A 56952-nucleotide genomic window follows, 5' to 3' on the forward strand; every position below is an offset into this window, starting at 1 on the left:
GCCCCGCGACAATCAGAGCCAACAAACCTCTTGCGCGCGACAATCATCGCGGCAATCATCACCTCGCCGCGACACCGACTCGCCATCCTGATTGTCGCGCGCTTCCCACCCAGATTGTCGCGCTATAGGCCGTGTCGTGAAGAGCGGCGGCAAGGAACTGGCGCTGGAGCTGGAAGCGTCCGGCTATGCCAATTTCCGAGGACGCGGCTTGGCCGTGTTGCGGATGTTCCGATGACCCTGGCTCTGGCGAATACCAATCCCGAATGCCCGGCGAGAGACGTCTTTAACGCCGCGCAGGGACGATTACCCGGCGCGGGAGCTGTTGCCTATGCCCGCGCCCGCGCTTTCGACGCATTCGAGCGCGCTGGCCTGCCGCACCCGCGCCTTGAGGAGTGGACATACACTGACCTTCGCGTGCTGATGCGCGCGGTCCTGCCGCTAGCGTCGTTACCGGACGTTGCCGCGCTGGTGCGCGCAAAAGCGGCAGTTGCGCGGACGGCACTCGAAGGCGCGGCTAAGCTGGTGCTGGTCGACGGAGTGTTCGCGCCTGACCTGTCGGACCTGGCGGCGTTCGGCGAGGGCGTCGATGTCAAGACGGTGCCTGAGTTTCTGGAGTATTCAGCCGGGGCCGATCTGCTGATAACCTTCACGACGGATCCGATGATCTCGCTGAATGCCGCGATGGTGACTGACGGTGTCGTGGTCACGCTTGGCGATGGCGTCGCGCTGAGCCGTCCGATCCAGATCATTCACGTCGCGACTCAGGCTCTATCGTCTGCGTTCACACGCTCGTATCTGAAACTTGGCAAGAGCGCACAGGCGACCCTGGTCGAAAGCTTTGTTGCTGCGGATGGCGCGAGCGCCTATCAGGTTCACGACGCGGTGATCGCCCAGATTGGGGAAGGAGCGAATCTTTCGCATTTGCGCGTGGTGGCTGACGCAGCTGACGCCACCAACATCTCGTCAAGGATGATGACCGTCCACGAGAAAGCGACGGTGAGTTCCTTCAATATGACCTATGGCGGAACAGTCACTCGCTACCAGGGCTTCATCACATTGGCGGGTGCGCGGTCCGAGCTCTCCATCAACTGCGTCAACCTGCTCAACAATACCCAGCACGGGGACACCACGCTGGTGATTGATCACGCCGCACCTCGTTGCACGAGCGAAGAGAATTTCCGCTGCGTGGTGGACGATCGAGGCCATTCCGTGTTCCAGGGACGGATCATCGCCAACGCGCAGAAATCGCAGGGCACGATGATGACGCGGGCGCTGCTCCTGTCTGACGAGGCCAAGGCCGATAACAAGCCGGACCTGCAAATCTTCGCGGATGATGTCACCTGCGGCCATGCCGCGACATCAGGCGCGCTCGACGACAGCCTCTTGTTCTATCTGCGCGCGCGCGGCCTGCCCGAGAAGGAGGCGCAGGCGCTTTTGATCCAGGCGTTTCTCGGCGAGGCGATCGAGGAGATCGCAGACGCTGGTCTGCGGGAGTACGTGAGCGCGCGGGTCGCGCGCTGGCTGGAGACGCGGCGATGAGCACGCATCCGGCCGTTCGCGGTTCCACTTATGACGTGATGCGCGTTCGTGAGGAGTTTCCGGCGCTTGCCATTCGGGTGTATGGCAAGCCGCTCGTCTATCTCGACAATGCTGCCTCGGCCCAGAAACCCAGGGCGGTGCTCGACCGCCTCATGCGGGCCTATACAAGTGAATATGCCAATGTGCATCGCGGCCTGCATTACCTCGCCAATGTCGCGACCGAAGCCTATGAAGGGGCGCGGACCAAGGTGGCGCAGTTCGTCAACGCCCGCCGTTCAGAAGAGATTATCTTCACCCGCAATGCCACCGAAGCGATCAACCTCGTGGCCTCTTCCTATGGGCAGCCGAATATCGGCAACGGAGACGAGATCGTGCTCTCGGTCATGGAGCACCACTCCAACATCGTGCCCTGGCATTTTCTGCGGGAACGCCACGGCGTCGTGATCAAATGGGCGCCGGTTGACAGCGACGGCAATTTTATCATCGAGGAACTCGAAAAGCTCCTCACCGCCCGTACCAAGCTGGTCGCAATCACGCACATGTCGAACGCGCTGGGCACTGTCGTGCCGGTCAAGGACGTGGTCAGGCTGGCGCACGCCCGCGGCATCAAAGTGCTGGTCGATGGTGCACAGGGCGCCGTGCACCTGCCGGTGGACCTGCAGGACATCGGTTGCGATTTCTACGTCTTCACCGGTCACAAGCTCTACGGGCCGACCGGGATCGGTATGCTCTACGGCAGGCATGAGCTGCTTGCTGCGATGCGGCCCTTCAATGGCGGGGGCGAGATGATACGTGATGTGGCGCAGGACCGGGTCACGTATGGTGATCCTCCGCACAAGTTCGAGGCCGGCACGCCGCCGATGGTCCAGGCGATCGGACTGGGGGCCGCCATCGACTATGTCAACTCGATCGGTAAGGCGCGCATCGCCGCGCATGAGCATGATCTTGCCGAGTACGCGCACGAGCGCTTGGGTGAAATCAAGTCGCTGCGGCTGATCGGCATGGCGAAGGACAAGGGGCCGCTGATCTCCTTCGAGCTGAAGGGCGTCCATCCCCACGATGTCGCGACGATCATCGATCGGCAGGGCGTTGCAGTGCGCGCCGGCACGCATTGCGCGATGCCATTGATCAAGCGGTTCGGTGTGCCAGCAACGTGCCGTGCGTCATTGGCGCTCTACAACACGCATGCAGACGTTGATGCACTCGCTCAGGCCGTTATTGCGGCCGACGAATTGCTCGCATGAAGGGGCGACCGCGCCCCAAGCGATAACGGATGGCTCCGTCGCATCGCCGCACCAATACGTGAAATCCTCATTAGCGTGTGGCCTCTGCCGGCGCGGGTGAGGGGGTTCTTTTGCGAACCAGAAACGAGGGCATGCGTGCTGGTGGACCATGGCGCGGCATTGGCCGATGCGAGCGAAATCGAAATCCGGCGGTAGAGGTTCAGCTTCACAATCATCCCTGCCAAGTCACGTTTCAATCCGCAAGCCGTGCTCGCGGTCATGCGCGCTGGCTAGCGACATGGTGGGCCTTGGCGTGGCAAAGGAGATTTTGAGTCCCTTAGGTGATAACGTAACTATCTGACTCTACAGTATAAAAATACGATTTTCAAGTGAGTGTGTAAGAGAGTGTGCAACTTTCGCTCTCTGCGCCGTCTCAATAGGCTAAAAGGGCTTCATGAAAATCTTCTGGTGTTGGCAGTCGGATACGCCGGGCAAGACTGGTCGCCACTTCGTGCGCGATGCGCTGAAACTCGCGATCGAGGAGCTTAAGCAAGCGCCTGACGTCGAGGAGCCTACAGCCGCCGAGACCCGCGAAGGCATTCATCTCGATCATGATCGGCAAGGTGTGACCGGCAGCCCCGACCTCGCCCGCACCATCTTCGACAAGATCGACCGCTCCGCCGTCTTTGTGGCGGATGTCACCGCCGTAGGAACGGCGCTGGATGGCAAGAAAAAGCTAATCAATTCGAATGTCGGTATCGAATACGGCCACGCCCATGGCTCCTTGGGCGATGAATCGATCTTGATGGTTCAAAACACCTATTACGGGGACCGCGAGACGCTTCCCTTCGATCTCAAGCACAAGGCCGGGCCCATCCAATACCGGCTCGCGCCGGATGCCAAGAAGCCGGAGATCGAAGCGGAGAAGAAGAAGCTGGTTGCGCAGCTTGTCACGGCCCTGCGCCCGTTCGTCGCGCGCGCCACAGCACAAGCGGCAGTGGCCTTTCAAGAAGCGTCGCCGGTCGGATCACCCGCGACCTTCTTCGAGCCTCACGAAGTCCTGGGCCGCCTTGGTCTCAGTGGGGTCGATGAAATCGAATATCGGTTTGCCGAGCCCCGCGTGTTCTACCTGCGGGTTATGCCTGCGACGGCATGCCCGCCGCTGAAGCACACAAAACTCATGGACCTCGCAAGCCAAGGGGTGCGGCCCGATGTGCTCTCGCAAACGAGGTTTGCCGGGAATCTGGACCGCAATCGATTTGGTGTGATCGCGTTTGAACCGAGCGGCACGTCCACGACGCCGAGAGCGTTGACGCAGCTTTTCATGAGCGGCGAAATCTGGGGCCTGTCGACGCATTTCTTCCGGACCTATGAAGGGAATCCCGCGATTGCGGTGACGGTTCTGGAAAACGTCTTTCGCCGCGTGTTGTCGAACTATTGCGAGATTCTGAGCAGGGGCATGGCGGTTGCCCCGCCCTATACCGTCGTGCTGGGCGCAATCGGCCTTCAAGACGCCGTCGTGGGATTCAACAACACGGTTGATGGTCCGATCCATCAGGATCGTCATGAGACTCGGCTGGTGCTGAACGATCTCGGCAAGGAAGCCCAGGAAGCCGTGTTGCGGGAATTCATCGACGCCATCCTCGATCTTGCGGGCGTAACACGCGCCTGAGGGCGCGCCTTTTTCTCCCTTTCGGCTGCGCATGCAACCGGACTAGGCCAGCGCCAATGAGCGGGGATAGGCTGTCACAGGCCGCCGCCCTTGCGGCGCTCGCCTTGGCCTTGACAGCCGGGGGCCGCAGGCCCGAATCCAATTGAGAGATAGCCTTTTTCCAATTGTCGTGACCGATAGCTGATAGGACGCACGATGGCATCGAATAATAATGCCGCTATTCAATTGATTGAAGAACTTCAGAAAAGATTGGGCAAGGCTTCGTTCGTTGCTCCGTCACCCCTCCGGGGCACGCGCTCAAGCGGTAAGCAAGGTTTGGACGCGTTACACGTTGGTGAGGCTAGCATAGCTGCTGCAAGGGAACGGGCGCGGATACAGTCGAAGATCTCTGAACTCAAGAAATTCATCGAAGAGAGCATTGAAAGGAGCGCGAGTGCGCCGCTCAGCGTCTCTACGATTATTTCCCCAATCAACAAGGTTGCCGAAGGCATCCTTGTCAAATCGACTTCGTTGATCTGGGCATCAATCGTTCAACATCTTGAAACTGATTGGTCCTATGCGTACCAAATACCTCCGACTCAGTGGGAAGAGATAGTCGCCGGGGCCTTTGATAAGGCCGGGTTTGATGAAGTTGTGCTGACGCCAAGGTCCGGAGATTATGGTCGTGATGTCATCGCCATAAGAAAAGGAATTGGTAGTATTAAGATTATTGGTTCCGTGAAAGCCTATAAGCTTGGTCACCTAGTCAAGCATGACGATGTTCGTGCTCTGCTTGGCGTTCTTGCAGGAGATACATCAGCGTCAAAGGGAATTCTAACAACAACGTCAGATTTCGCTCCTACAATATCCAGTGATCCATTCATTAAAAACTTCTTGCCTACGCGGCTGGAGTTGATGAACGGCGATAGCCTGAAGCGATGGCTCGTGGACCTAGTACAGAAAACATAGTGATCAGGAGGAGTGCCGATTTTGGGAGCCGTAGCAATCAAAGGAAATGTGGCACCCGCTGAGGGGCCGTGATAGCGACGCCGGAACGGCGGGACCCAAAGGCGAGTGCAGTCGCGAGACCGGTAAAGAAGGCACCCGGGCGACGGGCAGTGATAGCGGTGCCGGAACGGCAGCCCTTCGCCCGAGTGCCTCCGGCGAGCGACACCTTATATATACGCGAGGATCGAAGCCGGATGGCCGAGACCCATAGGGCTCGGTTTACGAGAGCCGTGCCGAAGGCCGCGCAAAATAATTGAAACGAGTTGGACCTACCCTCCGATAGCGCTTAAATTCCCCGGGATGGCACAGTCAGACTTCAAAACCTGCTTTATCTCTGCACCCTTTGGGACGGACACGGCTCCTTTGCGGGCGGCGCTGGAACAGCGAAATGTACAATGGCGCGATCAAACAAACATCGCCTTGGGGACGAGCTGGATTGAACTCTTGGAAGATGAAATGTCGCGGGCAGATTTCATCTGCTCTGTCATTCCGGAAGATGCAAACCCGAATGTGATGTTCGAGCTTGGACTGGCGATTGGGAGGAACAAGCCGGTCCTTGCTCTGGTGAAATCAGCGGCGGGGCTCCCGCTGGACGCGTTGACCTATTTTGTGCTGCCGCCTGACGCTGAGGCACTCGGACGGGCGCTCGATACGTTTCTGTCGCATTCAAAGCCAATCTCAAAGCGCCCGCGAAAGGCCGTGGTTCCGAAATCATCGCCGGGTGTAGCGAATAAGGCCCCGACGACGAGGATAGGCCATACGGCAGAACTGCAAGCAGCGGAATTACTCCGGCAAGCGGGTTACATCGTTTCCGATGAGATGGGGCCCATGGATAAGGGCGTCGATCTGGCCGTCTGGATCGATGAATTGGAGCCAGTAATCGGTGGCCCGTTACTTGTGCAGGTCAAGAGCGGCCAACCGAGCATGAATCGTGTGCTCCAGGCCAAAGAGGAACTCCGCGAATATGTGATCAAGACCAACGGCAAGGTCGGCCTCATCGTGTGGTGGGGCGTATCGGCCGTGCCGGAGCCGCCATCGCCTCCTGGCCGCCACAGGTGGCCCTTGATCGTTGTGTTGCCCGGTGAAAAGCTTACCAGGCTTGTAGAGTCCGGCGGATTGACCTCGGAGCTTACACGGTTGCGTAACGCAGCCGTGCATGGCGGCGTGTAACCGTGGCAGCCATTCCTCGTAGAAAAATCGCTGAAGGCTTGCGGCGGGTCGGAGAGGCAGGCACGACGAACGAGAAAGGCCGCGCGCTCGAAGACTTTGTGTGTCTCCTGTTTCCGCTGGTCCCGGGAATCGAGATCGCGGAGCGAAACGTCCTCAATGCGTTTCAGACCGAGGAAGTCGATGTAGCGCTTTGGAATGCGCAGCATCAAAAGGGATTCTATTTCCTTCCGAACCTCCTTTTGGTCGAGTGCAAGAACTGGAGCGTGGCGGTCGGCAGCCAAGAGGTTTCCTACTTTATCAACCGCCTACGGCAGCGTGGCTGCGACTACGGTATCCTTTTCGCGGCGAACGGCATAACCGGCGTCCCGGAGGACCTGACGCGCGCGCATTTTGAGATCGCGACGGCGCTGACGGCAGGCATTCGGGTCATCATTATTACGCCCGCGGACATCGAAACGCTCGATACGACGCATGCGCTAGTCACCTTGATGAAGAAGAAGTTGTGTCAGCTTGCGGTGGCGGGGACGTGCATCTAGACCCGCCCTATCGGGCTGGTCCGAATTATTGTATTTTCGGCCATGGCAACAAAAGGCCAACACACGGTACCACGGCTTCACCTTCAGCATTTTGCGGGAGCGTCACCTGCTGGTCAGGTGTGGACCTACGATGCTGTGGCGGGCCGTCGCTGGTCGGCGGTCCCCGAGGAGACCTGCAAGCAAACGCACTTCTATTCCATCGAGCGCGGCGATGGCACGATGGACACGCAGATTGAAGAGTTCCTTTCGACCATCGAAAGCCGCGCGGCGCCGGCTTATCAGCTATTGACCGAGGGAAAGCTGCCTCAAAGCGCGCAAACACGCGCGGATTTTGCGAAGTTCTTGGCTGTCCTATATTGCCGGACGACCACGATGCGACGCATCTCCGCGCAGATACACGGACATGGCGCGCAAATTCTTAGCTTCGCCTATGCAAATAATCCCGATGCCTTTGACACCGTCATCCGCCGGATGGAGGCGGAAAAGGGTCAAGCCATAGACCCGCGCGTCAAAGAGGAAGTCCGGCAGCTCATGTTGAAGCCGAGCGGCTACGTCATGGAGATCTCTCAAGAGCGGACACTTGGTGCATTGAAGATTGCGGATGGCCTGGCTGCAATCCTCCAGAAAATGCGATGGTCGCTGGCCGATGCCCAAGGTGGGTCGTCGTTTATCACCAGCGACAATCCGGTCGCGCGAGAAGTGGACCCCAAGACCCGTCATCCGGTGTTAGGTGATCATGGCTTTCGGAATAAAACGGCGGAAGTAACCTGTCCGCTGACGCCTTCGCGCTGCCTAGTCTTGTCATGGGACGAGGAGGCGCGCGAGTACGGAATGTTCGATGCTGAACACGTGGGCTATGTGAACAACGTTCGCGCGGTTTACGCGGAGCGGTACCTGTTTTCTAACCGAAGCGACGACGCGATTGCGCATCTGGCGGAGAAATACAAGGACTCACGGGTTCGCGTGGGAACCCATGGCTTCGGCCCGGAAGAGTTCGCACCCGTCGAAATCGCGCGGCGTTCAAAGCCAAAAAAGCCTTAGGTGGCGGTGTTCCGTAAGGGCTCGGTCCACGAGAGCCGTACCGAAGGTCGCATCCGCAATTTGCTTAATCTACCCTGCTTGAAGTGATCCGGGCTGATGCTTCTTAGGCGGCTTGAACGCGACAAAGTTCTTCAGCAGGTAACTCGAGTTTCCGTATATCTCCTGGGCCATCGCATCTTTGCTTAAGAGGCCATCGAAACTCAGCGCTTGCGCGGCAATACTCGCATCAACAATATCATTGCGGATTCGATCTTTACCGGCCTTCTTCGCGCCTCCGACCGCTATCCAGCGTAGCGCGTGCATGGTCGCAGAGATTGAGAAACAGAATATGTAGCTGTGCATTAAGTCTTCCCAAGGCGGAACGGGCTTCCCAAGCGCATCAAAAAAGCCGTTCGCAAAGTGGAAAACACGGTCCAGTAGTTTGCCGACCATTTCGTCGGTGAAGGGCTCCTTGTTTCGAATGCGGCGAAGCTCCTCTTCTGTGAATTGCTTGGCCGCTTCTTCGAGGTCGGCCGCAAACGTTTCGCTTCCATGCTTGATCTCTTCCAAGTGAGCTTGCGCATGTTTGCTCATACGTTCGAAGTGGGCGATTTCGGCGGGTCGGCCCGCGACGAGTTTTGGCCGGGCATGTCGTAACCACCTCCGAAGTTGCCTCGTTCGCCTACCATCCGAGAAGCGCTTCTTCGTTCCTTTGCGTCGCCCACGTAGCGCTGCAAGGCGGTCCGCTGGTTTTGCGACAATGACCTGATTGGGGAATTCGGCGAGAATACTCGTTGACTTGATGACGCTCTCGCGCCCAGCGGCCATGATTTCCAGCTCCACCAATTCTGGAACGACAACGCGATTCTTGCGCGAAGCCGCTAGGTACGCGCGCAGGTCGTCGTCCTGCAACATATTCGTATCCACAACCTTCCGCATAAGGTTCTCCTTTGGCGTAAGTCGGAGTGTCTAGAACTGAAACTTAAGCAAGCTAATCTCGGCGTGTTCGATAGCGCCGGTCTTGCGTGAATAAAACGCCTGATAGAACTTGAAATCCTTTCGGCCCTCGGCCCGGCATTTCTCTTCGATGATCCGGCAGATGTCGAGCTTGGCTTTGACGGGGGTCTTTATGCCGAAGATGAGGCCTTCCAGGTCTGAAAACTTATATTGAAGAGTTCGGGTTGTTGGATCGCGGAAGTTCAGGAAATAGTCGTCAAGAATAAGCCGGTACTCTTGTTCGTGAGACCAGTCGCTGAGTTTGCGAGTGATCACATGATAGAATTTGTCCCAATAGCGATCGCGCCATGCCGCGTCGGCGCGGAAGATTTCCTCCCCGCACGGCGATTGCTTTCCCGTCTCGTCCGAATACCAGTGTTGCCGGAGGACAGGAAACGGAAAGCGTCCGAGAGACCGGAAGAAGTCGACGGGTTCATGCTGATTTTCGTAGGCGATCCTCTTGAACGGATGGGGAAAGAAGTCGACGATCGGCCCGTCCGCGTTGAGGCCGACCTGTCGCCGCAAGCTTAAGCCCGGCTTGTTGGCAACGTTGGTGGCGTTGAACTTCAGGCAAACCGCCGTGTGGTTGTTGCCATACGATCCCCAAATCGCCGAGTTGCGGCAGTCCGCCATGAAACAGGCAGCGTACCATTCGGGATAGACGAGAGTTTCAACCTGTCTCACATATTCGTCCGCGAACGTCAGGACGACGAAATTGCGGTTCGACTGTCCGAAGTCCACAAGGCCATTATAGAAGTTGATGAAATCAAGTTGAGCCGTGGTCTGTTTTCGCAAGCTGTAAAATATATCGACCTGATATTCGTCCACCGGGTGTTGGTCGGCCATGGCACGAAGCTTCAGCACGGAATCGAGAGCCAACTTGACCGTTGTGCGCGACCCTTCCCGCAAGGCGTCAGGCTCCGCCACGGCGGGGTGCAGGCCGCGCCGCGTATAAGCGTCGCGAATGATATTTAGCGCAAGAGTATGGATGGCGCGCAGATGGGCCGCGAGTTCGTCGCGGCGAATGGGGAGCGGTTGGCTGGCAAGAGCCTGTATGAATTGCGCTACAGTCGGCTCCCCGAAGAACTCGGCGAGGATCTCGTTTTCCAGCTCCTTGTGCGGCACGCCCTCATTGAGATCACCGTGATTGAAAACTGGAATGTGTTTCCAATCGACCGGTTCCGCCTCGCCGCAGATCAACCATTGGGAGAAGGCGTTATCCAGACAAATCAGGAAGTGACCGAAAAAGTTCTTCCAGACGATCTCATCGCCCTTCCAGAAGATGTCGCGGAACCCCTCCATGGGATCGTTGAGCTGATCCGGACTGGCGAAATAGATTTCCTGTTTGCGAAGCTCGTTCTTCTCAAGAAGGCGATCGAGTGGCCGAAAGCGATAGAGGAAATCCGCTGCGGTCTGCCCTTGTGTCGTGTGTCTTGACGACGAAGCCAGAAGTGGCTCCGTCAAATCATTCCGTACTTCTTAAGAAGGGTCTCCAACCGGCTGATATGCGGCTGGATGTTTGGAAGCGTTGGAACGGCATAACCCACCTGCGTGTGGTGCGCTGGGTCGCAAAAATGGACGGTATCACGCAGCCCGGCGTGCTCGGAAGGCAAGGTGCCGGTTATCGACTGGAAGAGCGGCAGTAATTCCTTGGCCGTTGCACGGTCGTAGGTAGGCGATGGCGCGGGCACGCCCATGATTTGCAAGTGTAGCTCCCGAATGAATCGCTCCGACAAGACGCGGATGCGATCGACAGCGTAAGATCGGTTCTCTTCGTTACCTTTGGCTGCGCCTTTGATTTCGGTCAATAGTTTTCGCACCGCAGTTTGTTCAGTGATGGCTGGTCCACCTTGCGCGTAACTATCGTAGTGATAGACCTTCATCGCGCGCGCCCCGTTTAAGTCACGAAGCCGCTCCGCAATGTGCTTGACGTGCGACAGCACAATAACTTGCTTGCCGTGGTCATCCAGCAAGTGAGGAACCACATCGGCAATGAAGGCCTCGGTATGATCATCGTCCATGGATTGGACCGGGTCATCCAAGAGAACGAAACCAAATGGCGATGCGGGCGTCGTTGCCCGCATCAGCCACATGGACAGGCCCAGGCAATTCAGTTGGCATTCGCTCAAGTTTGCGGCGGCTGGCATCTTAGTGCCGAAGCTTGTTGCGTTGAGCTTCATCGAATCCGTTCCGGGCTCCATGCTGTCGAACACGACATCCGCGCCTCGGTTAAGGCGGTCATAGAGCGCCTTTACCTCCGCGCCTCGCGTGGTGAGAAGCGCAGCTTGGCGGGTCTGCATCTCGGATTCAACGGAACGGATCAGCTCCTGGCTTTCTTCCAGCACCTTCTCATAACGGTCGAGCAAGCGCATTTTCGGCTCAAGCTTCAACGTTTTGCCGACGGCGTCGATGCGTGCGACAAAAGCGTCGGACGAAATAAGCGCCGAAAGCTTGGGCTCGAACTCATTCCACGCTTGCTCGTAGCGCTGAAAGGCCTGAAGTGTCCCGGCGGCTGCGCCGCTGACGCTATCCTTCACAGTCGCCGCTTGCGCGACGACTGCGGCGATTTTGTCAGGGATTTCGAGAAGCCCAGCGCAGGTGTCAAGAAACTCGATTGCGCTGTCCAAAAGGGTCTTGTCCGCGTGCCTCGCCGCCTTGAACGCCTCAAGCTCGGTTAGAAACGTCGCCAGTTCCTCGGGTTTCTGCACGAATAGACGGCCGAGTTGTTCAAGGTCGTCCTCCGCAAGCTCCTCGACGCCGAACTCTCTCGCATGGGCCCGATAACTCGCGATCCGCGCCTTGGCCGCTGCAATTGCTGCGGCCAGCGCGTCGTTCTTCTGCATGCGGTCGACATTGTCGGCCAAGCGCTTTGACAATTCTTCGCGCTTTGCGGTTGTCAGCGTGTCCGCTTCGCACATGGGGCACCGATCACCGGACGGTGTAAGCTCAAGGCCCGCCTTCCACAGTTCGAGGAACGCGGACTTATAGGTCGAAGCGGTCGTCGCTGCGGTGATCGCGATGGCGCGCTCAACTACGGTCAACGCATCCACGACGGCCTTCATCCCAGCGTCCAAAGGTGTAGACTTACCGTCGTTGGGCGCGAGCTTGCCCGCATCGAACACCGACCGGCTGGCTTGTTGCCGCGTTTCACGCAACGCTGTCAGCGCCTCATCTACCGTCGGACAGGGTGCGCCGGTCAGAGCTTGCGCGGCATCGAGCAATGCTTGCGTATCCTCAGCCGACTTGACCTGCATAGGAGAGAGTTGCCAGCGGCGGGCGAGGTCCTGAGTTTCAGCAATCTCCGCAAGCGTCCTTGCCTGCGCGGCCAGCTCGCGGCGCGCATCCGAAACGCTGCGGGGCGGCGTGCGCTGGAAGGATGCGCGCGCGCTGTCGAGCGCATTTTTCAGCGCTGTCAGCTCGTCAAGCCCGAAAGCAGCGCAAATAGCGTCACGCCTGTCCTTCGGCTTGGAATGGATGAAGGTCTGCAACCCGTGCTGTGCGACAACGGGATAGAAGGCTTCAATCGGGGAAACATTGATGGTGGAAAAGTCGGCGGGCGTGCCATCGACAAACGTTGTCGACGCCTCCCCGGGTCCAAGTTTGCGCGACAGCACGGCCCGGCGTCCGGCGATCTCGACCGTTGCACTGACTTCGGTCGGTGTGCCGCCATGAATGTTGGCGAATGAATTCGAATATTCGCTGCGGCTGTAGCCTTCGCCTTGCTGGCGGCGTTTGGTCATGCCGTAGAAAAGCCATTCGATGGCCTCGGCCAGGCTGGTCTTGCCGAACCCATTCGGCCCGAAGAACAGCAACAAATCGCCTTCGAGCGGGATGGTCTGTCCGGCGGCACCAAAGCCTCGGAAATTACGGATTGTCAGATTGACGAGCCGCATCGGGCTGCTCCTCGTCCAATGCCGCCTCCATCTCCTCCTTCAGGCGCTGGATATGATCTGCCTTCGTGAGGCCGGGATCGCGTACCGCATCGCGAAACGTCTCGACGAGCCTGCGGGACAGTGCCTGGGTGGTTGAAGAATGAACTTGGTCCAAATGATTTCGATCGGTCATGAATACTCTTGAAACCATAGGTGCGCCGGAAATTGGCGCTGGTTGCCGGGAGCATCATTGGTTGCATATTTCCCGCAGCCTCTCAACTATAGGTTAGCCTATGCCAATTGCACTAACCTTGGCTGCGCGAGCCGCGTGGCACCGCTCCCATGGCCTTGATTCGTCGCATTATCCCTTTGCTTCGATTGCCGCCTGTCGCAAATCTGCTGATAACACCGTCAGTTGCGCCAATCGATTGTTGAAAGCGTACGTTATTGTAGATTTTCGGCATGGACAAAGAAAACGCACGCGCGCAACTGATCGACGAGAAAAAACCAGCCTACAGCCCGTCAGCATTTATGAGGGCGAGAAGGCCGGAGCAATTCTCTGATTCTTCCATGGCGGATGCCCCGCCTCTAGAAAAGGGCTTCTTCGAATATCATCTCGAAACGCTAACGAGCCGGAGCGATGAAAAGCCTTTTGAACTTTTCTGCCGACGGCTTGCGCAAAAGGAAATCTGCCTGAACCTCATTCCTCAAACTGGCCCCACGGGCGGCGGCGATAGCAAGGTAGATACTGAAACGTATCCCGTCGCGGCGGAGGTTGCTGAGCGCTGGTACGAAGGCAATCCGAGCGCCGCTTCCGAGAGATGGGCATTCGCTTTCAGCGCCAAGAAGGATTGGCGCGGAAAAGTCCGCTCCGACGTTAAGAAAATTGCGGAGACAAAGCGCGGCTATTCGCTGATCTACTTCTTTTCAAACCAGTTTATAAAGGATCGGGATCGCGCAGCCACGGAGGATAAGCTTACCAAGAGATTCGGCATACCGGTTCGAATAGTCGATCGTAGTTGGATTGTGGAGAAGGTGTTCGACCGGAAACACTTTGCTCTAGCGATCGACTCCCTAAATATCAATGTTTCCGTTCCGAAGGAGAAGGTAACGGGGCCGCGTGACGCCGAGAAGCGAGCGGAACTTGTTGCGTTGGAACGGCAAATTGCCGATCAAGATCGCTATGCTGGCGTCGAGTATCAGCTCGCCGAAGACTGCCTCGATGCAGCTATCCTCGCGCGCGAACTTGAATTGAGCCGTGCTGAGATTGAAGGGTTGTTCGACCGCGCGAGCCGGATCTCCGAGAAGGCAGGATCGGCGCAGCAGCGCCTTCGAATCAGGTATCAACGTGCATGGACCGCGTTCTTTTGGTTTGACGACTTCGATACCGTAAACAACTTGTATGATGAAATTGAGGAACTCGCGCTCAAGAGCGACCAGGCCGACGATCTGGAATGTCTATCAAATATATGGACCAACCTTGTAACGGGCGTTCGGGTTGGTGCATTGCCAGATCAAGTGGCGAGGCTGACTGAGCGATCGGGTAGAATGAAGGCGCGTTTGGCCGAACTCGTCAGCGAGAGCGCGCGGCCAAACAATGCAGCTTCTGCTAGGACGTTGTTGTGTACGACCCGCCTTACCGAAGAAGGACCATTCGACGACAATGTTGTAGCGGAAGTTCTGACGGAGCTGGCCAATATCTTCAGCGATGCCGAACATATGGGCGGCTACCCGTTCGACCGGTTCGCGCAGTTTTTCGAAGAGATCGGGGGGGTATTTGGATCGAACCCAGCCTACGACAAGGCCTTCGAGATCGTTCTTCCGATACTAGAGCGTCGCCGAAGCGAAGGTGCCGCCGGGATGGCATTGTTGACCCGTGGTCGCCAGAAGCTTGATGCGGACGACAACTATAATGCAATTCGTTTGCTCGGACGTGCGCAGCAAAAGCTTATCAAGTACGAACACCGACATGACCTTGTTCACTGTCTGATGATTTGCGCCCTCGCGTATCAGAAGGTCGGACTACTCTGGGCGGCTCATTCGACGCTCCTGGCGGCTGCGTCCCATTCACTATCGGAGTTCGTTCGCGAGGGCCGGGTCGAACTTGCGGCGCTCCGCTGCGTTCAGCAGCTCGTATGGATCGAGTTGCAGCTCGGGCGGTTACCGCACGTTCTCAACTACGCGAACTTCGGGCAGTTGCTCGTCAACCTTCTTCAGTTGGACGATGAGCGGAAAGAATCTTTCATCGCGCAATTTCGAGACCAGGATCGCATGCTCGCGATGCTTCTGTTTCGATCGTCTCTTCGGCAGCTCGCCGCGATGGATCGCCTGCCCAAAACAATAGAAAAGATGGGGCTATTCGGCGCATCCATGACGCTGCTTTATCTACTCGGTGACAACGACGCGCTGGTTGCCGAAGGCTACGTGAAGGAAGGAACGCCCGACGCTGAACTGGACGAAACCTTCGGGCGCCTCGCGCAGATGCCGGATAGTAGCTATCTGCCATCAGCGATTGAGCTGTTTGACTCCGAGGTCGTCATTTTGAAATCCTCGGCGTTGGGGTGCCAGTGGACGATAACCGTTGATGCAAACGAAACCGGAATCCGGATTGGCGAGGCCTTCATTGGCTTCATTGAGACATTCTTTGCAACTAGTCTTGATTACGATGCTGTCCCACATCGTCAGCGCATCAATATCCGCATTGCCGCAAAGGTGGCGGACGACGGCCCCGACTTCCAAATCGCTGTAGATGACGCCGACTATCTGGCGCGGATCACTTACTCAAATTCCTATGACGCGACGCGAGAAGCCGTCGATGGAAAACTCCGAAGCTTTCTGCGGGACTCGCTCGCCGTTCTGATACCGCGTGTTCTATATGTTCCCGATCTGACGAAGTACTTCGAGCGGATCGCCGTCACAGAGGAAGGCTTTGGCCGTTCGCTAAGCTTTGCCGATGTGTTTACGAGTGCGAGCAACGTCGTCGGGACGACTCCTGTCTATGAACTTTCGGCGTGGCTCGATGAGGATTATCAGTTTCCGCTTAAACGCACCTCAATGCCCGTTTTCGGGAAGCAACCCGAGCCGGTCGCGACATTTGAAACATCTGAAGAGGTTAAATACGGCGCGGGAGAACCTCCTCCGGAATTGCGCAGTACAGACAGGTTGAGGCATGAGCAACGCCGCGTACTGTCGGTGATCGAAACGGAGCTTTGGGATGCGGCTCGATGGCGAGGTATGGCGGTTGGCATCTTTGAAGATTTTCCACCAGGCCTCCTCTTGCTGTTTGAAAACGAAACGCCCGCCCGTAAGATTTTCGAGAATTGGCGAAAGGAGTTTGGCAAGAAAGATGAGAAGGGTATCTTGCGTATTGGCCTCTTAACAGGCGTCGATAAGCGCAAACCATCATCGTATTCGATCGTTGTAAGCACGAATGTTGAGAAGGCGATCAAAGATCCAAAGCCGTTTGAGCAGGCCGTCGTTGTGACGCGTGCAAAGCGGATGGATATGGCTGATCCGAAGAACCTAGAAATGTTCTTTGCCGCCCATCGCGCATTTGACTGCTATTTTCTAGCTCCAGCGATCCTGCAGGGTGGAGGTCAGGCCCCGAAGATCATCCGCGATCTGCCGCTTTTCAAAGACGATTTAAGTGTTCGGGAGGCGTGGCGCGTTGGCGACCACGATCCAGACTTCATTGCGTTGTATCCTGACGATGATCCGGTTATCCCCGAGGGGGTGGCCGACGCACCTGTGCTCCGCGCACTTGAGCGCCATCGGCGGCGCTCAAAACCGGGAAGCTAGGTGTCATGTGCGGTCGGAAAACAGCCTTCCGTCTTGCCTAATGCCGCCAGCGCTTTCCAGGCATTAGCTCATGGAGCGCCAAAATGTGCTTTTCATGCATCGCGCGTTCGCGCTTGGCGACGGCTTCGGCGTCCAACCTTACGGGCGGCGGTATGACGACGTGGGCCAAAGAGGGCTGTAACGGTGGGGAGGCGACAACAGGCACTGGCTTAGGCACGGGCTCGCGCGGGTAACCGCCACGCATGTGCATGTTGTCGTAGACTTTTTCGATATTATTTTCGAGGCACGACGCGTATCCCATGGGCATTCTGCCTTTGGTTGTCGGGGGAAGCGCACATACCAGTTCCTCACTACATTCGCGATCCAATAAACTGTGATCGGCTGCGTCATTTTGGCCGGGAACTTTTGGGCCTCATCGTGCCGACGTACATAACGGGATAACCACAGGTTGGCATATGATTGTATGTCGTCGGTCGGTGGAAGTAAGAGAACGCCTCGGCCCTGCTGGTTAAAGTTCTTGAATTCCGAGTTCTTTCACCATGGTCTGCCATAGTTCCTCTCCAGTATTCTAACGAGAGGATCATGCAGAGTTCGGTTCACGTAGTACGCAATCAGCCACTCCGATCTATTCACGCCGCAAGGGCGTACCGCATAGAAATAAGATCGCGACCACCCCCGCCGGGCTTGATCGCCTCTGCTTAGCCGAACTATTTCAACCCGAAAAAGTTCTTTAGAGAGACGCAACGCGGCGCACTTGGCGCAGTGATGGGATCGTTCATCTCTCTTCAAAGAGTCTATCCGGTTGAAAGCAAGCGAGGCGTTCTGGCTATATCGCTTTCGACAATTTCAGAAAGTCATTTTCAAAGGGGATATTTATGAAGCGTATTGTGAGTGAGGGAGATGGATCGTCGATGCTGCCCCAAGGCGCGGTGACAAAATACAGAAGAGACAATCTCAATCGGCGTGGGGCGATGGAATTGGCGAAACGCCTGGAAGCCCATTGGCAAGGGAAGGGATATTTCGATGTTCGGTTCTGGGCCGAGCCCATAGACGAGCGTTTCGAGAAGATTGGCACCCATGAGATTTACCGGGTGAGGTGCAATCTCGTGAATGGTCTGCCGCCCTCGCACCCAAGCAACATGGAATAGAGGAACGCCCTTTGGAGGGGGCAAGGCACCGGTCGGGGAGCCTGCGGTTCAACGCGGGCTCGCCATGAGGGGACAGAAACGCGTTTCGCCAATCATTGGCCGCTCAAGAACGCCCGACCGGACGACCCCATGACTGTCCATAATTCTTGACGTATACAAGCGCCGAACAGGACGGAGGGCAAAGTGCAAGGAGAGTCAAGCGAGCCAGACAACGAAACCCAATACTACATGCTGCCGGAAGAAGCGCTCCAGTTCTTTCCCGAAGAGTGGCGCGAGCACTTTCAGGCCATGGCTGACAACGGGCGCGCGGTTCTGGAGAGTGTCGAAAAGGAGCTATCGCAGCTTGCGCGCATCTCGAATTCCTTCAACTCGCTCGCCGCATTGAAGTATTCGCATAAGCGGCTATCGGAGCACAAATTCGCGCCTGACATGGAATCGGTGCTGGAGCTCGACATGCTCACGACTGCTTTTGTCGTGAGTTATGTGCGCCTCCATCAAGGCGGTATCGGCAGCGGCTTCTCGCGCGACGTTCTTCCGGAGAATCTCCGCCCCATCCACGACCAGATAATCGATATGAGAAACAAGCGCTTTGCTCATAATGACGAGCACCATTCGTCGGAAAACGCGATGCGCATCGAGTCCGAAGGCAATCGCTTCTATGTCATCTTTAATCTCAAACTCGGTTATTACATTGCGGGCGCGACGGAATGGCACGAGTTGGTCAAATTCTTGGATGCAATGACAGTTGAAAGGATGCAGAAGGTCTTTGCGAGGCTCAACGAGAAAACTGGTTATGAGTGGATCATGCCGACGGGTCCCGCGCCAGAATGATCAAGCGGCTTTTCAACCCAGCAATCGCAGGCGATTCACGACTGGAAGTTCTGCGCGTTGCCCGCTAGCGTACTGCTGGTCCATCTCACATGGCCCGATAAGGAAGGCAGATGCGATTTGCGCTCGTTGAAAGCGAAAGCCGCGAAGCGGCGCCGGGACTGTCCGGCATGTGTCGCGCCTGCGGGGATGCTGCGATTGCAAAATGCGGAAAGCATCGGATTTGGCATTGGGCGCATAAGGGCGCGCGTACATGCGACCCTTGGTGGGAGCCAGAGACGCCGTGGCATCGTGGCTGGAAAGATCACTTCCCGAAGGATTGGCAGGAAAGCATTCATTCAGCGCCAAATGGCGAGAAGCACATCGCCGATGTTAAAACGGGTAGCGGCGTCGCTCTCGAATTTCAGCACTCATTTCTACCGGAAGCCGAGCGGCAGTCACGCGAAGGCTTCTATCCCAAGCTGATCTGGGTGGTTGATGGCTTGCGCCGTGCGCGAGACCGGGCGCAGTTCTTTGCCTCGTTTGGTCCGGCTCTCCATAACCAGCCGCTGGTCATTCCTGCGCGTATGGATGACTGCGCACTGCTGCGCGACTGGAAAGAGAGCCGCGTGCCGGTGTACTTCGATTTCGGGCAAAGCGATCCTGCCGATCCGCTGCGTTTCGATGCGCCTACGCTGTGGAGGCTCAATCCAGGTGGTCAGAGCGGAGCGGCCTATCTCTCGCCGGTCGCAAAATCGTATTTGATCGAGGTCTATCTCAACAATATTGCCTTCGATGAGCCGTTCACCGACGCTCTTAGCGTTCTCGCGGACAGCCATCGCAAGTACCAAGCGCTTCAGCACCGTCCATCTCACGCCCTCGATGGATTCACAACTAGGATGCGGCGAGCACGGCGTCGCCTTTAGCCGCGCCGATAACGCAATGCTTCAACCGCATGGTCGTTGACCTCTCTCCCGCAGAAAGAAATCGGCAACTCGACATTTGAAAAAGGTGGCTAGCCGGTGGAGGTTAGCCGCAGAAATTCCGTTGGCGCCCTTTTCGTACTTCTGAATTTGCTGGTAGGTCATCGATAGGAAGCCGCCGACCAAAGTGAGGGTCAGGCCACGCTTGAGCCGCAGCCTTCGCATGTTCGCTCCGATGATCCGGTTGAGAGGGTCGATTTCAGCCGCCATTCGGCCCCCGATCCAGGCCGGTATCCCGCCAGAACCGATCCATGAACTCGACATCCTCGGGGCCACACGCCGCCGTGTAGATGGCGGTCGTGCTAATGCGCGAATGGCCGAGCCAAGTCTGAACTTTATTCAGCGGCACGCCTGCTTGCAGCGTACCGACGCCGAAGGAATGGCGAAGGCCGCGCGGGCATGCAGCGCGCCCTACGATTTGAGATAACATCATGACCTGCTTGATCGTGCGCCAGCCCGTAACACGGTGTTGCGGCCATAAGCGAAGGCGCGAACATACGGGATCGCGCTGAGCCTCCGCGATGCCAAAATGCGAATCGAGTTCGGCCATGAGCCAGTGCGGAATGGGGATTTCGCGCCAGACAACAGAACGACGCTTCAAGCTCAGAACGGCGACGATGCCGGTCTCGATCTGAAAAGACAGCGGGACGATGCTGAGCACTTCGCTGATGCGCATACCTGTGCATACGAGAGTCAGCGCGAGAAGTCGGTCGTCTGGCTCAAGAGCGGCCATGGCGGTAAGGCAGCGACGGCGCTCATCGCGATTTAGATATTTCCGCCCGCCTTCGGGGCCGTACAGGCTGAAACTGTACCCGCCGCCGTCATGGCCTTGAGCCGCAACAGTCCTGCGCATTTTGTTGCAAGCGGATTTTGCCAATTGATTCAAATAACTCGCGCCCCCACGTCGCTTGGTTAAGAGCGTCGCCATAGAAATATAACGTAAAGGCTACAAGCAGTTATAGGTCAAAGCAATGCGCAGTAGTGTAGTGATGAAAGTAAAGTAACTATAAGCACTTAGCCTCGGTCCGTGCTACATTATACATGGACTACATCATGCTCTACCGGCCTTCGAACTTCAGAAAATCTTCCCGCGCGGTGACAGCCGTTGCCGCGGTCGGCCTCTTCGTCACCGCATCGCTGGCTGCGACTGGTCCGGCCTCGGCAGATTCCACGAACAAAGATTTCGCCGCCGCATGCGCCGCAATTAAGGACGTTAATCAGCGTGCTGGTTGCCAGATCGATGCGATTAAGGCTCACACCGTGCAGGTTAAGAAAGAGGGCGAGGAAGCCCGCGCCGCAGGGGCGGCCGCGGACAAAGAACTCAAGTCAGTGAATCAGTCTGAAGTCTGCTTTGCCTTTCTTACAAAAGGCAGAGACGAAAAGAAATTCACGCGCGAGGCCGTCCTACAGGCCGCTGGCGGCAGGCTCACACCCGATAATTCATGTAACGTAGCGCGCAAATTTGGCTTCGATCAACGCGCCAGCGCTGATGCGCCGCGCATGCAGTAGGCGCAAAGCTAGAACGCGTCCATCTTAGCTTGGGTCCTAGCCTTCGCTGCACCGGTAGCGGTTTGTTTTTGAGCGGTCGTCGCTTTCTCATTAGCCGTAGCTTTAACCGCCGCATCATCCGCCTTCTTCGCCGCACCAATCGCTTCATTGTTCCGCTTGATCGTATCCGCCTTGTCCGGGTGGCGCTGTGCCGCGCGCTCACCGGCATTTCTCACATCTTCGCTCGCCGCGTCCTTCTCCGCTTGTGTCGCATCCTTCTTGAAATGCGTCTTACCGAAGCGATCCACGGCGGCGGTATATTCACTGTCACCAACCTCTTTGAGGTTCTTCGTAACTTCCTGGCCATCCGCATTGGCATCGCCGCCCTTGTCATGGATGGCTTTCGCGATACCGAGCGCGCCAGGGCTCGAAAGATGTGCATCCTTGGTCAGGCTTCGTGCGCGGAAGGGCGCGTGTGGCGGTGGGGTATCTCCCGGCCTGGCAGGGGCGCGAAGCGGACCGAAGGTTGGGGAAACCGTTCATGCGGTCCAAAGGACCTTGCCCTGGAGCCATGGAGTGCGCCGTAGGTCGCCAGCAATCGAGGTATCTTGTGACGTGTGGATCAGCCGGAAGGCATCAAGATCGGCAACGCTGCGCGAGCGAACACCTCCGAGGCGGAATGTCACATCGCCTCTTCGCGGTTTGGTCGAGGCCGGTTGAGGGACCGCAGAGAGGGCGGTCGGCTCAGCCGCTACTCACGGCTCGTTGTGATGGGGGCTGCTCTTAATGGAAACGCCGGGATGAAAGGTGCGGAGAGTATCGCGCCAAAATCGTACGACGGCTTCGATGACGTGAAGGACCGGAATGAAGCGTTGCTGTTCTCCGGCGGGCTCGCCAAAGTCGAACAAGAGGACACCCTTGTTATCCTGCCCTACCGGCAGGGAGCCAGAAACGTACCGCACAGGGCCGTTCCATGCGCCTGCGTCAAATCCGGCTCCAAGAGTGTCCAACGAAAACGGCGCAGCCTCGACCTTGAACGCCTCGACGCCTGTCTCGTGCATTTCAAAATGCTTGCTGCCATTCGTGATTGCCCTGAAATAGGGAAACCAAATGCAACTGCGATTGATCAGGCCGTTGAAGTCACTCTCGCTTGTGATCTTCAAGGCATCTTTCAGCTTCTGATTGTTCTCAATGAGGTCGTGCCAGACCCATTCCCTAAGGTGATAAGCCTCCATGATGCAGTGAAAGGCGCGCCGCGCCGAATGCTGCTCGCGCATAAGGTCGTCGAAATCATCGACGAGCATGTCGTAAAACTGAAGATGTGTTTGGATGTCAAAGATCGGCATTGTCAGCCTCGCGCTTCTTGCCGATTTGGCCGAACTCCTTCCACAGCCCCAACATCAGGAGGGAATGAATGATCAGGTTACCAAGGTGCCAGTGAAACTGATCCGCATCCATCAGGCCGTGGGCGATCTCGTTTCGTAGGTTCATTCCGCGCGGGTCGGAATAGAGCGCCTGAAAATGCAAGGTGGCATCGGGTCCAAGCGCCTCCGCGACCTTTGCGTTGTAGAGGATTTCACCCATGCCAATTGCGACGCTTGTTCCCGATACCGTCGGGTGCGGTTTGGTGACCGGTATACCCAACTCATCGGCGATCTTCCGCAAAGCACGCTCGATCTGGGGAATGAGGACATGCGCGGCCTTCACATTATCCTCGCGGGCCCATGCGCTTGTGCCCTCCACCAAGAGGCTCATGTCGTCGAATAGACCATGACGGTTGGCCCACCCCGCGAAATGCTGTGGGACAACGCCATGCTTTTCGAACAAGCGCTGGAACGCCTGTACCAGCCAAGGCCGTTCGAACTGAAAAGCGAACTTGGCTTGGTGAAAGAGACGGCCAAACGAATCTTCGTCCACGCCCCCGATCTTCGCGGCGACGCGATCCTCCGCATAGATCATTTGCGTGATGTGCGCCATCAGTGGCGCCTCTTCCAACGTCTTTTGAACTTGCTCTTCAAGGTCCTTGCGCTTTAGCATGAATTCGCGGGCGATGCGCACAAAGCTCTCGCCAATGTCGTCAACGACAACGAGGTCCAGGAACTTCTCCATGTCGTCCTTGGTGATCTCGATCTTGTGCTCGATTGACTGAAGGTTCTCGCCTGCCGCGCCGATCTTCTTTTGCATCAATATGCGGGCTCGGTCGCGCTCCTCCTTCAGTCCCGCGTTCCGATATTCATCCGTTGCCGTTTGCAAAAGCGCGGCTGCTAGCATTGGGTCGGCATTGCTTGCGAAGTGCTCGAAGGATTCGCCAACGGCCTTATGGAGCCGCCGCGCATCCTCGAAGTTCTTGAGGCGGTTGTAATATGGGATCAGGCGTTCGGCGGCACTCTGCGCCTCATGCGGGTTGAAGTGTGCGGGATCTCCGGTATTGGAGCCGTTGGCAATGATGTTTTCCAGGTCGGCAATCAGTTCGGCCCGCTCGGCGTCGGTGACGCCCGCTCTCTTGTCGTCGAGCAGCCGGTCAACCGCGTACGACCACATGCCGGAGTGGGTTTTCATCAACCCGCGATGAACATCCATCAACGCCGTTCGAGCCCGTTCCGTGCGCTCGGCATCTTTGAGCAGAACGGCAAGGTCGAGTGCGCGGATTGCGAACTGCAAATGCTCATGTTCCTCGGCCATGCGCGGGATCGCGTCGAGATACGAGTCGATCGCGATGCGTGCATCCTCAGGATCGCGCTTGCGACGCCCGATGGGGCCGCTCATTTCCCATGTAAGGTCGGCGTAGCGCGCCTTGAGAAAGGGGTGCTTCAGCGCTCGCGCGCGTGCGGACCAGTGAGTCACGGCCTCGGGCGGGGTGTCCGAGATGTCCGGGAAATAGACCTTGGTGCCGTCGGCTCTAACGCCGGAGCCCATCGGGCCAAAGTAGCTATTCCACGGATTTTCATGGCGATCGGTTGCCAGGGCGAAAGCAAGCACCTCGGCCCACGCGCCGAGAGTTTCCGCGTCGGTAGGTTCGACGAGCGCGGCGCGGGCTGTCTTAAGTTCACCCTCAACGGTGAACTCATTGAAGGGCTCTTCCCGCGTGTCGAAACGCTGGATGATTTCCTCAAGGGAGGCGGGCACCGAAAGTGCGGTCGTCATGGGAATTCCGATCATGATTCGGAACGGTGATAGAAAACTAACGCAACGGGACTCACCGTTTGCAAGAGCAGGATGAAATTTGCTTGGAATTGGTGCGGGTAGAGGGACTCGAACCCCCACGCTTTTTGGGCAACTGATTTTGAGTCCCCTTCGTTGGTGCCATGATTATTTGATTTCACCGCATAAAACTGTTTTTCAAGAAGGTGGAATGGATGATTGAGATCCGGGAAGGGCAGGAAGGTCATCGCGGTGCTGCAGAGGGCGGTCGTGAACCACGAGGCAGAGAACTATTCCCTCTTCACCGATCCGGATTGCCACACCTTGAAGGACTATACCATGCGCGGGATCCAGACCGGCTTTCGCCCTTGCTGCTGTCGTGGTGAAGGAGTGGCCGCTATTTTGCCACCACAACCGACCGAACCGGAATCTTGGACTGCGCTTTCATGCCATTCGACGTGAAGCAAACTGCGGCTTCGGTGAAATCATCCTGATCTCGGACAGAGGCGAAAAGGTCAACTGACGACAGCAAACTCATTGATTGGAATTGGGGTGTTTTCCCGACGCGCTTCGGGAGGATCGGGTCTGCGGCCAGCGCGCGAGGCACAGCTTCATCAAGCTGAACACGCTGTGCCTGCCACTGCCCTGGCAGGTAGCGGAAGGGGAAAGCGCCCGCCGGTCGGGGCGGGCGCAGGGTTCCGCATGGGTTTCGAAGTCAGTGGAATGTGAAGTTTCCTGCGGTCAGGCCCAAGCTGGCCAAGCCGTCCACGCTGTGCACATTGCTCAGGTGGGCGAACTCGTCAACGTGGTTCGCGGAGGTGACGTAGGCCAGATTCGCAGTCATGCTCTTGTATCCAAAGTAGACGATCATGTCGCCGGGGGCCGCGGAAATAGCACTGGCTGCGTCAGAGCCGTTGGAGAAACCCCGATCGGTGATCACCACGACATGTTCCCCATGAGCACTTGAGGCTGGGCCACTGTAGAAGGTGTCCACCTGATTGCCAGACCGCATGCTGACGTGATTGAGGAAGTTCGCGTTAAGACCGTCGCTGCCAAAGCCGACCGCGTCGAATGTGAAGGTGTCGTGTGCCGGGTCGAAATCCACGATAGTGGTGTGGTCGGGGGTCGGCCCGTACTGTGGGTCTAGTCCGGGGACCGGGTTGTGGAACTGGAACGCAAAGGTGTCGTTGCCGGTGCCTCCCGTCAGGGAATCCCTGCCGTCACCGGCGAAGAGGACGTCGTTGCCGGGACCGCCGTAGAGTTTATCATTGCCCTCATTGACGATTCGCGGTTTGTCGGGGCCGTTGTCGCCATAGAGGAAGTCGTTACCCTCCTCGCCGAAGACGTTGTCATTGCCCGCGCCACCGAAGACTCGGTCATTGCCCTCGCCGGCCGAGATGACGTCGTTTCCGGCACGACCGTCGATCCAGTCATCGCCCTTGGGGTCGGTGATAATATCGTTACCGTCGCCGCCAAAGAGACTATTGCTGCCCGGACCGCCAAGAATTGGTTTGTCCATTGCGAATACTCCTTGTTAGACAGCCCCACCACGCCACCCGGCCCGTTCATATGGCTCATCGGCCAATTGGAATAATTCATTGTTTTGATAGAACGCATCGGCATGGTGGATAAATCCATGTGCGCGTCTCTACCGCACCTCAGCGCATCAGCGGGTGCGACCCGGTTTGAGCGGTTGGCCGCCGGGCGATGACGCAGTCGCCAGCGGGCGCGCCAAGCCCACCCCAAGCCCACCCCGAGGCTACCGTTTTGCAGCCGAATATCAGCGGTGCAATGCCACGCGCGCTGCTCGTTGTTTTCTATCGAACAGGCGCAAGCGAGTCTGTCCATGGCGAAGTCCCGATGTCGGCTTTGCAACACAGTTCGGCCGGGCTCGCCGACAACGCTATGTTCTTCCAATTCCGCTCGTTTTTGCATTTGCACGTGGCTGGCACGGTCGTTGCTAAACTCTTCACTGAGCGCCGTCTCGCTAACTCTCAAAGGATATCAGCATGAGCTTCGCTACGACCGAAAGCATTGAGGAGATCAAGGCCCGCAATAAGGAACTCATCCAGGACGTGTTGACGGTCTATCCCGACAAGACCGCGAAACGGCGCGCCAAGCACCTGAACGTTCACGAGGCCGGGAAGGCGGACTGCGGAGTTAAGTCCAATCTCAAATCCATCCCCGGCGTGATGACGATCCGCGGCTGCGCCTATGCGGGCTCCAAGGGCGTGGTCTGGGGACCGATCAAGGACATGATCCATATCAGCCATGGTCCGGTCGGGTGTGGCCAGTACTCCTGGGGATCGCGGCGGAACTACTACGCCGGTACGACCGGTATCGATACGTTCGTGACCTTGCAGTTCACGTCCGATTTCCAGGAAAAGGATATTGTGTTCGGCGGCGACAAGAAACTCGTCAAACTCATTGATGAGCTGCAGGAGCTGTTCCCGCTCAACAACGGCATCACCATCCAGTCGGAATGCCCGATCGGCCTGATCGGCGACGACATCGAGGCGGTATCCAAGGCCAAGTCGAAGGAATATGGCGGCAAGACGATCGTGCCGGTTCGCTGCGAGGGTTTCCGCGGTGTCTCGCAGTCGCTCGGGCACCATATTGCCAACGATGCCGTGCGCGATTGGGTTTTCGACAAGCTCTCGCCCGAGAAATCCCGCTTCGAGCCGACGCCCTACGACGTTGCGATCATTGGAGACTACAATATCGGCGGTGATGCCTGGTCGTCTCGGATCCTGCTGGAAGAAATGGGGCTGCGCGTGATCGCCCAATGGTCCGGAGACGGGTCGCTGGCCGAGCTCGAGGCTACACCGAAGGCGAAGCTCAACATCCTGCATTGCTACCGCTCGATGAACTACATCTCCCGTCACATGGAGGAGAAGTTCGGGATTCCGTGGTGCGAGTACAATTTCTTCGGTCCCTCGAAAATCGCGGAGTCTCTGCGCAGGATAGCGGGCTATTTCGACGACACGATCAAGGAGGGAGCCGAGCGGGTGATTGCAAAATATCAGCCGCTTGTTGATGCGGTGGTCGCAAAATACCGCCCCCGCCTGGAAGGCAAGACCGTGATGCTGTTCGTCGGCGGATTGCGTCCACGCCATGTGATCGGAGCCTACGAGGACCTCGGCATGGAAGTCATCGGCACCGGCTATGAGTTCGGCCACAACGATGACTATCAGCGAACCGCCCAGCATTACGTCAAGGACGGCACGCTCATCTACGATGATGTCAATGGCTACGAGTTCGAGCGCTTCGTTGAGAAGATGCAGCCTGACCTGGTTGGCTCCGGCATCAAGGAAAAATATGTGTTCCAGAAGATGGGTGTGCCGTTCCGGCAAATGCACTCCTGGGACTATTCCGGTCCGTACCACGGCTATGACGGCTTTCCGATCTTCGCGCGCGACATGGACATGGCGATCAACTCGCCAATCTGGGGGAAGACCAAAGCGCCCTGGAAGGCCGTCGCAGAACCGAGGCTCATGGCTGCGGAATAAGCGGCCTCTTCGCCTCTCGTCCGAGGCGTCGAGCCGACATTGACCACGATTTTCAAGAGGATTCCCACGAAATGGCGCAGAATGCAGAACACGTGCTCGATCATGTCGAGCTGTTCCGCGGTCCGGAATACCAGCAGATGCTGGCCAACAAGAAGAAGATGTTCGAGAATGCTCGAGATCCCGCAGAGGTCGAACGCATCAGGGAATGGTCGAAGACGCCCGAATACCGCGAAAAAAACTTTGCGCGGGAAGCGCTGACGATAAACCCGGCCAAGGCTTGCCAGCCGCTCGGTGCGGTCTTCGCCTCCGTTGGATTTGAAGGCACGCTACCCTTCGTGCACGGTTCCCAGGGATGCGTCGCTTATTACCGCAGCCATCTGTCGCGGCACTTCAAGGAGCCGAGTTCCTGTGTCTCCTCGTCGATGACGGAAGATGCTGCGGTCTTCGGCGGCCTGAACAACATGGCCGATGGGCTCGCCAACAGCTATAACATGTACAAGCCCAAGATGATCGCCGTCTCCACGACCTGTATGGCGGAGGTGATCGGAGACGACCTCAACGCCTTTATCAAGACCTCCAAGGAGAGAGGGTCTGTCCCAGAGCATTTCGATGTGCCGTTCGCGCACACGCCAGCCTTCGTCGGCAGCCACATCACCGGCTATGACAATGCGCTGAAGGGTATCCTCGAGCATTTCTGGGACGGAAAAGCCGGGACAGCGCCGAAGCTCGAGCGCACCCCCAACGAGAGGATCAATTTTATCGGCGGCTTTGACGGCTACACTGTTGGCAACACCCGTGAAATCAAGCGCATCTTCGGCTTGATGGACGTCCAGTACACCATCCTCGCCGACAATTCCGATGTGTTCGATACGCCGACCGACGGCGAGTTCAGGATGTATGACGGCGGCACCACGCTGGAAGACGCCGCAAACGCGGTTCACGCCAGGGCGACGATATCTGCGCAGCAATGGTGCACGGAAAAGACGCTTGCGTTCATCGCGGGCCATGGCCAAGAGGTCCTGGCTTTCAACCATCCGGTCGGCGTCTCCGCGACCGACGAGCTGCTCATGGCGTTATCGCGCATCAGCGGCAAGGACATCCCCGAGGCGCTGGCGCGAGAGCGCGGCCGCCTGGTCGACGCGATGGCTGACTCCAGCGCGCATATCCATGGCAAGAAATTTGCGATCTATGGCGACCCAGACCTATGTTATGGGCTGACTGACTTCCTGCTCGAATTGGGCGCCGAACCGGTCCATGTGCTGTCCACAAATGGGAACAAGGCCTGGCACGATAAAATGCAGGCCTTGTTTGCGAGCTCGCCGTTCGGCCAGAACTGCCATGCCTATCCAGGGCGAGACCTCTGGCACATGCGCTCGCTGCTCTTCACGGAGCCGGTCGACTTCCTGATCGGCAATACGCATGGCAAATATCTGGAGCGCGATACCGGCACTCCGCTGATCCGCATCGGTTTCCCCATTTTTGATCGGCATCACCATCACCGCTCTCCGGTGTGGGGCTATCAAGGCGGCATGAACGTTCTGGTGAAGATCCTCGACAAGATCTTTGACGAGATCGACAGGAAGACTAGCGTGGCAGGCACCGACTATAGCTTTGACATCATTCGTTGATGACGAAAGACGCCTAAGTCATCGCCGGCAAACATCGGCGGTGGCTTAGCGCGCGATGGCTGATCTCATTAATCGCGATTGAGAGGAGAAACCGATGAGGTCGCTTTCGGCCAGAATCCTGGATGTCTTCAACGAGCCGGGCTGCGCCAAAAACGCCAACAAATCGGAGGCTGACCGCAAAAAGGGCTGCACCAAGCAACCTAAGCCGGGCAGTGCGGCGGGCGGGTGCGCCTTCGACGGCGCAAAGATCGCGCTGCAGCCCTTTACCGATGTGGCCCACCTGGTGCACGGCCCGATCGCCTGTGAGGGCAATTCCTGGGACAACCGCGGTGCAGTGTCGTCGGGTGCCAGCATCTGGCGCACCGGTTTCACCACGGACATGAACGAAACCGACATCGTGTTCGGCGGCGAGAAGCGTCTTTACAAGGCGATCAGGGAGATCTTGGAAAAATACAATCCGGCGGCGATCTTTGTCTATCAGACCTGCATTCCGGCCATGATCGGCGATGACATCCATGCCGTCTGCAAGGCGGCGTCTCGGAAGTTCGGCAAGCCCGTGATTCCGGTGAATTCGCCCGGCTTCGTGGGTTCAAAAAACCTCGGCAACAAGCTGGCCGGGCAAGCGTTGCTTGATCATGTCATCGGCACCGAAGAGCCGGACCACACCACGCCGTGCGACATCAACCTGATCGGCGAATACAACCTGTCGGGCGAATTGTGGCAGGTCAAGCCGCTGTTTGACGAGCTCGGCATCCGCATCCTCTCCTGCATTTCCGGCGATGGGAAATATCGTGAGGTCGCCTCATCGCATCGGGCGCGCGCTGCCATGCTGGTGTGTTCGAAGTCGATGATCCATGTCGCGCGCAAAATGCAAGAGCGCTACGGCATTCCGTTCTTCGAAGGCTCGTTCTACGGCATCCAGGATTCCAGCGACGCGCTGCGCAACATTGCGCGCGTCTTGGTCGCGCGCGGGGCCCCAGAAGACCTGATCGGCCGGACCGAGGCGGTGATAGCGCGCGAGGAGGCGCGTGCGTGGGCTGAAATCGGATCCTACAGGTCCCGCCTGGCCGGGAAGAGGGCACTCCTCATCACAGGTGGCGTGAAATCCTGGTCCGTGCCGGCCGCGTTGCAGGAGGCCGGTCTTGAGCTGGTCGGTACCAGCGTCAAAAAATCCACGGACGAAGACAAGGAGCGCATCAAGCAGCGGATGGGGCAGGACGCCCATATGATCGAGGACATGGCGCCACGCGACATGTACAAGATGCTGAAGGGCGCAAAAGCGGACATCATGCTCTCCGGCGGCAAGTCGCAATTCGTCGCACTGAAGGCGGCGATGCCCTGGCTCGACATCAACCAGGAGCGCTCTCATGCCTATATGGGCTATTTGGGGATCGTGAAGCTGGTCGAGGAGATCGACAAGGCGCTGTTCAACCCGATGTGGGCGCAGCTGCGCCGGCCGGCCCCATGGGACGATACCGCCAGGGATGGCCACCCCATCCCGACGGCCCTTGCGCACGCGGACGGGCGGGCCGCCGAGACCCCTGCGCTTTTGGAGTCAAGCCGCCGCGCAAAAAGGGTTTGTCTCTGCAACACAGTCGATCGCGGTACGATCGAGGATGCAATCCGCTTGCACGGTCTGACCAGCGTCGAGGCTGTCAGAGAGCACACCGACGCATACGGGGGATGCTGCAGGCGCCGCATCCAGGACATCCTGAGGGCGATGTCGGTCTCCCAGCCGCCTGCCATGCGGCAGGCCGCGGAATAGGATGGCGCCATGGCTAGCGTCAGCACTCCGAGCAAGGCCTGCACGGTCAACCCGCTGAAGATGAGCCAGCCCATCGGCGGCGCCTTCGCGTTCATGGGCCTGCGCGGAGCGATGCCGGTTCTCCACGGCTCACAAGGCTGCACATCCTTTGGGCTCACGCTGTTCGTGCGGCATTTCAAGGAGGCGGTCCCGCTACAGACCACCGCGATGAGCGAGGTGACAACCGTGCTCGGCGGCTATGAAAATATCGAGCAAGCCATCCTCAACATCCACAATCGAACCAAGCCGGAGATCATCGGGATCTGCTCGACCGGGGTAACGGAAACGAACGGCGACGACATCGACGGCCACCTCAAGCTGATCCGCAAGAAGCATCCGCAACTCGCCACATTTCCTTTGGTCCATGTCTCGACGCCTGATTTCAAGGATGCGTTTCAGGACGGCTGGGAAAAGACGGTGGCGCGCATGGTCGAGGTGCTCGTAAGGGCGCCGACGATCGAGGCAGAGCGCGATCCCGTGCGGGTGAATGTCCTGCCTGGATGTCACCTGACGCCCGCCGACCTCGATGAGGTCAGGACGATTCTGGAGGATTTCGGGCTAAAGCCAAGCTTCCTGCCTGACCTGGCGGGATCGCTGGACGGGCATATCCCTAAGGAGTTTACGTCAACGACCATCGGCGGCATCGGCATCGAGGAAATTGCCAGCATGGGCCGGTCCGGCTGGACCATTGCCATCGGTGCGCAGATGCGGCGCGCGGCAGAAGCCATGCAGACCAGGACCGGGGTGCCGTTTCGCCTGTTTGAGCGATTGTGTGGCCTCATCCCCAATGATGACTTCATCGCGTTCTTGAGTGAGATCAGCGGCCGCCCTGTACCAACCAAATACCGGCGCCAGCGCGGGCAGCTCGGCGATGCGATGCTGGACGCCCATTTCCATATCGGCGGCCGTAAGCTCGCGATCGGTGCAGAGCCTGATCTCCTGTTCGACCTGTCCAGCATGCTGCACGACATGGGCGCGCTGGTCACGGCGGCCGTGACGACCACGCCCTCGCCCGTGCTGGAGCGGGTCAGGACCAAGGAGGTCCTGATCGGCGATCTCGAGGATCTGGAAGAGCGAGCTCGGAGAGGGAATTGCGATCTGCTGATCACGCATTCGCACGGCCGCCAAGCGGCGGCACGGCTGAAGATCCCGTTTCATCGCGCGGGATTTCCGATGTTCGACCGAATTGGCGCAGGCCACCAGCTGTCCGTTGGCTATCGCGGCACGCGCGATCTGATCTTCAATATCGCCAACTTGGTCATCGCCGACCGCGAGGAAAATCATCAGCCAAGCCCCGATAGCTGGCGGACCTCGGCTCGGCCTCTAAACTCCGGCCGCAGCTTCATCGACGCAACAGGGAGTTCGATTCCATGAAGGTCGCATTCGCTACCCAGGATTTAAGCCGCGTCGATGCGCATTTCGGCTGGGCCAAGAACATTGTCATCTATGACGTCTGGCCGGACGGGTACGTCTTTCTGAAGGCGGTGCAGTTCGACGGCGATCTTTCGGAAGACGGCAACGAGGATAAGCTCGCGCCCAAGATCGAGGCGATCAGGGATTGCGCCATCCTCTATGTCGTTGCCATTGGCGGCTCCGGCGCGGCGCGGGTGGTGGCGAATAAAATCCATCCCATCAAAGTGGACAAACCAGAGAGCATTCTGGCGCTGCTCGAAAAGCTCCAAAGGATGCTGAGGGGAACGCCGCCCCCCTGGATCCGCAAGGCCCTGGCCAAAGCCAAGGAGCGGACGCTTGATTTCGAGGAATGAGGATCACATGTCTGAGGCCGCTGAAGTGGGGCAAACCGGCAATGCGCTTGATGCGCCGTTCCTCAAGCAGCTGGTCAAGATCTGGCGCGCTGAGGACAGCCATGGGGCTTGGGAGGGCAAGAGCGATCTCGACTTGCTCGAACCCTATCTCTTGGACAAGGAGAAGCGGCACGCGCTGCCGATCGTAGGCGATCCAGACCCAGACACGGTGTGGCGCCTGGAGCTGTTCTTCAATGCGGTCGCGCTCTCGATCGAAAAGGCGACCGGCGTGATGGTCCAGCCGATGCTGAAGATGCATCATGAAGGCTTTGGCCGCATGGTGCTGATCGCAGGCCGTCTGATCGTCGTCAATAAGCAGCTGCGCGATGTGCATCGCTTCGGGTTCGACGGTCTTGCGAAGCTCGCCGCCGAGGGCGACAAATATGTCGCAGACGGGATCGGCATGATCCGGAAATTTCCAGGCGCGGCGAACTATTGAGGGCGGGACATGAGCGAACTTGAAACGCTGAAGGCAGACATCAAAAAGCTGTCAGCCAAAGCCACGCAGGCCAAGATGGATCTGCACGACCTGTCAGAGGAGCTGCCGCTCAACTGGACCTCGATCATGGCGGTGGCGCAAAGAGCGCATGAAGCGTTTGCCGAACTTGAGAAAAAGCGCGAGGATCTCAAGGCGCAGGAAAGGGCGTAAGGGGTATACAAGCATGTCATTTGCAACGCGCGACGGCCGCGACTGGATCCCCAATTACCTCGTAGCGATCGATCCCGGCAAATGTATCGGATGCGGCCGCTGCTTCAAGGTCTGTGGTCGCCATGTCATGACATTAAAAGGGATCAGCGAGGAAGGCGATCTTGTCGACCTTGACAGCGAAGAAGACGATGAGATCGAGAAAAAGATCATGGTGATAAATGATGAGGGCGCCTGTATTGGCTGCGACGCCTGCGCCCGAGTCTGTCCGGCCAACTGCCAGACTCACGTGCCCGCCGCGGCAGAAGGGGCTTGACGGCCGCCTCCGTCGTCTGTGCAGGAAGGAGACTTGGTGCGAAGGCGCGGTTGAGACAATTCCGGAGGTCGCAACCTCATGCTGCGTGTTCGCTGGCGCAACTTGGCGCCGGCCGCGGATACTAGCTGGGCCGCGCTCGACGCGCATCCGAACACACGAACGTGCCCGTCTCCTCTGACGGAGACCTGATGATGATGTCCGGTCCGTAAAGGTGCGGTCGCTTCAGGTTGGAGTGATCGATGGGCGGGCGAAAAAGACCGGCGAGGACTTACCTCAACGAAGGGCTTGCTAAGCGAATGGGACAATGGAGATTGTCTCCGCGCGCGGCGTGAGCTGCATTGCCGCCGTGGTCCCCGTCTCGCCGCTCATTTAGCGGATCGCCTGATGTTCGGACTGTACCTCGCGGTGGTCGGGCGACGGCAGAGTTCTTGCGCAGCTCGCGCTCAGAACTCCGTGGCTGCCTCTCGCGTGGTACTCGCGGCAAAACCCAACAACGGACTTAGAAGAATATTGATGTCGACACCAAGACGTTCAGAGCATGCCCGGTTTGGCGCGTGTATGTCATGGTTGTCGGATTGTTGATGTATAGCAGGCCAAGGGTTACATGAACTCCGGGCGCCAGCCGCGCTGTATATCTTCCCCAGATCGCCGTACTATCGCGATGGACGAGATCGCCCTTAGCCAGGGCCGCATCGACTGCAAAGTGGCTCCAAGCGATATTGGTGGCAGCAATGGCAATCTGATCATGGGGCCTGCTGCTGAACAGTCCTTTCGCATAAAGACGAAGCTCGAGATAGCGGCTGACCTTGTTGACGTCAGACCGAGCGTACATTGCGGCGAACCCACCATAGATCCCTCGAGCTGGCGAACCTTGTGGATCGGATTGCCAAAGCTGCCGGTCCGCGGCCACGTAGTAGGCGCTGTTCGCGCAGGCTCTCGGTTGGTGCGGATACGCCAAGTGCGGGTAGTGGCTGTCGTTGAAACCGATTCCGGCCCGCAGCCAAGTCTCGGGCGACCCCGGAGCCGCCTTGTTCTTAAATCCAGTTTCATCGAGCAATAAAATGCCGGCGTTGGCCGTGCGCCAGTCCAAGCCGGTGGGATTTTCGGTTATGTGCGCCAACTGGCCATCCGGACTGACCGAGCGCTGGATCGAAAACTTGGTGTAGAGGCGATCATCAAAATTGTACTTCAAATTGAGAGCCGGCGTCGGCGCGGAATTGTTGCTCATTCCGGCCTGGGACAAGATGACCGGCGTCGGCCCAAACGGATTCATTCCCAAGAACTCGTCATGATTTCGGAGGTAACCCATCTTGAGTTCGAGCGTCCTGTCGAAAAACGTCTGATAATAGGCAAATGTATTGATTCCCACTCTATCGGGCCCGGCGGGCTTCCAGGTCCAATATTGTTGCTCGGCTCCCACGCTTATCTGACCATCCGGAATTCCAAATCGGCCGAGATCGTAGGTCACGATCATGAAATTGACAGTACCGAATGTTGGACTCTCGCCAACATACCGCTGATTGAAGATGGTGCTTTTGGATGCATGCGGCAGCCGGTTGTCGATCAAGGTGTTTTGCGTCCACCCCACATAGCCGATCCCTAAATCCGCCAGCGCAGATCTAACTCCGCCCTTGTCCTGATCGATCGTATCCGCAGGACCAGGTATATTGAGCCAAATGCCTTTTTCGCGCAGGTGATCGAACTTCGCGAACGGGTCGATCTTCTCTGGGGTCCTGCCCTCAGCAACTTTGTCTGGACGATCGTGCCTTGAGTCAGGGATATTGGTTGGTTGTACCGGCGCCGGGCTGCCGTCGAGATACCTTGTTCGCTTGAGCTGACGGCTTCGGGTGGCTGCGCCCCTTTGCTTTTGAAGGTGTTTTCCAGGAGCCTCATCCGGCATCTCGCTCCTGGTGTCTGATGTATTCTCAACTCCTGCCAACGCCGAACTGCCAAGACTCGCCGCAAAAGATACGGCGATGGCAAGCCCGGTTTGCGTCAGAGTAGATCGTGCGCTGAAGACCGGAGCCGCAGTCGAGCGAGTTCGAACCGACATAGCCGCGCCCGCATGCGACGTGAGTGTCCCCTCCTTGTTGCTAGCCTTGATAGATTGTGCGCCGACCAGATCGGCCCGGGGCTTACTCGCAACGTCCGGAAGCAGCTGCGTCAGTAAGCGCGTCATGGACGTCCATGAGCGAGGGGAGATCGCGGTCGGAGGAGATATCATCGCTCAAGGCGCCGGGCATGGACATTGTTCAATGCCGACGGCGGACCACGCTCGTGGATGCTGTAAGAGCAAACGAGCGGAAGAGACTGCGTCGGCGGGATCTTTGACGTCTCTGCGGAGCCTTAAGCGACCCGCGCGGGCGACTCCTTGGCGGCCTTTATGCGCATCGAGCTCAATCGACCATCGGTGCTGACGGGCACCTCGCCAGCGACGGTGGTACGGCGAACGACACGACGCTGGTCGCCGTAATCCCTGACCGCATAATGTTGCGTGGCGCGGTTGTCCCAGATCGCCACATCGCCCACCTTCCAACTCCACCGCACGGTGTTTTCGGGCGCGGTGATATGGGACTGGAAAAGGGTGAATAGCCTCTGGCCGTCATATTTCGGGATATCAACCAAGCGTTGCACCACATCGCCGAGCACCAGAGCGCGTTCTCCGGTTTCGGGGTGGACACGCACGACTGGATGCTCGGTCTCATAGACCGTCCTGGCGAACATCTCGTCGAGATGCTTTTTGTCGGCCTCGCTGTTGGCCATGACGGAGTAGTCGAACGCATTGCTGTGAACCGCCCAGAGTTCGTCGGCAAGCCGTTGCAGCGGCGTGGAGAGGTCCAGATAGGCGGTCGCGGTGTTTGACCAGATCGTATCGCCGCCAAATGGTGGGATCACAACGCCTCGCAGGACCGCGATTTTAGGATAAGCCTCGAAGAAGGTCCCGTCGCTGTGCCAGAGGTCGGCTCGGCGAGGGGGGCGCGCGGAATCAAGCTCGATCATCGATACCGTTCCCTCGATGACAGCGAGTATCGGATACGCCATAAGCGTTCCGAAACGAAGGGCAAAGCGCTCCTGCCCTGCGTTGTCGAGATGGCCCTGATCGCGAAAAAAGAGAACCTTGTGCTCGAGCAGCAGGCTGTTGATCGCGGTAATCGTCTCCGCCGGCAAATCGCCCGACAGCTTGATATTCCTGATTTCAGCGCCGATCCGCGCCGCGCGCTTTGCGATATCGGCTTGCGGAATGATACTGTCGATCGCGGATATCTTGACCATGCTGTCATTCTCCTGAAAACGCATCTGTTCGCAAAACCAACCTTTTGGACTGGGACGCGAATGGGTAAGTCGCAGTATCGGACGGCACATGAAGGCGTTATCAAGTGCCGCTGCGATGGACCCGTTGCTGCGCGTTCGCGCGATAACAACGAGACCACGATTGACCGCACGACGTCTCATTTTCCGGTCGTTTGACATGCCCGGTCAGTTCGAACAATTGCAAAGACTGGTAGTTGACCGAGACGCAAGACTATTCCGTTCGTGCGGGATCGACGACGGAATGCTGCCGTCAGGTTCATTGTATCGCCAGGGGCCACGGCTGAGCGAGCGGGGCAGGAGAAGAGCTGTGGATCTCATTGTGTTTTGGGTAGTCGCTGATGTTTGACGACGTGCCATTGGCGCGAGCGGCGATGCAGCGCGCCATTCGTAGCGAATATGGTCTTCATTACGCGCGTGCGGCGTGAGTATCCCGACCAAGCATTGCGGACACCAGGTTGCTTCTCGATCGCGTGCTATTCGTCGGCGAGAGGGCCAGTGCATGTGGCGTTTCTATTGGGCGGCGACGTGGCCCATACCGACGCTCGCGAAGGGCGCCGGCCACAACTGAGAATAAAAAGGCCCGCACGGCGGAGCCCCCGTGCGGGCCTTCCTGGAATCGGTCAATCTGGTTACCTCCGCCCGTCTAGACCGATCCAAGCTCGCTGGGACGAAAGGCCTTCAAAGCTGGAAGTCGCCAGGCGGTGCAGGAGTTCTGCATGTGTCTATGCCCGAAAACCGAGAGGATTGCCGGGAGCGGGCGGCGATTTGGCTGGCCGCCTGACAATGCGCTTTAGAGTATGAGATGGACAGGATGAATTGGCTCCCACGACAGGCATAGATCGGTGAGACGACCGAGAAGGGACCACGCCAGCATCGCAAATGGGGTGCGATGGCGACTATCGTCGTTGGCTTCTTGACTGAATAGTCCAGGGACCGTGTCTCGTTCGTGATGGGAAGTCGAATGCAACGCGCCGCGAGCTTCGAAGTCGCGCGGCGTTGTGGTCGCACCCTCGCATCGGCCGATTAGCAGTACCGCCACGATATCGAGCGGATTTGCGGCGTCATGCTTGGCTGCAATCATGAGAATGTTCCCTCTAGCTAAGACAAATGCCTGCCATTTCGGTGGCGCGATACGCGATGCAAATTGCTTGCCGAATGAAATGTGGTGCTTGACCGGTGAATCCAAAAAGGGCGGGCAGGGTGTCGCAACGCCTCGCAAGCCTCCGTCAGGAACCCTACAGCCTACCCTGCGGTAAACGAGGCGAGAATGAGAAGCGTACGCCTTGTGACATGCGAGGAGGATTTGCACGGTCGCCTCTTGTCCGAGAGGGTTGAGGACTTCAGACTCTAACCACAAGAGGTTTTCCGATGGCTCAGGTCAGTCCTGTCCGCCGCACGTTCGAGGACATGACTGTCCGCAAACTTGTCGCCCACGAGGCGGCGCCAGCCAGGCTGCCAGGGGTTCGTCTAGACGCCGGGACGTGCTCACTAAGAGCTTGTAACAACCGCGTTACGTGCACCCGCAGGAACGCCTTGCGCGCCAGTCAACTACTAACCTTAGCAATTGATGGTTTCGGCGCAGACATGGCAATCGTGGGGGCATGGCGCTGCGCATATCATGCGCCGAGGAAATCGGAATGCAATTGATGTCTGTGTGCGCGAACGAGCCTGATGGACATGTCGACTGGTCGTCTGCAACGACAAGGGGTACTCCAAGCGCTATCTCTTCTTTCTCACGGAAAGCCATGATGGACGTTTGGTCGCGGCCGCCGGGCAGGTGCGCGACGCGCTGCTTCCCGATGACTGCGATCCCTCAAAGGAGAAGTCTTCTCGCGAGCGGGATGCTATGGAGGAGAAAAGGCCGAAGACGTTTGGTGGAAGAGGCGGGGCGTTCCTGGTCGTCTCAGAATGCCAGGCTTCCAGGTCCGACCAACTTGGGCTGTTGGCGTCGAGCGTCTCGCTCGGCGGAGGGGGCCGATCGCGGACCGGAGATCTCTCGCGCCCTTGCGACGCTGCGGTTTAAGTCAGTTGGAGCCGGCTTGCGCGATGAGCGTGGCTGATTGCGCCATGATCCCTCCAGCTGATAAACCTTCTACCGCGATGCGGGTCGTGTTGCCCTTCGTGTTCCGGCACTGGCTGAAGCAGCCGGGGCATACCCTTGTCGTGGCCGGCGGACTGCTCGGTGCGACCATCGCCGACCTATTCATGCCGGTGTTCTCGGGGCATCTGATCGATGGGCTGACGCGCGGCCCGTCCGATCCCGACGCGCGTCATGCGGCGCTGCTCGCATTCGGCGCCATCGTTGCGCTGGGCGCAGCGTCGATGGTGCTGCGACTGATCGGCCTGCAGGCGATCGTGCCGTTCACGCTCAAGACCATGTCCGATGTCGCGCAGGACGCCTTCATGCGCGTGCAGCGCTTCTCGACCGATTGGCACGCCAATTCCTTTGCGGGCTCCACGGTGCGCAAGATCACCCGCGGCATGTGGGCGCTCGACCTGTTGAACCATACCATCCTGACGGCGCTGGCGCCTTCACTGCTGGTGCTGATCGGATCGACAATCCTGCTCGGCGTGTATTGGGCCTCGCTCGGCCTCGTGGTCGCGCTCGGTGCGCTCGCCTATGTCACGATGACGGTGCTGTTCTCGACGCGCTATATCGCGCCGGCCGCGCGTGTCTCCAATGCCTGGGACACCAAGGTCGGCGGCACGCTGGCGGATGCGCTGACATGCAATGCGGTGGTGAAATCGTGCGGCGCCGAGACGCGTGAGGATGCGCGGCTCGCCCGTGTCATCAACCGCTGGCGCGTACGGGTGCGGCGGACCTGGTTCCGCTACAACTACACCGCCATGGCGCAGCTCTCGCTGCTGCTATGCCTGCGAGGGTCCGTGATCGGCGGCTCGGTGCTGCTGTGGATGGCGGGGAACGCCTCGCCCGGCGACGTCACCTATGTGCTGACCAGCTACTACATCATCCACGCCTATTTGCGTGACGTTGGCTTCCACATTAACAACCTCCAGCGCTCGGTCAACGACATGGACGAACTGGTCGCCATCCACGACGAGCCGATCGGCATCGCCGATGCTGCTGGCGCGCGACCGATCGCGATCGAGGGCGGCGAGATCGTGTTCGACGACGTCACGTTCCACTATGGCGGCCATATCGCGCCGCTCTACGAAGGGCTGTCGGTGACGATCCGCGCCGGCGAGCGGGTCGGTCTCGTCGGCCGCTCCGGCGCTGGCAAGACGACCTTCGCTAAGTTGGTGCAGCGGCTCTACGACGTCTCCGATGGTCGCGTTCTGATCGACGGCCAGGACATCGCGCTGGCCACGCAGCAATCGCTGCGCAGCCAGATCGCGATCGTGCAGCAGGATCCGATCCTGTTCCACCGCTCGCTTACCGAGAACATCGCCTATGGCCGGCCGGGAGCCAGCCGGGAGGCGATCGAGCAGGCGGCGCGGTTCGCAAACGCGCACGACTTCATCCTGCGGCTGCCGAGGGGCTACGGCACGATGGTTGGCGAGCGCGGCGTCAAGCTCTCGGGCGGCGAACGGCAGCGCGTGGCGCTGGCGCGCGCCTTCCTGGCGGACGCACCGGTGCTGATCCTGGACGAGGCGACCTCGAGCCTGGATTCGGAATCGGAGGCGCTGATCCAGCAAGCGATGGAGCGGCTGATGAAGGGGCGCACCTCGATCGTGATCGCACACCGCCTGTCGACGGTGCGCAGCCTCGATCGCATCCTGGTGTTTGATCGTGGCGGTATCGTCGAGCAGGGCACACATGTTGTCCTGACCAAACGGCCCGGCGGGATCTATCGCGGGCTGTTCGAGAGGCAGGTCACCGACTTCGGCCATATTTCGGCGGCAGGCTAGCCGTTGGCATCGTTGCATTTGAAATCTCGGTCGTTTGGGACGAGATCGCTGGGTTCGCTCAGCGGAACCTCAAATGCCGTAATGCTATGCCGTTGGATCGTCTGTTCAAACTGAGCTTCGCGCATTTCGCCAGAGGGACAGCTTTTGCGCTGGTTGTGAGCGTTAGCCCGTCTGGCTGAGTTGCTGGGGATATCCGGATCGGCGGTTTGATGGTGAAGGCTCGTCGCCAGGGTCGACAGCCCGCGGGCATGGCGAACCTGCTGTCGATGGATCTTCGCGAACGGGTGCTTGTCTGTATTGGGAGCGGTGTTTCGGGTCGGCAGGCGGCGGAGCGATTTGGCGTCAGCGCGGCGCGTGTAAGTCACCGGCGAACGCGCGAGCTGGAGCAAGGCGAAGTCGAGCCGCCAGAGCTCAGCACGATGATCGCTGGTCTCACCGGATTGATGACACAGCCGAATTTCGAGGCAGCCCACTTGCATCAGGCAACCCATCACGCCGGCGCTTGCCGGTTGTGGTTGCCTTCCACAAACGTCATCCGCATTGGATTAGTAGGGTGAGCGGTCGAGATATGCGTCGAATGCGGCAGCGACAGAGCGCAGCAAGAAGCGGTGCTCCTGCCTCACGCGGATCATGCCGCTTTCGATGTCCACGACCCCGTCCTCGGCAAGCATCGGCAAGCGTTCAGCCGAATCGAGCAGGGGAACCGGATCAAAATCAAAGGCCGCACAGATTGCCGGAACATCAGCCTCCAGGTCGCACATCAGCCGCTCGATGATCGCGGCCCGGACGCGGTCTTCGTTGCAGAGAGGATAGCCCTTTGACGTCGCCAGACGGCCAGCGCGGACGTGCCGTGTGTAGGAACCCGTTGCAACCTCGTTCAGGACATAGCCGTGGCCGACACGGCCGATGGCCGAGGCACCGAGGCCGATAACGGTTTGACACGTATCAGCCGAGTACCCCAACGAGTTACGTCGCAAGCGACCGGTTTTCTGCGCCAGCGCGAGTTCGTCGTCCGGCAAGGCGAAATGGTCGAGCCCGATTTGGCGGTAGCCGGCAGCAATCAGCGTGTCGGCCACCGCCGCAGCCTGTTCGGCACGGGCAATCGTGTCCGGCAGCGCGGCCTCATCGATCAGGCGTTGATTTTTCTTGTAGGAGGGAACATGCGCGTAACCGGACACAGCAAGGCGGTCGGGGCGCATCGCCACCACCGTCTCCGCGGTTCGGACGCAGGACTGCACCGTCTGATTTGGCAGACCATAGATGAGGTCGAAGTTGATGCGGGTTATTCCATTCCGGCGAAGAGTTTCGATGGCATCCGCCGTCTCCGCTTCACTCTGGATCCGGTTGATAGCCTTTTGAACGACGGGATCGAAACTCTGCACACCCAGGCTTGCGCGGTTGACGCCGGCTGCTCCGAGGGTTTCGGCCATTTCGACCGTGAACGTGCGCGGGTCGATTTCGACGGCGACCGCCGCCCCTTCCCTGAAGGTGAAGCGGCGGCGCAGGACTTCCATCAGGGCCAGGAACTCGGGTGGCGGGATGAGGGTCGGGGTTCCGCCGCCGAAATGCACATCGCTCACGGGCAGCGCATCCGGCGCTTGCGCCGCGATCAGACGGGTTTCCTCATGCAGGACCGCCAGATAATTGAGGATCGGCGCATCCCGGCCAGTGCTGGTCCTCGGAAAGCCGCAATACCAGCAGATCGACCGGCAAAACGGAACGTGGATATAGAGCGACACGGCGTTATCGGTCGGCAGGCGCCTCAACCATTCCTCATAATCCTTGGGGCCGACCGCTGCCGAGAACTCCGGTACCGTTGGATAGATGGTGTACCAAGGCAGGCCGGCATCGTGATGCCTTTTGACGATTGAGGTCTGCAACGTTACTGTCCCATGCTAGCTCGGCCCGCCCGCTGCGGGGCGGGTTTGTCGACACTGTCCAAAAGGCAAAGTGGTGCGTTCCGGGCGGCTGTTGCGGCGGCGTGTCACGCGTGTCCCGACATTTCCGGATCAACGACCAGGCCGAACCGCTGCGCCGCACCTCGAAGGACCGCGCTTAGCGTCGCGTTGGCGAGTGCCCGGCCGCGGTCGTCGATACCGGTCCATTGCGCCAGTACGCCGCGCGGGTCGATCTCAAGCAGCTTGACGCCGGAAGGAACCTCGGTCCCGTCACGGATGATGCCGCGCAAGACGCCATTGCGCGGCGCCATGACGGGCACGCCGGAAAGATGGCCAAGCACGAGATCATTGTCGACATGCGTTCCAATTGCGACTGACGTTCGCCAGGCGCCAACAAAGCTGGAATAAACAAAACGTTCGGCGCCGAGATCACCGAGCCGGCTCGCAATTCCGTCAGCCGCATCCGTCCAGCCGTCTCGCTGGACCAGGCCGATCCTGCCGGGCCGGGTTTCGATCGCGACATCGCAATTCGAGCTCTTGGAGAAGCCTGGGCCCAGACCTATGGTCAGTCCCGCGAGCCGCCGCAGGTCGGGCCTGATCTGGCGCTTCTGCAGACGCGCGTCGATCAGCACATCAATGCGGCGGATCGGAAGGAGGTCGACAAGACCGAGACGGGAGACGATGACCCGTCTTCGTTGGCTAGCGTCCCCGCGGATCGCCCTGAGCACCTGCATGGCGTCGTCGAGGCGTTCACCCACAATATCTTCGACCTGTGCCGTCCCGGCGAACAGCGCGTCATGGAAGGCCATCCTGCGCCGGATCACAGGCGGATCGGGATCATGCGACAGCACGACGCAAGTCCCGCCGCGCGCTAGCTGGACGGCGATCGCAGACGCAATCTCATTGGTGCCGAGGATGATCGCGAACAGTCGACCCTGATGATCAATTTCTAAAGACATTCAGACCTCGAAGAGAAGTGTCCTCGCTTCTGCAAACGCTGCCAACAAAGCAGTTGCGCTGGATGATTGCGCTGAACACCTGAGCAAGAGCCGCGCCAATTGACAGATGCCTTAGCCCTCTTGCTGCGAACGATCGCAGGACCGTTCAGCATGAGTTCTGTCCCAAAGCAACGAACGGCTTGTTGAAGAATCGCGAACCTGTTTGGAAACCCACATCGCGCAAAGAGCCAGAAGCATCCACGTCGGTTTCTGGTCCGAAAGCGTTCAGTGCGCTAGCCCCGTGGGTTTTATCTCGCGATCGTTGACGAGGACGACAGCCGCGGGCCATTGGTTGCCCTTGTAGGGTGCTGGGGGGCTCTGTTCGTTGCACCGCAAGGGTAGGATCGCCGTCAATTTGAATTCTAACGCAAGAAGTTCTTGGCCGCACCGGCATCTGTCCGATCGAGTCGCCGCGGATCGGCTTCGCGCGTTGCGCGGCCGCCGCGTTGATCGCGTCGTAACGCAAGCGGCTCGCGCTCATCACTGTGACGGAAATGGACGGCGACATCTGCTGACGGCGCGACTTGTCGAGGAGGCCGCTTTGACGAGACCCAAAGTCAGCGTTCAGACCGGTCGGTTCTGGTTGCGGTTCTTCACCGGCCCCATCCGCTTCAGCCCGTCTTCGTAAGGGATCTCCTCATAGGAGGCATCGAGAGCTACGGCAACGTCGAGCAGATAGTCCAGCTTGCCGCCTGCATCGAACTTCTTGAAGTCGTTCTTGTCGAGCCCGGCCAGGTCCATCATCTCTTTCCAGACGGTCGATTCATCGCACGGGAGGATGTGAAAGGTGATGTCGTCGACCTTGGTCCGGTATTTCGCCAACAGATCTATATTGTTGCAGAACATGAAGTAGCGCCCGTCGGGCCTCAGCGCGCCGTCCAGAACGCTGCCGACGTCGGTGAGATAGGCCAATGAATGCAGATAACCGGCCAGCACCGGGATCGTGCGTTCGCCCTCCTGCGCGACCGTCAAGACCTGCTCGATCGAATAATCTGGCGGCCGCTTCTCGTCCGCCAGCTGGGCCTGGAACTTCAGCGCGATATCGCCACGAAAACCGAATCGACCCGGCCTAGTCGTCTCGCCCTTGAGTACGGCGTTGAGAAGTCGTCCCTCCTTATCCAGTCGGCCGAGCGCGGTGTTTTCGATTGCAGTCATGAAAATTGTCCTCGATCTAAGCTCTTCACCGGCCGTCGACCGGCACAACGCGGACTGCAAATTGCTTGCCGAGCTCTGGACTGCGATTCACCTGTGTAACACCTGAAGAAACGAGACGAGCGCGGTTCATTCCCGAAAATGGCATCGTCAGGAAGACGACACGGGTCGCAAAGCCAACAGGCGGGAATTGAAAAACTCAAGCCTATCAGGTGCGTGTGCGCTGGCATGCGAATTGCCAACTTGCGGTCAGCCGGGCCACGCGAGATGAAAGGGTGAGCATGATCAATTTGACAGATAACGCACTGAATGCGGTCAAGGGAGTGATTTCAACTTCGGGCGCAAGCGGCTTGCGCATTACGGTTGAGTCCGGCGGCTGTGCCGGGTTCAAGTACATCATGGGCTTGGCCAACGAGACGACGTCGGAGGATACCGTGATCGAGCGCGACGGGGTCAAGTTGTTCGTCGACAACGACAGCCACAAATATCTCGCCGGCACCACCATCGATTTCGTGTTGGCGCAGGAGGGCTCCGGATTCACCTTCGACAACCCGAACACCAACGCGAGCTGCTCGTGCGGTAAATCCTTCAGCTGATGAACGAGGTCGCAAGCATGCTGGCCGAATCTAAGCAACTGAAGCAAACGACGGCAGCCGAGATGGACCGGGAGCAAGTGATTCGCGCCGTCCTCGAGGAGGTCCGCCCCAATCTGAAACGCGACGGCGGTGACTGTCAGCTGGTTGCGATCGACGGCACCAAGATCATGGTCAAGCTGACCGGGGCCTGTGTGCTCTGCAAGCTGTCAGCTGCGACGCTTGAGGGCATTCAGGCGCGGCTGATCGAAAAGCTCGGCGAATTCGTTCGCCTGATCCCGGTTGCCGGCGCGCCCACGGCGCCATATTGAGCAAGGTTTCAGTGGCTATTTATCTCGACAACAATGCGACGACCCGAACGGATCCGTCGGTCGTGCAAGCCATGTTGCCGTTTTTCGCCGAGCAGTTCGGCAATGCCTCCTCAGCCCATGGCTTTGGCAGGCAGGTCGCGGGCGCCACGCGGCAGGCGCGCCGGAGCGTGCAGGCGTTGTTAGGGGCTGCCCACGATGATGAGATCGTCTTCACCTCTGGCGGGACGGAATCCAATAATGCCGCCATTCTCTCTGCGCTGGCGACGCAGGAGGGCCGGGACGAGATCGTCACCACCTCGGTCGAGCATCAGGCGATCCTGGCGCTGGTCGAACAGATGGCCAAAAGCGGTGTCAAGGTTCATCTGATCGCGGTGGATTCGCGGGGCCGGCTCGACCTTGAGGCGTTTCGGTCGGCGCTTGGACCACGTACGGCGATTGCATCGGTGATGTGGGCCAACAACGAGACCGGCACCATCTTCCCGGTGGAACGTCTGGCCGGATGGGCGCGCGCCTCTGGCGCGCTGTTTCATACCGATGCCGTGCAGGCGGTCGGCAGGGTACCTATCGACCTGAAGGTCAGCAATATCGACATCTTGTCGCTGTCCGGGCACAAGCTGCACGGACCCAAGGGGATCGGCGCACTTTATTTGCGCAAAGGCACGAAATTCCGGCCGCTGATCTGGGGCGGAAGACAAGAACGCCGGCGCCGCGGTGGAACCGAGAACATCCCCGGCATCGTCGGCTTCGGAAAAGCGGCAGAGCTTGCTGCAGAGCGGCTGGACCGAGCGCGCGTTGGTGTTGCCGCGCTGCGCGATCGTCTGGAGCAGTCGATCCTGCAGAACGGTCACTGCACGGTCCTTGGCGATCACTGTAACCGGCTGCCGAACACAACCAATATCGCCTTCGAGGGTCTCGAAGGCGAAGCGATCGTCCATCACCTCAATCGCGCCGGCATTGCCGCGTCGCTCGGGTCGGCCTGTAGCTCAGGCGCGATGGAGCCATCGCATGTACTGCGCGCCATGCATGTGCCGGCGAGCAGCCTGCGCGGCGCGGTTCGCCTTTCGCTGTCCCATGAAACCACTGCTGAAGAGATCAACCAGGTCGTGCGTGCGCTGTCCGACATCCTGGCTCGTCTGCGTGGCATGCTCCGGGAGCTCGCCCCGCTAGCAATCCGTAATTCCTGGAGTTGATCTCATGAAAATCATGATCCGCCGCTCTCCCGAGGCGGGCTTGTCGATATACGTGCCGAAGAAAGATATTGAAGAGCGGATCGTCGAATCCGAGCACGAGACGCTGTGGGGCGGTTGGATCAGATTAACGAATGGATGGGTGCTCTATTTGCCCGAACTGGCGAGCGATACCCCGTTGCCGATCACGATCAATGCCAAAAGGCTTGGCAGGGACGGCGATGAACGATGAACGCAATGCGCAAATCAACTTCCTCAAGGGGACGGACGCAGAGGCTCGGCTCGCCGATGTTGCGGCCAGACTGCGTGCCGGCAGCATTGTTCCCTATCTCGGCCCCGGCCTCGCCGAGTTGTCCAAGCCTGACGTGCCACGGACACCTGATGCGCTGGCGATCTTCTTCGGCACCAAGGTTGCGCTGCCGCGCCGGGCCCGCGGCAATGCCTGGGCTGCAGCACAGCATATCGAGAGCAACAAGCATCGGTCCACGGTGACGGAATTGATGGCTCAGGCGTTCGCCGCGCCGGTCGAGCCGACAACCCTGCATCGTCATCTCGCTGCGTTACGCTTACCGATGATCGTCGATACCTGGTATGATGGCGCGATGCGCGCAGCACTTGGCAAGCGTGAGGGATGGGGCGAAGTGCAAGGGATTACCCGCGCCGGCATCGGCGAGGTTCGCTGGTACCGTTTCTATGATGCCGATGGCGTAGAGGTCGAGTCCCCGGCTGCCGGCGCCTGGACCACGGTCCTCTACAAGCCGCATGGCGGCGTGCTGCCGGCAAGGAACTTCCTGATCTCCGACGCCGATTATGTCGAGGTCCTGACCGAGATCGATATCCAGACGCCGATTCCGGAGATCGTCAAGCAGCGGCGGATTGGACGGAGCTTTCTTTTCATCGGCTGTCGGTTCGACGACCAGCTGCTACGCATTTATGCGCGGCAGATCACGAAGCGCTCGGCAGACGTTCATTATGCCATTGTCGAGCCGGATGCGCTCTCGCGCAACGAGCTGCGGTTCCTGCTCGACCAGGGCTTGACTCCGCTTGCGGTGGCGCTTCCGTGCGCCGTGGAGATCTTGCTGGCCAATTAGAGGCGCTGGCAAAGCGAAGCCCGCCCACCTCGGTCCAGCCGCGGCAGCCATCCGATCACAGTGAAAGGTGCCGGTGCCGCTGAGCGGGAGCGTCGATGGACATGTGCCGTGATCGCTCCCCGGATCCCAACGTCTGTCGCATTTCGAACACGCCGTATGCTCGCTGTCGGCTGCGCAACAGCGCAGATCGCTCTGACTAACTGATTGGCGGAGATGAGAAAATCCGTCGCCTGCCGCGCTGGCATGTGAGTTGCTAACCCACGTTAAAAGGCTCGCTCGGGAGTGGCTCCGAGAAGCCTGTTTGGCTAGGAGAAAGAACTGGACATGGACGCAGTGGAGCGCGGCAGCAGCGCTAAAAATGCACGAGAAGGCGGCGGGACCATGCTGGCCGCCGAGCCTAAGAGCTGCGGCATCTCGGTTCGCCGCGGTAAAGCGAGCTGCGGGGCACACGGGGGCCAAGACGATCTGCCGCCGGCGATCTGGGACAAGGTGAAGACGCACCCCTGCTACAGCGTCGAGGCGCATCACCACTACGCGCGCATGCATGTTGCGGTTGCGCCAGCTTGCAACATGCAGTGCAACTACTGCAATCGCAAATATGACTGTGCCAATGAATCGCGTCCGGGCGTCACCAGCGAGAAGCTCACCCCCGAGCAGGCAGCCAAAAAGGTGCTCGCGGTCGCCTCCCGCATTCCGCAGATGACCGTGCTTGGCATTGCCGGTCCCGGCGATCCCCTGGCCAATCCGAACAAGACGTTCAGGACCTTCGAGCTCGTGGCCAAAGCCGCACCCGACATCAAACTGTGTCTATCGACCAACGGGCTCGCCTTGCCCGATCACGTCGATACCATCGCCCGGCTGAACATCGAGCACGTCACCATCACAATCAATATGATCGATCCCGAGATCGGCGCTCAGATCTATCCGTGGATCTTCTATAACCACAAGCGATACAGCGGGCTCGAGGCGGCGAAAATCTTGACCAGGCGTCAGCTCAGTGGTCTCGAAATGCTCTCCGCGCGAGGCATTCTCTGCAAGGTCAATTCAGTCATGATCCCGGGCATCAACGAGCGGCACCTGGTTGAGGTCAACAAAGCCGTGAAGTCGCGCGGCGCTTTCCTGCACAACATCATGCCGCTGATCGCAGCCCCCGAGCACGGCACCATGTTCGGTCTCAAGGGCCAGCGCGCGCCGAGGACAAGCGAATTGAAGGCACTGCAGGACGCATGCGAAGGCGAGATGAACATGATGCGCCATTGCCGCCAATGCCGCGCCGACGCGGTCGGACTGCTCGGCGAGGATCGAAGCGCGGAGTTTACGAAGGAGAAGATTGTGACCATGACCGTCAACTATGACCCTGAGGCGCGCAAGGCCACCCAGGCTGGAATCGAGGCGGAGCGCCGCGACAGGATAATGCCATGGCAGGAGGAAGTGCAGGAGCATGCAGGCGGGACAAGCGATATCAAAGTGCTGATCGCGGTCGCAACCAAGGACGCTGGGCTCATCAATGAGCATTTTGGGCATGCCAAGGAGTTCCAGGTGTATGAAGTTTCGAGATCCGGCGCCAAATTCGTCGATCACCGCCGCGTCGATCACTACTGCCAAGGCGGCCATGGCGCGCAGGATGACCTTGCGGCCATCATCCGCTCTATCAATGACTGCCATGCCGTGTTCGTCGCCAGGATCGGTGGTCGGCCGACGAGCGAACTCCACAACGCTGGCATCGAGCCGGTCGATCAATACGCGCACGAGTTCATCGAGACGTCCGCGATCGCATGGTTCAGCTCTTATCTCAAGAAGGTGAAGAGCGGCGAGATCCAGCATGTCGACCGGGGTGACGGAGCGATCCGGCAGGACCCGATGATGTCGGTGGCGTGAAGAGGACATCGGATGCCGTTCAAGATCATTTCTTCGCAATGCACAGGCTGCTCCGCTTGTGAGACCGAATGTCCAAACGTGGCAATCTTCGAGAAGGGCGGAACGTTCGTGATTGATCCGAAAAAATGTACCGAATGCATCGGTCACTTCGAGGAGCCGCAATGTGTTGCGGTCTGTCCGGTCGACAAGACCTGCGTCATCGACACCTCATTGCCGCGATACCAGCCGCCGCGAGCGTAAGCGTCATGGAGTTCACGTTGACAGTAGCTGCAGAGAATCGCCGGCTTCATCCCGGCAATCACGGCCACGGCGGCCAGCGAGCTCGCAGAATGCGGCTCGATCAAGTTCACGACGGAGTGATGCATGAGCAACATCGTCCGCGACAGTGACGTCATAGAGCTGGATGGACCGCCGGTCTTCAACCTTGGTGAAAAGGTGAAGGCCAATCGCACCGTTCGCAATGACGGGACCTATGCCGGCAAGGAGATCGGGGACATCCTGGCCAAGAAAGGCCAGGTCGGTTACGTCGTTTCCATCGGGACGTTCCTGCAGCAATTCTACGTCTACGGTGTCGAGTTTCTTGAAACCGGCAACCGCGTCGGAATGAAATGCAAGGAGCTTGATTCAGTTGACGCGCGCACCAAGCTCGACGATCAGCCGCTGCCGGAAGCACCGCCATCATGATCGCGCCCCTTCATTCGACATCCGAATGGCGCCCGCGGCTCAAATCCGCCGGCGATCCCATCAACGGCGGCTTGTTTCGCGCTTGGGCGCGCTTGACGGCCCTTTGGTGGGCACTGGGCCGCATCGGCGAGATCGTACGCTTGAGCGCACACGCAAGCGAACATAGGGACCTAATTTCTACAGTTTTGCCGGGCGGCCGGTCGGCTGTCCTGAAGCGCAAAGAACGCGGCTTTAAGGGGGCTTTCGCAATGAATGCTGCTGTCATGAAAAGGGCAGTCGTCGGCCTGAACGCTCACCCGAACGAAGTCGATCGCAAGCGGATCGAATGCGCATTGGGCTCCCGCAGACGTTATCGTTATGTCTCACCCGGCGTGAAGCCGGTTAAGGGCGGCTATCTCATCGAGAGTCCCTGCTGCTCACGCGACATCGACAAGGAGGGCGGCGTGATTGATGTCGCGTTGATCCATCATGACGCCGTATGCGGGCTGTGGAAGCTGTTTTGGAAAGACCATGTGCGAGGGATCTGGCAATTCCACAGCGTCCATCAGCGTCTGAGCGCAGTGACTGATGAGGTTAATGCCGACCTCGACCGGGTGTTCTGGCGGTAACGCTACTGTTTACGCACACAAACGATAAAGTCGGTCATGGCACTGGACGAAAACGAACTGATCGAACTTGAACAACTGATCACGGCGGCGGAAGGCCGCGCGAGCTCCTTGACCGAGCTGCGGCGGCGTTTTCCCCATCTCGCCGTGGTGCGATGCGATGCGTCTGATGTCACCGAGCCGCCCTTTCGCAGCTTTCCGCATTATGACCTGCACTTGATCGACCGGTCCGAACACTGCGTCCAGATCACAGCCGATCCGCTGCTGGCGATTGGCATTGTTTTGGCGGCAAGGGACCCTTCGGGGTGACTGGGGTCGCATTCGCAGACGTTCATGGCCCTTTCGCGGGTGGGGCAAAAGCGCATCACCGTTGCCGCCGTGACGAGTTCCGGGACGTGGAAGAGATCGCCGATGTCGGGGTGCGCTGCCGCTTTCGCACCGATGAGGATCGAATTTGTGGAAACGATGAGTGGCGCGTCCATCAACATGGGCATGCGCGCAGTTCTCTGCGAGGAACCTCTGGAACTTGATCGAAGGCAGCCGGTCCGGGAGCGGCCATGTGGGTCAGCCATTAACGTCTCGATCGCGATCTCCCCGTCGATTGTCGTGAAGAAGCCGCAAGCGAGCGGCCTGAGTCAGGCTCTCGATGATCGATCAGCGCCCGCTCATGCGTCGCTCTCGTGAGGACCCCAGCCAGCACAGTAGAATTCGAGCCAATCGACATCCCTGCGCGATGGCACTCGGAAGCGTCTCGGTTTCGATGTCGTGATGCAGCGCGAACGGGAAGACCAACCGGTCATCACATTCTTCATCAAGCGCGAACACCTGTCTTTGGGTCTGTGGCGCTCAAGTTTCGACGCTGATCGGAGCATCATTTCTGAAAAGCGTACCGAGAGGCTCGACCGCAGTTGCATTTCAAACCATCCGCAGTTCCGTCTGGCGCACGAATGCGCCGCAATCAATCTTATGTTTCGTCAAAAATTGTGAGCGCTGTCAGATTACACACAGCCGCACAGCTGCTGTCAGGTTCGAAACATCCAGCGCGATGAGAAATCTCACGAAGTTGTAGTGCATCATCAGAAGCTTAAACAGGCCGTCGGCGTTGGCACGGCAGTTGCTACTGCGATGCAGCAACACTGAGTAAGGGCTGAGTGCACGCCGACGCGTACGACGAGCGATGCGCTCCTTCCCTTAGGCCCGTGTGCCCCGTTTCTCGAAAGAGAAACAAGCTCGCGTGCAAAACAGCACGCAATCTTTGGCAAATCGGTTGATGGAGAGCAACATGGCTTCACTGAGACAAATCGCGTTCTACGGCAAGGGTGGTATCGGAAAGTCGACCACGTCCCAGAACACGCTGGCGGCGCTGGCGGAGATGGGTCACAAGATCCTGATCGTCGGCTGCGATCCCAAGGCGGATTCGACTCGACTTATTCTGCACGCCAAGGCGCAGGATACGATCCTGAGCCTGGCTGCCGATGCCGGCAGCGTCGAGGACCTCGAACTCGAGGACGTGATGAAGGTCGGCTACAAGGACATCCGCTGCGTCGAGTCGGGTGGTCCGGAGCCCGGCGTCGGCTGCGCAGGCCGCGGCGTCATCACCTCGATCAACTTCCTGGAGGAGAACGGCGCCTATGAGGACCGCGACTACGTCTCCTATGACGTGCTCGGCGACGTCGTCTGCGGCGGCTTTGCGATGCCGATCCGCGAAAACAAGGCGCAGGAGATCTACATCGTGATGTCCGGCGAGATGATGGCCATGTATGCCGCCAACAACATCGCCAAGGGCATTCTGAAATATGCGAGCTCCGGCGGCGTGCGGCTCGGTGGACTGGTCTGCAACGAGCGGCAGACCGACAAGGAGCTGGAGCTCGCGGAAGCTCTCGCCAAAAAGCTCGGCACTGAGCTGATCTATTTTGTACCGCGCGACAACATCGTGCAGCATGCGGAGCTGCGGCGCATGACCGTGCTGGAATACGCGCCGGACTCCAAGCAGGCCGATCACTATCGCAACCTCGCGGCAAAGGTCCACAACAATGGCGGCAAAGGCATCATCCCGACTCCGATCACCATGGACGAGCTCGAGGACATGCTGATGGAGCACGGCATCATGAAGGCCGTTGATGAGTCCATCGTTGGGAAAAGCGCTGCCGAACTTGCGGCATCGTAAAAGGGCGCAACGCCGCAGCTCGGCCCTCCCAATACCCAAAAAGGAGGGCCGGCAGTTGGGCGAAAGGGTGTCTCCCGAGTGCCGACGGGGTGATGCAGACTTTGATCAATGTGGAAAGAGTAGCGAACGCCCATGTTCGAAGAGCAGTTCTATCCTGTCATGGTTGTCGAGACGAACGATGGGAGCGTCCAGACAGGTGCAGGAATTGTCACCTATCGCCTCCTCACCGGGACGCACCCCGCAGATGCAGACACAAGCAATGATAGCAGTTTCGACCGTCACGTGCTGGCGTCCATTCTGGCTGCCGGTGCGATGGAAGGTGGACTCCTCTTCGAGAAGGTCGGCCTGTCCAGCGATGAGCTGGCGGCGTTGCTCAAGCAACGCTTTCCATCGGTTCCGATCAAAGAGGAGGAGCTGCCGCGGGATTTCGAGCACGTCGACAACGACGAGGTCACAATGGTGCGTGATCTCTTGCTGGCGCAACGATCGACGGAAGGGGACACCAGCCGTTGGCTGGCCGCGATGATCGCGCGCCGCGTCATGGAGCCGAATCATCTGTGGGCAGATCTCGGATTGCGCAATCGTGGTGAACTGCTGCGTCTCCTCAACCGCCATTTCAGGCCGCTCGCCAGGCGCAACGTCAACAACATGCGCTGGAAGCGCTTCTTTTATCGCAGGCTATGCGAGGACGAGGGCCTCATTTTGTGCACGTCGCCGGTGTGCACGCAGTGCAAGGACTTCAACCACTGCTTTGGCGATGAAAGCGGTGAGAGCCGCATGGCCGAGCGTCGGCGTGACGTTCTGTTGGCGCCAGCCGCTCCGGTCGCGGGTGGCAGCTGACCCGTATTCCGCGGCCCGATAGATGGTTCTTTGGCGCAACTGCCGGCCGACGGCCGCGCAGCTGGTCGAGGACGTGCAGGTGATGCGGCCAAATCTGGTGCAGCGGATTAGGGGCGAACCAGCGGGACGCTCTTCTGCTCAAGGCCAGCTTGCGCCCAAGCCGCAAGCCCTGTGGTCTGAGGGGAACTGTGCCTTGGCGGCGCTGACAAGGGATGTCGAGCGGCGATGTGTTCGGGCGAGACTGCCCAACGCCAGCGTCCCGGGCTCGGCAAGCCGGCGTCCATCAGATTGTGGATCAGTCGCGCATGCGGTCCTGTTGCGTTTGGATGATGCCTGATGCCTCACAACCGTTTTCGACACCGATACCACCCGGCATCCGACACGTTGTTTACGGCGGCGGCGTCCTTGTCACTATGACCGAAGCCAATCTCCTGACGCGATGTGCCTGGTTTAGCGAACTGATGAACCCTGACGCGTCGGTCTGACAGTCGATCCGCGCCGTAACCCGAACTGATCCAGGACGCAGAGTGGTGAGAGCTCAACTGGCGCGTCTGTTTTGCGACACCGTCGTTCTGGCGACATCCGACTGCGGGCGAAAAATGATGGATCTTCAATAGTGTGGGACGCTGCGGGCGTGGCATGCGGTTTGCCAAAGCAGTCCTTGCCAAGCACAATCAGGAGGCTTCGTTGATTGACGCCAAAGCCATCGCTGCCAAGCCGGCATGGTCCGATTCGCTGTGGAACCAGCGGACCGTGCTCAATGACACCACGCTGCGCGATGGCGAGCAGGCGCCTGGTGTTGCGTTCACCACAGTTGAAAAGGTGGCCATCGCGCATGCGCTGGCGCGGGCCGGCATCACGGAGATCGAGGCGGGGACCCCCGCCATGGGCGATGATGAGATCGCGGCCATCCGTGCCATTGTCGAGGAGGGGCTTCCGCTCACCCCTATTGCGTGGTGCCGCATGCGTGAGCCCGATGTAGACGCGGCGATCGAGGCCAAGGTGTCGATGGTCAATGTTTCGATCCCGGCTTCAGACGTACAGATCGCGGCCAAGCTGGGCGGGAATCGCTGCCAGGCCTTGCAGCAGGTGAAGCGGGTGGTGGGTTACGCCCGCGAGCGAGGGCTAGATGTCGCCGTCGGAGGCGAGGACTCCTCCCGCGCCGATGTCGACTTTCTCATCAGTCTCATCGCGGCTGCGGAAGCCGCGGGCGCGCGCCGGTTTCGTGTCGCCGACACGCTCAGCGTCCTCGATCCCGACTCCGCCTATGCGCTGATCGCGCGCCTGCGCGCCACTAGCGATCTCGAGCTCGAATTTCACGGCCACGACGATCTTGGGCTCGCGACCGCCAACACGCTCGCTGCCATCAGGGGCGGCGCGAGCCACGCTTCGGTCACTGTCATCGGGCTCGGCGAACGGGCCGGCAATGCGCCACTCGAGGAAGTTGCCGTCGCACTCAAACAGCTCTACGGGCGTGACACCGGCATCGTGCTGCCGGAGCTCACAGACGTCGCCGCGCTGGTCGCAACCGCGGCCACTCGTGCGATTCCTCTCAACAAGGCGATCGTCGGGGAGCATGTGTTCACGCACGAATCCGGCATTCACGTCGATGGGCTGTTGAAGGACGAACGCACCTATCAAGCGCTCGACCCGCACTTGCTGGGTCGCTCCAATCGGATCGTGATCGGCAAGCATTCCGGGCTTTCGGCCATCACCAAGCTGCTCGGGGAATTGCAACTCGCCGCCACCACCGAGCAGAGCAGACATATCCTGTTCCGGGTGCGAAAATACGCCATCGAGCACAAGCGGCTGGTCGCGCGCGAGACGGTGGCGGAGATCTGGCGCGATGTCTGCGAATGCTCGTCCGATCGTACGTGAGTGAACTCTCGAGTTTCACTTCGTCGGGCCACCAAATCAATCGGAACGCGGCCGAACTCTCGCAGATCGCGCTGAAGAACGAAGACATAGGCCGTGTGGATATCCAGCAGTGCACACGTGAAATGACCTCTTCCGCGAACTAACCAGGCGCTGCCGGATCTCGACGGAGACGGGGGCCAATCCAGGGACAGTTTCGATGAGCATTATGCCCCAGACGGCCGGCATCCTCGACCGGCTCAACAAGGCCTGCTCGGCTGAGGAGATCTTTGCGCTGCTTGGCGTCGACTACGATCCCAGGATCGTCAATGTCGCGCGCCTGCATATCCTAAAACGCATGGGGCAACATCTCGCCAAGGAGCAATTCGCTGGTGCCGCGGAAGGGGAGGTCGCTGCGCGCTGC

General features: G+C 59.0%; 54 protein-coding genes (1 of these 54 only partly in view). 36 read left to right on the forward strand and 18 right to left on the reverse strand.

Annotation, left to right across the window (positions count from 1 at the left end; all coding sequences use genetic code 11):
- The first annotated feature begins 231 nt into the window (after nt 1-231).
- From sufD to ACYCVF_RS35430, 7 genes are all read left to right on the forward strand, one after another.
- Entirely contained in the window at nt 232-1539 is a 1308-nt protein-coding gene (sufD, locus tag ACYCVF_RS35400) for a Fe-S cluster assembly protein SufD (protein ID WP_459607342.1), read from the forward strand.
- Nucleotides 1536-2783 (forward strand): cysteine desulfurase, encoded by a 1248-nt coding sequence (locus ACYCVF_RS35405; protein WP_459607344.1) that lies wholly within the window; start codon nt 1536-1538, stop codon nt 2781-2783. The genes sufD and ACYCVF_RS35405 overlap by 4 nt, the downstream gene beginning before the upstream one ends.
- A 433-nt stretch (nt 2784-3216) precedes the next feature.
- Nucleotides 3217-4434 (forward strand): hypothetical protein, encoded by a 1218-nt coding sequence (locus tag ACYCVF_RS35410; protein ID WP_459607346.1) that lies wholly within the window; start codon nt 3217-3219, stop codon nt 4432-4434.
- A 195-nt stretch (nt 4435-4629) separates the two neighbouring features.
- A complete protein-coding gene (locus ACYCVF_RS35415; RefSeq protein WP_459607348.1) occupies nt 4630-5382 on the forward strand; it encodes a restriction endonuclease in 753 nt (250 codons plus the stop codon).
- 339 nt (nt 5383-5721) lie between these two features.
- Nucleotides 5722-6591, forward strand: a complete 870-nt coding sequence (locus ACYCVF_RS35420; protein ID WP_459607350.1) for a hypothetical protein — start codon at nt 5722-5724, stop codon at nt 6589-6591.
- A gap of 2 nt (nt 6592-6593) precedes the next feature.
- Nucleotides 6594-7127 (forward strand): restriction endonuclease, encoded by a 534-nt coding sequence (locus ACYCVF_RS35425; RefSeq protein ID WP_459607352.1) that lies wholly within the window; start codon nt 6594-6596, stop codon nt 7125-7127.
- Nucleotides 7128-7169: 42 nt separating this feature from the next.
- Nucleotides 7170-8168 carry a DUF4238 domain-containing protein gene (locus ACYCVF_RS35430; protein WP_459607354.1) on the forward strand — a complete coding sequence of 333 codons (999 nt, stop codon included), beginning with the start codon at nt 7170-7172 and terminating at the stop codon, nt 8166-8168.
- A 69-nt stretch (nt 8169-8237) separates the two neighbouring features.
- Here ACYCVF_RS35430 and ACYCVF_RS35435 read toward each other — a convergent pair whose 3' ends face one another.
- From ACYCVF_RS35435 to ACYCVF_RS35450, 4 genes are read right to left on the reverse strand one after another with little or no spacing between them, the layout of a single operon-like run.
- On the reverse strand, nt 8238-9086 hold the full coding sequence (locus tag ACYCVF_RS35435; protein WP_459607355.1) for a hypothetical protein: 849 nt from the start codon (nt 9084-9086) through the stop codon (nt 8238-8240).
- A 30-nt stretch (nt 9087-9116) separates the two neighbouring features.
- Complete coding sequence (locus ACYCVF_RS35440) at nt 9117-10607, reverse strand: hypothetical protein (protein ID WP_459607357.1); 1491 nt, start codon at nt 10605-10607, stop codon at nt 9117-9119.
- Nucleotides 10604-13036 carry an AAA family ATPase gene (locus ACYCVF_RS35445; protein ID WP_459607359.1) on the reverse strand — a complete coding sequence of 811 codons (2433 nt, stop codon included), beginning with the start codon at nt 13034-13036 and terminating at the stop codon, nt 10604-10606. The genes ACYCVF_RS35440 and ACYCVF_RS35445 overlap by 4 nt, the downstream gene beginning before the upstream one ends.
- On the reverse strand, nt 13008-13208 hold the full coding sequence (locus tag ACYCVF_RS35450) for a hypothetical protein (protein WP_459607361.1): 201 nt from the start codon (nt 13206-13208) through the stop codon (nt 13008-13010). Before ACYCVF_RS35450 ends, ACYCVF_RS35445 begins: the two co-directional genes overlap by 29 nt.
- A 269-nt stretch (nt 13209-13477) precedes the next feature.
- Between ACYCVF_RS35450 and ACYCVF_RS35455 the strand changes: the two genes are divergently transcribed.
- The 4 genes from ACYCVF_RS35455 (at nt 13478) to ACYCVF_RS35470 (ending at nt 19694) form a co-directional block, all read left to right on the forward strand.
- Entirely contained in the window at nt 13478-16813 is a 3336-nt protein-coding gene (locus ACYCVF_RS35455; RefSeq protein ID WP_459607363.1) for a hypothetical protein, read from the forward strand.
- A gap of 875 nt (nt 16814-17688) precedes the next feature.
- Nucleotides 17689-17961 (forward strand): hypothetical protein, encoded by a 273-nt coding sequence (locus ACYCVF_RS35460; protein WP_459607365.1) that lies wholly within the window; start codon nt 17689-17691, stop codon nt 17959-17961.
- Between the two features lie 183 nt (nt 17962-18144).
- Complete coding sequence (locus ACYCVF_RS35465) at nt 18145-18792, forward strand: hypothetical protein (RefSeq protein ID WP_459607367.1); 648 nt, start codon at nt 18145-18147, stop codon at nt 18790-18792.
- A 110-nt stretch (nt 18793-18902) separates the two neighbouring features.
- Nucleotides 18903-19694 carry a competence protein CoiA gene (locus ACYCVF_RS35470; RefSeq protein WP_459607369.1) on the forward strand — a complete coding sequence of 264 codons (792 nt, stop codon included), beginning with the start codon at nt 18903-18905 and terminating at the stop codon, nt 19692-19694.
- A 21-nt stretch (nt 19695-19715) separates the two neighbouring features.
- Here ACYCVF_RS35470 and ACYCVF_RS35475 read toward each other — a convergent pair whose 3' ends face one another.
- Both ACYCVF_RS35475 and ACYCVF_RS35480 read right to left on the reverse strand, forming a co-directional pair.
- Nucleotides 19716-19961 carry a helix-turn-helix domain-containing protein gene (locus ACYCVF_RS35475; RefSeq protein ID WP_459607371.1) on the reverse strand — a complete coding sequence of 82 codons (246 nt, stop codon included), beginning with the start codon at nt 19959-19961 and terminating at the stop codon, nt 19716-19718.
- A complete protein-coding gene (locus ACYCVF_RS35480) occupies nt 19951-20679 on the reverse strand; it encodes a tyrosine-type recombinase/integrase (RefSeq protein ID WP_459607373.1) in 729 nt (242 codons plus the stop codon). The genes ACYCVF_RS35475 and ACYCVF_RS35480 overlap by 11 nt, the downstream gene beginning before the upstream one ends.
- A gap of 113 nt (nt 20680-20792) precedes the next feature.
- On the opposite strand from ACYCVF_RS35480, the gene ACYCVF_RS35485 reads away from it, so the two are divergent.
- Nucleotides 20793-21260: a hypothetical protein gene (locus ACYCVF_RS35485; protein ID WP_459607375.1), complete on the forward strand. Its 468-nt coding sequence runs from the start codon at nt 20793-20795 to the stop codon at nt 21258-21260.
- An 8-nt stretch (nt 21261-21268) separates the two neighbouring features.
- On the opposite strand, the gene ACYCVF_RS35490 is transcribed toward ACYCVF_RS35485, so the two are convergent.
- The 5 genes from ACYCVF_RS35490 to ACYCVF_RS35510 all read right to left on the reverse strand — a co-directional run bounded on the left by ACYCVF_RS35490 (nt 21269) and on the right by ACYCVF_RS35510 (nt 25899).
- Nucleotides 21269-21547, reverse strand: coding sequence for a hypothetical protein (locus tag ACYCVF_RS35490; protein WP_459607377.1), 279 nt, complete (start codon nt 21545-21547; stop codon nt 21269-21271).
- Between the two features lie 447 nt (nt 21548-21994).
- Entirely contained in the window at nt 21995-22585 is a 591-nt protein-coding gene (locus tag ACYCVF_RS35495) for a hypothetical protein (protein ID WP_459607378.1), read from the reverse strand.
- The gene (locus ACYCVF_RS35500) at nt 22572-24383 is read right to left on the reverse strand and encodes a DUF4209 domain-containing protein (RefSeq protein WP_459607380.1); all 1812 of its coding nucleotides are present in this window, start codon (nt 24381-24383) and stop codon (nt 22572-22574) included. The genes ACYCVF_RS35495 and ACYCVF_RS35500 overlap by 14 nt, the downstream gene beginning before the upstream one ends.
- 11 nt (nt 24384-24394) lie before the next feature.
- A complete protein-coding gene (locus ACYCVF_RS35505) occupies nt 24395-24628 on the reverse strand; it encodes a hypothetical protein (protein ID WP_459607382.1) in 234 nt (77 codons plus the stop codon).
- 467 nt (nt 24629-25095) lie between these two features.
- A complete protein-coding gene (locus tag ACYCVF_RS35510) occupies nt 25096-25899 on the reverse strand; it encodes a calcium-binding protein (RefSeq protein ID WP_459607384.1) in 804 nt (267 codons plus the stop codon).
- A gap of 490 nt (nt 25900-26389) precedes the next feature.
- Between ACYCVF_RS35510 and nifD the strand changes: the two genes are divergently transcribed.
- The 8 genes from nifD (at nt 26390) to fdxB (ending at nt 34088) form a co-directional block, all read left to right on the forward strand.
- On the forward strand, nt 26390-27889 hold the full coding sequence (nifD, locus tag ACYCVF_RS35515; protein ID WP_459607386.1) for a nitrogenase molybdenum-iron protein alpha chain: 1500 nt from the start codon (nt 26390-26392) through the stop codon (nt 27887-27889).
- Nucleotides 27890-27960: 71 nt separating this feature from the next.
- The gene (gene nifK / locus ACYCVF_RS35520) at nt 27961-29517 is read left to right on the forward strand and encodes a nitrogenase molybdenum-iron protein subunit beta (RefSeq protein ID WP_459607387.1); all 1557 of its coding nucleotides are present in this window, start codon (nt 27961-27963) and stop codon (nt 29515-29517) included.
- Nucleotides 29518-29611: 94 nt separating this feature from the next.
- A complete protein-coding gene (gene nifE, locus ACYCVF_RS35525) occupies nt 29612-31282 on the forward strand; it encodes a nitrogenase iron-molybdenum cofactor biosynthesis protein NifE (protein WP_459607389.1) in 1671 nt (556 codons plus the stop codon).
- A gap of 9 nt (nt 31283-31291) precedes the next feature.
- Nucleotides 31292-32695, forward strand: a complete 1404-nt coding sequence (gene nifN / locus ACYCVF_RS35530; RefSeq protein WP_459607391.1) for a nitrogenase iron-molybdenum cofactor biosynthesis protein NifN — start codon at nt 31292-31294, stop codon at nt 32693-32695.
- Nucleotides 32692-33087: a nitrogen fixation protein NifX gene (nifX, locus tag ACYCVF_RS35535; protein ID WP_459607393.1), complete on the forward strand. Its 396-nt coding sequence runs from the start codon at nt 32692-32694 to the stop codon at nt 33085-33087. Before nifN ends, nifX begins: the two co-directional genes overlap by 4 nt.
- A gap of 7 nt (nt 33088-33094) precedes the next feature.
- Nucleotides 33095-33565: a NifX-associated nitrogen fixation protein gene (locus ACYCVF_RS35540; protein WP_459607395.1), complete on the forward strand. Its 471-nt coding sequence runs from the start codon at nt 33095-33097 to the stop codon at nt 33563-33565.
- 9 nt (nt 33566-33574) lie between these two features.
- Nucleotides 33575-33775 carry a CCE_0567 family metalloprotein gene (locus ACYCVF_RS35545; RefSeq protein WP_459607397.1) on the forward strand — a complete coding sequence of 67 codons (201 nt, stop codon included), beginning with the start codon at nt 33575-33577 and terminating at the stop codon, nt 33773-33775.
- A 13-nt stretch (nt 33776-33788) separates the two neighbouring features.
- Nucleotides 33789-34088: a ferredoxin III, nif-specific gene (gene fdxB / locus ACYCVF_RS35550; RefSeq protein ID WP_459607399.1), complete on the forward strand. Its 300-nt coding sequence runs from the start codon at nt 33789-33791 to the stop codon at nt 34086-34088.
- A gap of 499 nt (nt 34089-34587) precedes the next feature.
- Here fdxB and ACYCVF_RS35555 read toward each other — a convergent pair whose 3' ends face one another.
- Together ACYCVF_RS35555 and ACYCVF_RS35560 are read right to left on the reverse strand one after the other, a co-directional pair.
- Complete coding sequence (locus ACYCVF_RS35555) at nt 34588-36267, reverse strand: carbohydrate porin (RefSeq protein ID WP_459607401.1); 1680 nt, start codon at nt 36265-36267, stop codon at nt 34588-34590.
- 167 nt (nt 36268-36434) lie between these two features.
- Nucleotides 36435-37361 carry a TauD/TfdA dioxygenase family protein gene (locus ACYCVF_RS35560; RefSeq protein ID WP_459607403.1) on the reverse strand — a complete coding sequence of 309 codons (927 nt, stop codon included), beginning with the start codon at nt 37359-37361 and terminating at the stop codon, nt 36435-36437.
- A gap of 2106 nt (nt 37362-39467) precedes the next feature.
- Between ACYCVF_RS35560 and ACYCVF_RS35565 the strand changes: the two genes are divergently transcribed.
- Complete coding sequence (locus ACYCVF_RS35565) at nt 39468-41270, forward strand: ABC transporter ATP-binding protein (RefSeq protein WP_459607405.1); 1803 nt, start codon at nt 39468-39470, stop codon at nt 41268-41270.
- Here the strand turns inward: ACYCVF_RS35565 and ACYCVF_RS35570 are convergent.
- The 4 genes from ACYCVF_RS35570 to ACYCVF_RS35585 form a co-directional block, all read right to left on the reverse strand.
- The gene (locus ACYCVF_RS35570; RefSeq protein WP_459607407.1) at nt 41267-41764 is read right to left on the reverse strand and encodes a hypothetical protein; all 498 of its coding nucleotides are present in this window, start codon (nt 41762-41764) and stop codon (nt 41267-41269) included. The two genes, ACYCVF_RS35565 and ACYCVF_RS35570, sit on opposite strands and share 4 nt — an antisense overlap.
- Before the next feature lie 51 nt (nt 41765-41815).
- Nucleotides 41816-43150 (reverse strand): oxygen-independent coproporphyrinogen III oxidase, encoded by a 1335-nt coding sequence (gene hemN, locus ACYCVF_RS35575; protein WP_459607408.1) that lies wholly within the window; start codon nt 43148-43150, stop codon nt 41816-41818.
- A gap of 104 nt (nt 43151-43254) precedes the next feature.
- Nucleotides 43255-44127 carry a xanthine dehydrogenase gene (locus ACYCVF_RS35580; protein WP_459607410.1) on the reverse strand — a complete coding sequence of 291 codons (873 nt, stop codon included), beginning with the start codon at nt 44125-44127 and terminating at the stop codon, nt 43255-43257.
- 603 nt (nt 44128-44730) lie between these two features.
- A complete protein-coding gene (locus ACYCVF_RS35585) occupies nt 44731-45321 on the reverse strand; it encodes a hypothetical protein (RefSeq protein WP_459607412.1) in 591 nt (196 codons plus the stop codon).
- 278 nt (nt 45322-45599) lie between these two features.
- Between ACYCVF_RS35585 and ACYCVF_RS35590 the strand changes: the two genes are divergently transcribed.
- The 7 genes from ACYCVF_RS35590 (at nt 45600) to ACYCVF_RS35620 (ending at nt 50618) form a co-directional block, all read left to right on the forward strand.
- Nucleotides 45600-45914 carry a HesB/IscA family protein gene (locus ACYCVF_RS35590; protein ID WP_459607471.1) on the forward strand — a complete coding sequence of 105 codons (315 nt, stop codon included), beginning with the start codon at nt 45600-45602 and terminating at the stop codon, nt 45912-45914.
- Nucleotides 45915-45931: 17 nt separating this feature from the next.
- Entirely contained in the window at nt 45932-46222 is a 291-nt protein-coding gene (locus ACYCVF_RS35595) for a NifU family protein (RefSeq protein WP_459607473.1), read from the forward strand.
- An 11-nt stretch (nt 46223-46233) separates the two neighbouring features.
- Nucleotides 46234-47412 carry a cysteine desulfurase NifS gene (gene nifS, locus ACYCVF_RS35600; protein WP_459612957.1) on the forward strand — a complete coding sequence of 393 codons (1179 nt, stop codon included), beginning with the start codon at nt 46234-46236 and terminating at the stop codon, nt 47410-47412.
- Nucleotides 47413-47416: 4 nt separating this feature from the next.
- Entirely contained in the window at nt 47417-47641 is a 225-nt protein-coding gene (gene nifT / locus ACYCVF_RS35605; protein ID WP_459607414.1) for a putative nitrogen fixation protein NifT, read from the forward strand.
- Nucleotides 47631-48500 (forward strand): SIR2 family NAD-dependent protein deacylase, encoded by an 870-nt coding sequence (locus tag ACYCVF_RS35610; RefSeq protein ID WP_459607416.1) that lies wholly within the window; start codon nt 47631-47633, stop codon nt 48498-48500. The genes nifT and ACYCVF_RS35610 overlap by 11 nt, the downstream gene beginning before the upstream one ends.
- A 381-nt stretch (nt 48501-48881) precedes the next feature.
- Nucleotides 48882-50378, forward strand: coding sequence for a nitrogenase cofactor biosynthesis protein NifB (nifB, locus tag ACYCVF_RS35615; protein WP_459607476.1), 1497 nt, complete (start codon nt 48882-48884; stop codon nt 50376-50378).
- A gap of 12 nt (nt 50379-50390) precedes the next feature.
- A complete protein-coding gene (locus ACYCVF_RS35620) occupies nt 50391-50618 on the forward strand; it encodes a 4Fe-4S binding protein (protein WP_459607418.1) in 228 nt (75 codons plus the stop codon).
- On the opposite strand, the gene ACYCVF_RS35625 is transcribed toward ACYCVF_RS35620, so the two are convergent.
- The gene (locus tag ACYCVF_RS35625; RefSeq protein WP_459607483.1) at nt 50522-50743 is read right to left on the reverse strand and encodes a hypothetical protein; all 222 of its coding nucleotides are present in this window, start codon (nt 50741-50743) and stop codon (nt 50522-50524) included. The two genes, ACYCVF_RS35620 and ACYCVF_RS35625, sit on opposite strands and share 97 nt — an antisense overlap.
- Here ACYCVF_RS35625 and ACYCVF_RS35630 point away from each other — a divergent pair.
- The 8 genes from ACYCVF_RS35630 to nifW form a co-directional block, all read left to right on the forward strand.
- Nucleotides 50742-51062: a nitrogen fixation protein NifZ gene (locus tag ACYCVF_RS35630; protein WP_459607420.1), complete on the forward strand. Its 321-nt coding sequence runs from the start codon at nt 50742-50744 to the stop codon at nt 51060-51062. The genes ACYCVF_RS35625 and ACYCVF_RS35630 overlap by 2 nt on opposite strands.
- A gap of 248 nt (nt 51063-51310) precedes the next feature.
- Entirely contained in the window at nt 51311-51670 is a 360-nt protein-coding gene (locus ACYCVF_RS35635; RefSeq protein WP_459607478.1) for a DUF3024 domain-containing protein, read from the forward strand.
- Nucleotides 51671-51706: 36 nt separating this feature from the next.
- Nucleotides 51707-51976 (forward strand): hypothetical protein, encoded by a 270-nt coding sequence (locus ACYCVF_RS35640; protein WP_459607421.1) that lies wholly within the window; start codon nt 51707-51709, stop codon nt 51974-51976.
- 459 nt (nt 51977-52435) lie between these two features.
- Complete coding sequence (locus ACYCVF_RS35645; protein ID WP_459607422.1) at nt 52436-52654, forward strand: hypothetical protein; 219 nt, start codon at nt 52436-52438, stop codon at nt 52652-52654.
- A 295-nt stretch (nt 52655-52949) separates the two neighbouring features.
- Nucleotides 52950-53834, forward strand: a complete 885-nt coding sequence (gene nifH, locus ACYCVF_RS35650) for a nitrogenase iron protein (protein ID WP_459607424.1) — start codon at nt 52950-52952, stop codon at nt 53832-53834.
- Between the two features lie 159 nt (nt 53835-53993).
- A complete protein-coding gene (locus ACYCVF_RS35655) occupies nt 53994-54674 on the forward strand; it encodes a nitrogen fixation protein NifQ (protein ID WP_459607480.1) in 681 nt (226 codons plus the stop codon).
- Nucleotides 54675-55361: 687 nt separating this feature from the next.
- Complete coding sequence (gene nifV, locus ACYCVF_RS35660; RefSeq protein WP_459607425.1) at nt 55362-56552, forward strand: homocitrate synthase; 1191 nt, start codon at nt 55362-55364, stop codon at nt 56550-56552.
- Between the two features lie 196 nt (nt 56553-56748).
- A protein-coding gene (gene nifW / locus ACYCVF_RS35665) for a nitrogenase stabilizing/protective protein NifW (protein ID WP_459607427.1) crosses the window boundary here: on the forward strand, nt 56749-56952 show its 5' portion. Its footprint extends 138 nt past the window's final position; 204 of the gene's 342 nt are visible here — the first part of the coding sequence; the start codon lies at nt 56749-56751; the stop codon falls past the right edge of the window.

The sequence above is a fragment of the Bradyrhizobium cedriense genome, from assembly GCF_054602315.1.

Excerpts from the sequence above, each read along its gene's own strand:
- ACYCVF_RS35635 (WP_459607478.1), top strand. The coding sequence starts at position 51,311 with ATGAATGCTGCTGTCATGAAAAGGGCAGTCGTCGGCCTGAACGCTCAC.
- nifH (WP_459607424.1), top strand. The coding sequence starts at position 52,950 with ATGGCTTCACTGAGACAAATCGCGTTCTACGGCAAGGGTGGTATCGGA.
- ACYCVF_RS35475 (WP_459607371.1), bottom strand. The coding sequence starts at position 19,961 with ATGGCGGCTGAAATCGACCCTCTCAACCGGATCATCGGAGCGAACATG.
- ACYCVF_RS35445 (WP_459607359.1), bottom strand. The coding sequence starts at position 13,036 with ATGCGGCTCGTCAATCTGACAATCCGTAATTTCCGAGGCTTTGGTGCC.
- ACYCVF_RS35630 (WP_459607420.1), top strand. The coding sequence starts at position 50,742 with ATGAGCAACATCGTCCGCGACAGTGACGTCATAGAGCTGGATGGACCG.
- ACYCVF_RS35620 (WP_459607418.1), top strand. The coding sequence starts at position 50,391 with ATGCCGTTCAAGATCATTTCTTCGCAATGCACAGGCTGCTCCGCTTGT.
- nifD (WP_459607386.1), top strand. The coding sequence starts at position 26,390 with ATGAGCTTCGCTACGACCGAAAGCATTGAGGAGATCAAGGCCCGCAAT.
- nifN (WP_459607391.1), top strand. The coding sequence starts at position 31,292 with ATGGCTAGCGTCAGCACTCCGAGCAAGGCCTGCACGGTCAACCCGCTG.
- ACYCVF_RS35495 (WP_459607378.1), bottom strand. The coding sequence starts at position 22,585 with ATGCCGATCTTTGACATCCAAACACATCTTCAGTTTTACGACATGCTC.
- ACYCVF_RS35580 (WP_459607410.1), bottom strand. The coding sequence starts at position 44,127 with ATGTCTTTAGAAATTGATCATCAGGGTCGACTGTTCGCGATCATCCTC.
- ACYCVF_RS35565 (WP_459607405.1), top strand. The coding sequence starts at position 39,468 with ATGATCCCTCCAGCTGATAAACCTTCTACCGCGATGCGGGTCGTGTTG.
- ACYCVF_RS35410 (WP_459607346.1), top strand. The coding sequence starts at position 3,217 with ATGAAAATCTTCTGGTGTTGGCAGTCGGATACGCCGGGCAAGACTGGT.
- ACYCVF_RS35590 (WP_459607471.1), top strand. The coding sequence starts at position 45,600 with ATGATCAATTTGACAGATAACGCACTGAATGCGGTCAAGGGAGTGATT.
- ACYCVF_RS35540 (WP_459607395.1), top strand. The coding sequence starts at position 33,095 with ATGTCTGAGGCCGCTGAAGTGGGGCAAACCGGCAATGCGCTTGATGCG.
- ACYCVF_RS35470 (WP_459607369.1), top strand. The coding sequence starts at position 18,903 with ATGCGATTTGCGCTCGTTGAAAGCGAAAGCCGCGAAGCGGCGCCGGGA.
- ACYCVF_RS35505 (WP_459607382.1), bottom strand. The coding sequence starts at position 24,628 with ATGACCTTCCTGCCCTTCCCGGATCTCAATCATCCATTCCACCTTCTT.
- nifT (WP_459607414.1), top strand. The coding sequence starts at position 47,417 with ATGAAAATCATGATCCGCCGCTCTCCCGAGGCGGGCTTGTCGATATAC.
- ACYCVF_RS35420 (WP_459607350.1), top strand. The coding sequence starts at position 5,722 with ATGGCACAGTCAGACTTCAAAACCTGCTTTATCTCTGCACCCTTTGGG.
- ACYCVF_RS35655 (WP_459607480.1), top strand. The coding sequence starts at position 53,994 with ATGGTTGTCGAGACGAACGATGGGAGCGTCCAGACAGGTGCAGGAATT.
- ACYCVF_RS35625 (WP_459607483.1), bottom strand. The coding sequence starts at position 50,743 with ATGCATCACTCCGTCGTGAACTTGATCGAGCCGCATTCTGCGAGCTCG.
- nifK (WP_459607387.1), top strand. The coding sequence starts at position 27,961 with ATGGCGCAGAATGCAGAACACGTGCTCGATCATGTCGAGCTGTTCCGC.
- fdxB (WP_459607399.1), top strand. The coding sequence starts at position 33,789 with ATGTCATTTGCAACGCGCGACGGCCGCGACTGGATCCCCAATTACCTC.
- ACYCVF_RS35560 (WP_459607403.1), bottom strand. The coding sequence starts at position 37,361 with ATGGTCAAGATATCCGCGATCGACAGTATCATTCCGCAAGCCGATATC.
- ACYCVF_RS35450 (WP_459607361.1), bottom strand. The coding sequence starts at position 13,208 with ATGACCGATCGAAATCATTTGGACCAAGTTCATTCTTCAACCACCCAG.
- ACYCVF_RS35460 (WP_459607365.1), top strand. The coding sequence starts at position 17,689 with ATGAAGCGTATTGTGAGTGAGGGAGATGGATCGTCGATGCTGCCCCAA.
- sufD (WP_459607342.1), top strand. The coding sequence starts at position 232 with ATGACCCTGGCTCTGGCGAATACCAATCCCGAATGCCCGGCGAGAGAC.
- ACYCVF_RS35415 (WP_459607348.1), top strand. The coding sequence starts at position 4,630 with ATGGCATCGAATAATAATGCCGCTATTCAATTGATTGAAGAACTTCAG.
- ACYCVF_RS35510 (WP_459607384.1), bottom strand. The coding sequence starts at position 25,899 with ATGGACAAACCAATTCTTGGCGGTCCGGGCAGCAATAGTCTCTTTGGC.
- ACYCVF_RS35545 (WP_459607397.1), top strand. The coding sequence starts at position 33,575 with ATGAGCGAACTTGAAACGCTGAAGGCAGACATCAAAAAGCTGTCAGCC.
- ACYCVF_RS35500 (WP_459607380.1), bottom strand. The coding sequence starts at position 24,383 with ATGACGACCGCACTTTCGGTGCCCGCCTCCCTTGAGGAAATCATCCAG.
- ACYCVF_RS35435 (WP_459607355.1), bottom strand. The coding sequence starts at position 9,086 with ATGCGGAAGGTTGTGGATACGAATATGTTGCAGGACGACGACCTGCGC.
- ACYCVF_RS35405 (WP_459607344.1), top strand. The coding sequence starts at position 1,536 with ATGAGCACGCATCCGGCCGTTCGCGGTTCCACTTATGACGTGATGCGC.
- ACYCVF_RS35640 (WP_459607421.1), top strand. The coding sequence starts at position 51,707 with ATGGCACTGGACGAAAACGAACTGATCGAACTTGAACAACTGATCACG.
- ACYCVF_RS35555 (WP_459607401.1), bottom strand. The coding sequence starts at position 36,267 with ATGACGCGCTTACTGACGCAGCTGCTTCCGGACGTTGCGAGTAAGCCC.
- ACYCVF_RS35480 (WP_459607373.1), bottom strand. The coding sequence starts at position 20,679 with ATGGCGACGCTCTTAACCAAGCGACGTGGGGGCGCGAGTTATTTGAAT.
- ACYCVF_RS35595 (WP_459607473.1), top strand. The coding sequence starts at position 45,932 with ATGCTGGCCGAATCTAAGCAACTGAAGCAAACGACGGCAGCCGAGATG.
- ACYCVF_RS35485 (WP_459607375.1), top strand. The coding sequence starts at position 20,793 with ATGGACTACATCATGCTCTACCGGCCTTCGAACTTCAGAAAATCTTCC.
- ACYCVF_RS35585 (WP_459607412.1), bottom strand. The coding sequence starts at position 45,321 with ATGACTGCAATCGAAAACACCGCGCTCGGCCGACTGGATAAGGAGGGA.
- nifX (WP_459607393.1), top strand. The coding sequence starts at position 32,692 with ATGAAGGTCGCATTCGCTACCCAGGATTTAAGCCGCGTCGATGCGCAT.
- nifB (WP_459607476.1), top strand. The coding sequence starts at position 48,882 with ATGCTGGCCGCCGAGCCTAAGAGCTGCGGCATCTCGGTTCGCCGCGGT.
- ACYCVF_RS35455 (WP_459607363.1), top strand. The coding sequence starts at position 13,478 with ATGGACAAAGAAAACGCACGCGCGCAACTGATCGACGAGAAAAAACCA.
- ACYCVF_RS35430 (WP_459607354.1), top strand. The coding sequence starts at position 7,170 with ATGGCAACAAAAGGCCAACACACGGTACCACGGCTTCACCTTCAGCAT.
- ACYCVF_RS35645 (WP_459607422.1), top strand. The coding sequence starts at position 52,436 with ATGCAGCGCGAACGGGAAGACCAACCGGTCATCACATTCTTCATCAAG.
- ACYCVF_RS35610 (WP_459607416.1), top strand. The coding sequence starts at position 47,631 with ATGAACGATGAACGCAATGCGCAAATCAACTTCCTCAAGGGGACGGAC.
- nifE (WP_459607389.1), top strand. The coding sequence starts at position 29,612 with ATGAGGTCGCTTTCGGCCAGAATCCTGGATGTCTTCAACGAGCCGGGC.